We start from the raw sequence: 57,671 nt of genomic DNA on the forward strand, positions 1-57,671 counted from the left end.
TAATTAAAACTTTTGCACTTTTTGGCCCTGAAGCAACCGAACTTCGTTCTCTTGTGGCATATTTGAAAATGACGAACGAAATAGTCCGCATCGGCGAAGGAATAAAAAAATATGCCAGCCGTATGAAAGAACACTCGTCAAGCAAGTGTAACTTGGAACCTTTAAACTCTACAATCATTCAACTTCATAAAAGTACTATCAATGCACTTGAATATATTTTAGAATGTTTTAAACAACTTGACAACTGTAACATCGAAGATTTTTTCACTAAAGTAATGGTTGAAGAGAGCAAAAATGACGATCTTTTTTCTATTTTAGAAAAAGAGATTTTAACGATGATCATAGATGCAAAAGAACTCTCTATAGAGTATGTAAAAGTTTTAGGAACTCTTCGCAAATTAGAGCGTTCATGTGATAGAAGCGTAAATATCGCCAACCTGATGATGTTTGCTTCTCAGGGTGGAGAGATTCGTCAATATAGTTAAAAAACTTATTTTTAATCGTTATAGCTATTTTTTGTGTTCATCAATATAATCGGCTATAGCATCTTTAATATTACTTAACTTATTTGGATTGCCCTGTAAATTTTTAAAATGTACAGATACATCTTTATCCTTTTCTAGTTTCAAATCAGCAATACTCGAGCATACTTGAAGAAAAACTTCATATGGAACATCATCACCTCGTTTTAAAAAATAGATAGCTCGCTGCAGCGATACAAATGGATTTACACTAACCCTTGTAAGATGGTTGATTCTAGTGTTTATATAGTTTATAAATTCCATTCTAATATCACACTTTAAAATAGAAAAAAGTCTCTTTTTTGTATCGTATTTACACTCAAATGCTATTTTCGTAGAATCAAAATCAAACCCATCTACAAGCTCTTTTAAATTTGCACCTTTAAATCTCTCTCGATATACAAGTTGATAAATATCATTTTTATATTTATATGTATATGAGTTATTTTCATACTCAAAAAAGTCTTGATTCATAGCACTGTTTAAAAGCTCTCTGTCTTTATTTGATGGAAAAAACATATCCAAGTCTCTAAAAGAATCAGCTTTTATACAAGAGCCGGCAAGAAAAAATTTAATCTCTCTTTTTTTTATGTGTGTGATTATCAGTCTTTGAAAAAATTCATTTAATTTAATAGCAATATTGTCTAGTCTGTAATCCAAAAGAGAAGCCTGCTCATAAGAAATCTCTTCTTCATAATCTTTCCAAAAATCGTAAACCATGAATCTCCCATAAAAATTTAAAATAAAATAATTATATCTTAAGATTAGGTAATACAATTTAAAATCTATCACTTATCTTTAGGAAAATATCTATAACTTTATGGAACAAACTATATAATTGATTAAAACTTAATCAGAATTAGAGATTCAATTAAATATATTTGAGATATACTAATGGCTATTTAATTTCAGGAGAGAATGAATGGGAAAATTTGTTAATAATACAGAAGAGTTTTTTACTTTTTGTGAAGAGAATGATGTTCAATTTGTAGACTTTAGATTTACGGACATCAAAGGTACATGGCATCATGTTACTTATAGAATGAGCGCTGTCAGTGCTGAACTTTTAGAAAATGGTTTACCGTTTGACGGTTCTTCTGTAGAAGCTTGGCAACCGATTAACAAGTCAGATATGTTATTAAAAATAGACATCGGAACTGCTTTTTTAGATCCATTTACTGCTGATCCAACAATTATCGTATTTTGTGATGTTTATGATATCTACAAAAACCAAGCATATGAAAGATGTCCTCGTTCAATCGCTAAAAAAGCACTTAAACACGCTGAAGAGCTTGGTATAGCAGATGCTGCTTACTTCGGTCCTGAAAATGAGTTTTTTGTTTTCGACAATGTTACATTTATAGACAATATCAATGAAGCCGGTTATAAAGTAGATACTGAAGAGGGTGAATGGAACTCAGGTACAAACTATGAGGACTTATACAATACTGGTCACAGACCAGGAACTAAAGGCGGTTACTTCCCTGTAGCTCCAACAGACTCTGCTGTTGACATGCGTGCTGAAATGATGCAAGTGTTAGAGCAAGTTGGTCTTGAAGTTGTTCTTGGTCACCACGAAGTTGCACAAGGTCAACATGAAATCGGTATTGTTTTCTCTGATATTATAGGTGCTGCCGACAATGTTCAAAAATATAAATATGTTGTTAAGATGATTGCTCACCTAAACGGTAAAACTGCTACATTTATGCCTAAACCACTGTACGGCGACAACGGTAACGGTATGCACGTACACCAATCACTATGGAAAGACGGTAAAAACCTTTTCTATGCACCGGGCAACTATGGAAACTTAAGTGAAATGGCTCTAAACTATACAGCAGGTATCTTTAAACATGCTCGTGCAGTAGCAGCATTTACAAATCCTACAACAAACTCATATAAAAGACTTTTACCAGGTTTTGAAGCTCCAAGCATCTTGACTTACTCTTCTCAAAACCGTTCAGCTGCTTGTCGTATTCCTTATGGTGCGGGTGAAAAAGCTACACGTATTGAAATGCGTTTCCCGGATTCTACTGCTTGTCCTTATCTTGCATTTGCCGTAATGATGATGGCCGGTCTTGACGGAATCAAAAACAAAGATATCCCAATCGGTCCAATGGATGAGGATCTGTTTGAACTATCTTTAGATGAGATCCGCGAGAAAAAAATCCCTCAAATGCCTCATACACTTCGCGGTTCACTTGAAGCACTTATCCGTGACAACGAATTCTTACAGCCTGTATTTACTAGAGAATTTATTGACGCTTACCAACACTACAGATTTGAGCGTGATGTATGGCCAGATGAAGGTCGTCCAACTGCTTACGAGTTTAAAACTACTTACCAGTGCTAATCGCACTCTAAAATCTTCATTCCCGCTTTTTTGCGGGAATACATTTTTTTGCTATAATAAACTAAAATTATTTTTATTGGTGAAAAATGTCAAATAAAATCACTCAAATACTTCTAAAAGAAATTGTAAATTTATCTAAAAAATCAGACAAAAGACTTGCCGATAAAATCCAAACTGTATTAGATTTTTATGTAAGCGAACAAAAAGAAAACCAAAAAACTATTAAACAAAATGAATATTTTTTAAAACAGTGGGACAAAAGAAATATCATTGCTCATGAGAAAGATGCGCAAAAAGATGAGATGCTAGAACAACAATCCAGACTTGCTTCCATGGGTGAGATGATAGATGCCATAGCTCATCAGTGGAAACAACCTCTTAACTCTATAAGCATGATGAGCGATATGCTAAAAGAAGATTTTGAAAACGGTTTGGTAAACTCAAACTATATAAAAGAACTAGATGAAACTATTCATATGCAAGTAGATCACATGGTCAGCACTCTTCACGAGTTTCGTACTTTCTTTCGACCATCTACTAAAAATGAAGAATTCACGATACAAGACGCTATGAATAGTGTTCAAATCCTCATGAAAGATGAGCTTATTGCTCAAAACATACTTTTAAAGATTGATATAGATGAACATGTCAAGATATACGGCAACAAGAACGAATTCAAACACCTGTTTATAAATCTTATTAACAACTCGATAGATGCATTTAATGATAAAAATATAAACGACAGAAATATAGTTATAAGATGCTATGAGGAAAACAGTAATATTTATATTGAAGTAGAAGATAATGCAGGCGGCATAGAAAATGAGGTTATAAAAGATATTTTCAAGCCCAATGTAACGACAAAATCAGAAGGTAAAGGTACGGGAATCGGTCTATACATGAGTGAACAGTTGGTCAAAAAGAATCACGGCAGTATTAATGTATACAATACAAAAGTGGGCGCTTTTTTTACAATTACTTTACTTAAAACTACTATTTAAAGACCCATACTTATCCTCTAATGCAAAATTTGATATAATTCCGCTTATGATAGTTATGTAAGAGTGTACTATCAAATTTTCAAGTTAAGGATTCACAATGAATCAAGTAAAAATGGGCAAATATCGCCCTTACCCGCAAATAGATTTGCCAAACAGACAATGGCCGACAAAAACTATAACAAAAGCTCCTAGATGGTGCAGTGTTGATTTACGCGACGGTAATCAGGCACTAATCAATCCTATGGACATGAATAAAAAACTTGAACTTTTTGCACTCTTATTAAAACTCGGATTTAAAGAAATAGAAGTCGGATTTCCATCTGCTTCAAAAGTAGAATTTGACTTTTTACGTCGTCTGGTTGATGACAATCTAATTCCTGATGATATCACGATTCAGGTCTTGGTTCAAGCTAGAGAACACTTAATAGCTAAAACTTTTGAAGCACTTAAAGGTGTTAAAAAAGCTACTGTGCATCTGTACAACTCTACTTCTACCGCCCAAAGAAAGATAGTTTTCGGCAAAAGCAAAGAAGAGATTATCGCTTTAGCATTAGAAGGTGTCGACTTAGTTAGAAAGTATGAAAAAGAGCACGATGGAGAGATATTTTTAGAGTATTCTCCTGAGAGTTTTACAGGTACAGAGTTAGAATTTGCAGCACAAATTTCAAATGCGGTAACTGCCAGATGGGGCATCTCGTCTACAAGAAAGGTTATTATAAACCTTCCTGCAACCGTGGAGATGGCAACACCGAATGTATATGCCGACCAGATAGAGTGGATGGGTAATCATTTAGATAACCGTGAGAATGTAATCATCTCGACTCATACGCATAACGACAGAGGAACTTCTATAGCCGCTACTGAGTTGGCGCTTTTAGCAGGTGCAGACAGAGTCGAAGGAACACTTTTAAGTAACGGGGAGAGAACCGGTAATGTTGACATTATCACGCTTTCTCTTAATATGTTGACTCAGGGTGTAAATCCGCATCTTGATTTCTCAGATATAAATGAGGTCTTAGAGGTAGTAGAGAGATGTACCGAGATGGTCACACATGCGCGTCATCCCTATGTTGGTGAATTGGTATATACCGCTTTTTCAGGTTCACACCAAGATGCAATAAATAAAGGTCTTGCGTACCAAAAAAAGAGTGCTGACAGCTTTTGGGAAGTTCCTTATTTACCGATAGACCCGCAGGACGTGGGAAGAACTTATGAGAGTATCATCCGTATAAATTCTCAATCAGGAAAGGGCGGTGTAGCTTTTATTTTAGAGAAAAATTTTGGTTATCAGCTTCCAAAAGCCATGCATCCGGAAATAGGCAAAATTATTCAAGCCGTTACCGATGAAAAGGGCAGAGAATTAAGTCCTGAAGAAATACTTGCTATTTTTGAGGATACTTACTTTAATGCACCGGAGCACATATCTTTTGTTGATTTTACGGTTAAATCCGTAAATAAAGTCTCTACTTGCACTTTAAAGTATAACTATAAAGGTAAAGAGATAGTGGCTAAAGGCGAAGGTAACGGTCCTATAGATGCTTGTAAAAAAGCTTTGATGCAGGATTATGAAAATGAATTTAGCATCAACTCATACTCTGAGCACTCATACGGTGACAAGAGTTCGGCAATGGCTGTCGCGTACATAGAAATACAAACAGATGATACACTTTCTTGTTATGGTGTCGGTACCGACAACGATATAGCAACTGCTTCTATAAAAGCAATGTTTAGCGCTTTAAACAGAGCTTTTAATTAAAATCAATTTCAAACATAGCCCCATTGGCTATGTTTGAAACTTTAAGAGCTGCTCCCATATTGTCTTCTATAATCATTTTGGATACATAGAGTCCCAAACCTGTTCCCTTACCCTGCTCTTTTGTCGTAAAATACGGTTCAAAGATCCTATTTAACACATCTTCTTTTATTCCCCCTGCATTATCTTCAATCAATACTTTATTCTTTTTAAGAATAATATTTATCTCAGGTTTTTCTATCTCATTGTCTATTAACGCATCTTTTGCATTATTGATAAGATTTAAAATCACTTGTATAAATTCACTCTCATATCCGTTTACTTCAAAATCATCACCTGTTATAGACGAGTCAATATTATGACTTTTTAGTTGGGCTGACTGCATAGAAAGACTTGATTCTATTGCTTTTTTTACACTGAAATATGATTTTTCTTTGTCAACTCTAAAAAAGTTTCTAAAGTCATCGATGGTATTGGACATAAAACTGATTGTTCTATTGTTTTTTTCTATAAACTCTTTTATAAACTTTTTATCTACTAGATTATCTTCATATTCATATTCCAGGTTTTGTATATTTACACTAAGTACATTTAAGGGCTGTCTCCATTGATGGGCGATAGCCCCTATCATTTCTCCCATAGCAGCCATTTTACTCTGTTGCTGGAGTGCTTCACCCTGTTTTATGTTTTCTGCAGTTTTTTCTTCTACGAGATGCTGTAGGTTTTCCTCAAGCTCTTTATTTCTGGTTATATCAGTGTGAAATCCAACCATTCTAATAGCCTTACTATTAGAATCAAAAAGTGCTTTTCCTCTGTCTAGCACCCATATCCACGAATCGTTTTTATGCTTCATTCTGTGTATATTTTCGTAAACTTCCGTTTTACCCAAAAGATGCTCTTGAATATTAAAAAAAGCTTTGTCAATATCGGCAGGATGTACTCTTCTTCTCCACTCTTGAAGACTATTGGATATCTCATCTTCTTCATAACCAAGCATACTTTTCCATCTTGGGGAAAAGTAAACCTCGTTTGTCTCTATATTCCAATCCCAAAGTCCGTCATTGGCACCGTCGATTGCCAATTGAAATCTCTCTTTAACCGCTTTAATCTCAAGCTCATTTTCTTTTAACTCGGTAATATTTGATATATAACCCAAAAAGTGTGTAACTTTCCCGTTAGAATCTTTTATAATTAGTGTGTTATCGAGTACCCATACTTCTTTAGAATCTTTTGAGATAATCCTGTACGGTTTATGCACAAAAAAATCCAAATCTTTTTCAAGGGCATCTGCCACCTCCTGAAAAAACACAGCTCCGTCATCTTTATGGATTATATTAGCATGACCGATATCTCCGCTTAAAAATTCTTCTTTTGTATAGCCAAATATCTCTTTTGTATTATTTGAAGCGTATTCTATACTCAATTGTTCATCATTTTTCCACTTAAACAAAGACACCGCTCCTTTATTGAAAAGAGATAAGAGTTGATTTTGTTCATTCGTTCGTTGCATAATCTTTTCTTCAAGATCTGTATTTGCATTTTGAAGTTCTTGAGTTTTTGTATCTATCTCTGCTTGCATTATATTCTTGATTAATATTTGTCTATATGTGAAATAGAGCCCTATTATCAGTGTAATAAATATGAGTATGTTAATGATTTTAAAAAAATTCAAGATATCAACAATATGCTCATTTTGTGTATATGAGACAAGATATGCCGCGGTAGCGTTTTTAAGATTTTTGATGGGGACAAAAGATATGATATCTGCGTATTTGTCATTTACAGAGTAAATAGAAAACTGCTTTGACTCTTGCATACTTTTTAAAATATAATTTTTATTCCTAAAAATCATCTTTTTACCGATATTTGCCTTAAGATGTGACTCTTCTCTTCCCAAAGTAAGCATATAATCAGGGTTTTCAATACTCTCTCTATATTTTGTTTTTACCCCGTCTTTTTGCCAGATCTTGACATCGAAGACACTTTTTTTAATCAAGAGATGAGTATGGATTTTATTAATATTTGAGATTACATTTTGTATCTTGTCCGTTGCATATGAAATATCGACAGAACCTATAAAACGTCCTTGTTTATTATAAAGCGGAAAAACATTTCTAAAAGCATGTGTGATTTTACCCTGTTCAAAGCCGGTATGTCTTGTATGTGTTTTATTTGTTAAAACTATACTGCGCCTGACATTTTGAAGGTTATCACCGTATTTACTGGGTTTGTGAAGTCTTAAAAAAACTGTGTTATCTTCAAATGCAAAAAGTACAACCGTAACACCCTTGTACTGCATGGATTTAAACTCAACAGAGAGTTTGTTATAAAGCTCATTTCGAAGTTTTGCCCTTTGTATCTCATCTGCATCAACAGCTTTTGACATTATCTGTATAATATCTCCTCTGTTTATCATGAGCTTTTCTATAGCTTCTGCATCTTCTGTATTATGATAATTAGAAATATCAAAGTTTAACTTCAACTCTTTTGCAGCTTTGTTTAACTCATCTAGTATCTCTACATTTTTATAGTACTCATTAGTATAAAAGACTGCTCCGTAAATAAGGAGAAATGTTGCTATGAATAAAAACCTCAGTTTTAACTTTTTCATCTTACTCCATTACAATATTTCTGTTTGCTGATTTTGCTCTATATAAAGCTTCATCACCTCTTTTGAAAAAACTATTGGCAGTGTCATCATTCATAAACTGTGTAACACCAAAACTACAAGTGACTCTCATATTGTTCTCAAACACATGCTTTTCAACTTTGACTCTCAAATACTCTGCTGTCTTTTTTGCTTGAACTTTGTCTGTATTTGCCAAGAGTATTACAAACTCCTCACCACCCCATCTTGCAAAGACATCAACTTTACGTATATTTTTAGAAACCAATAGAGCCAGCTCTTTTAAAATCTCATCTCCGGCTTGATGTCCATACTCATCGTTAAAGTTTTTAAAATAATCTATATCAAATATTATAAGACTTAGAGGTGTTTCTTCAGTGCTTTTTTCGATCTCTATAAGCAATTCCTCATTGAATTTCGCTCTATTGCCTATTCCCGTGAGTTCATCTTTGTAAGCCTTAGTCTCAAACTCATTTTTTTTGCTGGCTAAGTTCGTTATTTCAGAAAATGTGACGATAGTATGTCTGGTCTCTGGTACTCTTTTTACATATACGACAAATGATTTAGATATCCCGGTACTTCTCTCAAGCATTGATACTACTCTTTTATCATCGCTGCGAGACTCCAACTCTTCAATCCACCATTTGCATGTTGAGCAAAAGAAGGTTTTGCTCTCTACAAACAGTTCACTTATGGAATTATATTTTTCATTAAACTCATCTATATCAGAGAAAGCAAAGAATTTCAAAAATTCCTGATTTGAAAAAATAAGTTTTTCATCAACATCAAGTAAAATCAGTAGATTATCTTGAAGGCTGCTTACTTCTTGTATAAGCAGTTGTTGTTTTTGAAAATCTCTTTTTAGCTGGATTATATTTGCCAAAGACTCTATTTTTGATTTTAGCAGTTTTAAGTTTATCGGTTTTAAGATGTACCCATCCACCTGCATCTCAATAGCTTCCATAAAAAAGCCGCTCTCGCTGTGAGCCGTCGTAAAGATGCTTGGTTGGTCTGGATTTATCTCATTGATAGCTTTTAGCATCTCTATACCGTTCATTATAGGCATTTTTATATCAGAGATGACAATGTCAGGTTTGTGTTTTTTATAAAGCTCCAAACCCTCTTTGCCGTTTTTCGCAATATAAAGTTTGTCCGTAAATCTTTTTAAAAATTTACCGAGACTCTCCCTGATATCTATTTCATCTTCAACATAAAGTATGGTAACGTCAAATGAGTCTTTTTTCATAACAATACTTTCTACTACAATGTTTATTACAATATATTATATCATACAACTATTTTAAAAGGAGAGTGAATACTTAAAATAGTAGGTATTTCCATACCTGCCAAACTCACTGTCACTTGGTCCGTTTTGAATCATAGCGCCCAGAACAAAGGTGTTATAATCATTTTGAGTGTAGGTAAGAGTCGGAGATATAAACCTGGAATTTTTATCATTGAAACTTTCTATATAAACAACTCCACCGTCCAAAAAAATATTAAAATTGTAAGTTGCAGAAATTGCCGTATAGAAATTTGAGCCGACAAGATTTGAAAAAATTTCCGAATCTGTGTTTAGCAATATCTCTTCACGCGTAAACTTCTCAGATGAATAAAGTGCTTCACCTATAAGAGTCAAACCATTCACAAAACCATAATCAGCTCCGATAATCCCTTGGAAAAACTCTTTTTCTTCCAATCCGGATGCTTTCTTTAGAATGTTTTTTATGTATGCGCCTTCACTTCTGACTTCTACTCCCGTATCACCAAGGTTTCCTTCAAGTTCAAGCCCGACCATCTTTGTCTCATCCGAACTTACGGCATCTACGGCAAAGTCTGCAAAATTCAAAAATGCTTTATATCTTGCCCCGTATTTAAAAGTATGATCCGCATTTTGAGATGCAACAACACTAAGATGTGAAGTATCATCTATATTTCTTGTATATGAAAGTGCTGCCACTCCAAAAGTCTCATCAGGCTCAAGTGCATATATATTTTTAGGATTAAAAAGATTTGTCGGAGTCCAGATGCGACCTACTCCCGTCTGTATGTTTTGCAGACCTAAAACTGCTCTGTTTTTGTTGTCTTCATAACCGCCGTAAAGTCTGTAAAGCTTCGCATAGACACTGCCCTCGTAGTAGTCATGATAATTTGTCTGAGCACTAAAAGGAGTGTCTGATTTTAGCTCTTTTACGTAGTTAAAGTCTTGTGCACTCACATATTCATGTCCAAAGTAGTTAACTCCGTCACCTATAAAAGTAAGAAAGTATTTCCCTTTTGTGTAGTCGGTTCGTAATCTGAGTCTGTCGTAGTTGTAAACATAGCTTTTATCTGCATTTGGCTCAACTGAACCTTGAGAGATTGTAAAGTTGGTGTTCTCCACTCTGTACTGAAATTCGCCAAACAAAAGAGTTTGGGACAAAAGTAAGAGCAAACGTATTTTATGCATCAACCAAAGCCCCGTCATTTAGTTTTATGATTCTATTGACACTGTCTCTGACAAGTTCATCATGAGATGCAAACAAAATACTGACACCCTCTTTTTCGTTTAACTCACGCATCATGTTTATTAAAGTCTGTGAGTTTTTAGAGTCCAGGTTTGCCGTTGGTTCATCCGCCAAAATGATCTTTGGTTTTGCAGCGACCGCGCGGGCAACTGCTACACGTTGCTGCTGTCCGCCGCTAATAGCATTTGGGAGCGAACTTAGTTTGTTGTCTATCTCTAACATTGTTGCCACTTCCAGTACTCTCTTTTTTATCTCGCTCTCGCTAAAACCCCTAAGTTTCATAATAAAACCGATATTCTCCTCAACACTCAAAACAGGAACAAGATTATAAGCCTGAAAGACAAAGCCCATCTGCATCAGCCTAAGCTCAGTACGCTCCTCTTCACTAAGCGAACTTATCTCTTTGTCATCAAGATAAATCTCACCGCTGTCTATGCTGTCAAGTGCGCCTATGGCATTTAAGAGTGTAGTCTTTCCGCATCCCGAAGGTCCGCTAAAGAGTGCTAACTCTCCATCTTCTATGTTTAGATTTATATCCCGCAGAGCATGGACTTCTCTCGGCTCACCTTTGTAAAAGTACTTGTTTACATTTTGCAGTTTTATCATTTCTCAGCCTTTATAACTTCGATAGGATTTAGTTTTTTTATCTTTGCCAGCGGTATCAGCACACTAATCAGAGATGCCGTTATGATTGCCGCAAAAGTGCTTGTAAAGTAGGAGACTTTTATAGTTCCGTAAATGGTAGACTCATACCCCCACATCTCAAGAGCATCTGAAAAAGCACTTAGATCAAGACCGTTGTTTTGGATGTATAGTAACAATGCAGCTCCTATAACAGCACCGCTCACATAACCAAGCAATCCTACTATAAGGGCCTCCATGATTATCTGAAGCCTTATGTATTTGTAATACATCCCGATGCTAAGAACGATACCGAACTCCCGAATCCTGTCTAAGATAGAGACATACATAACACCGAAGATGCCGATAAAGACAACACTCATCACAATGAAAAAAGTTATAGAGTTAAAGATAAACATCATGTCTTGCATCTGCTTCATCATAGGTTGGAGTTCTAAAAAGCTCTTTACATCCAAGTCAGGATATTTTGCTTTTAAAGCTTTGTACAACTTCTCATCATCACCCATTACGGCTATCTGGGTAGCTTCACCGGATGCAGTTCCCAAGAATTCGTGCAAGTATTTGATATCCACAAAGACAGCATTTGTATCAAGCGTGATGTTTGTTGTCTGGACTATCGCTCTGACTCGCACAGAGATAGAGTTTATCTCGCCCGAAGTGTCTTGGGTAGAGAAGATAAGTTTTGAACCTACGCGGACTTTGAGTGTCTTTGCCAGCTCTATTCCTATAAGCGCGCCTCTTTTGTCAAGGTTTATCTCACCCTCTTTTAAAAACTCGCTAAACCTTCCAAATGCATCTTCACCTTTTAAATCCATCCCGACTATCGAAGCAAAAGATGACTTTCTGGCAGTAGATGCAAGTCCGTCGGCTTTTAGTCTCACAACAACTGCATCTACGCCTCTCATCTGCTCTATCTCTTTTTTCATCTGAGATGCGCTTGTAAGTCTGTGTTTTAACTCTTTATCTATCCTATAGTCTTTTGCATATATGCTAATATCTCCGCTCTCACTTCTTTTGTTCTTGTCAAGCATGTTAAAAGCCATACCGTCGTAAAGCCCTTGGATACCAAGCATCATACTCATACTCACTGCAATCATCAGCACCACTAAAAGTGTGCGTGCCACGCGTAAAAACGAATTTTTCCATGCCATCTTAAGTATTAGCTTAAACATGTCTGCTCGCTTCTATGGGTTCGTAAGAATTTATATAAAAGTACGGATATATGATGCTAAGAGCATTTAAAACATAGATAACCGCTACATTCCAACTGATAGTAAAGAGGTTAAAGTCAAACGGTACCTCATCAGAGATGATTCCATAGTCCTGATAGAGTTCCGCCATTCCTTCTATGATGATTGGATTAAGATAGTAGTAGTAACAGATGTACGCCGCTATAGGAGTTGCTATGATTATGGCTAAACTTGAGAGAATGAATATCTCATAAAAAAGAAGTCTGAAGATGTTTAGCTTTGAGAGTCCGATGCATCTAAGCACTCCAAACTCTTTGATGCGTGAACTTACGTTTATAAAACCGTATATCATGATGACAAAAAAGATGACTATGACAAACAAAGACAAAGATACATAACCGAAGATGCTGTCTACTTCCATGGCCTCGACCATAGTCTTCATAAGAGTCTTCCAAGTAAGCGATTCCAGGTTTTTATCCCCAAGCGCTTTTAGAATCTCGGCGTTTACAATATCTACCTCATCCAGGTTTTTTATCTTCATGGTTATGTATGAGGCTTTGTTATGGGCTAACATCAGTTCGTCAAAATAGCCTCTGTTTACAAACGAAGAACTGGAGTCAAACTCAAACGAACCTGTCTTGAATATCCCGCACACTTTTAAGATATCCGCCGCAAAAGAGTTGTCACTTGCCCCTCCTACAAAACTGACTTCATCACCAATCTTTACTTTTAGCTTTTTAGCTAAGTTTGCACCCATATAGATAGCATTGTGCGAGTCCTCTTTTAAAAACTCTCCCTCAACCAGTGCCGACTCCAACTTGCTGAGTGTTTTCTCTTTGTCCGGTTCTATCCCGGCTATCATAGATGCGGCAGATTGCTCTTTGCTTGAAAGCAAAGCATACGTCTCATAACGGGAAGTATAGCTCTCTATGGCATCTATCTTTGCAAGCTTATCTTCTACGGACTTCACATCACGTATAAGGTACTCGTTTCCTCCGACATTTCTATAGTCGATATGATAGATCTCTATAGCCCCTGTGTAGACTTTAAGGGCATTTTTAAGCATAGAGTTGTGAGAACCGTCCATGAGTGCGACATAGACTATAAATAGCAGTACCGATACAAAGGTAAGAAGAAAAGTCGTGATAGAACGACCTTTGTAAAACAGGATATTTTTAAGGGCTAAATTAAACATCTCTCATGTTACCTCGAAAACCTCTTCAAAGCACTCTTCTTAAAATACTCTGCAGATATCTCAGTATCGTACTTTACGTCTTCTAGCAGCATCTCGGTGTAGTTGTCTTTCTTTTGCAAAGGTTGAATTTTCCAGTATGTAGGTATGTGGTATTTGCCGTATTGTTTTACATCTTTATAGAAAAAGATTCTCACCTCTTTCATATCTTCATCGTAAAATATATCTTTTTGGGAGGTGTAGGTTTCTGTGTCTATAAGTGAGACTATCTTTCCCCAGACAACGGCGGCATCTTCTTTTGGAATAAGCTCCAAAGTCACTAACTTACCATCTTTTTTTAAAATCTTTGCATCATAGTCTTCCACGACCGAACTCTGTTTTACGATATCATCATTAGTGATGTCGCTTCCCATCCAGTTTTGAAGCATCATAGATGCGGGGATTTTTATGACCCTCTCTATCTTGGGAACATACTGCCACATCTGGTTGTTTAAAGAGAGAAAAGTGATGCCTTTGTCTTTTGGCGGATAGAGGACTTTTGTGAAGCTTTTCTTTGTCCCTTCCGACCAGCTTTGAATCTTCATAGTTCTCTCATGCCCCATAGATACTATCTTCATAGTCAGCTTCATAGAGACATTTTCACCCCGCATGTTGTTATCCAATTTTTTGATGATATCATCTGCCTCACCTGCGAGTAAGAGTGTACAAAACATAAAAAATGCTATAACAACCTTAGCCATGAAAATCCTTTTGCTCTATTACCTCAACTCTGTTTCTTCCGTTTTCTTTTGCTTTGTACATCGCCTTGTCTGCCCGCAGTATGATGGACTGCGCATTATCACCTTTTTTAAACTCGGTAATACCAAAACTGCATGTTATCTTTCCAACTACATAGAACTGCTCTTGCTCAACAATCTTACGAAACTTCTCCGTCACTTCTTTTGCCAGTTCCAATGGAGTCAAAGGCATGATTACGACAAACTCTTCACCGCCCCATCTAGCAAGAGTGTCTGTACTTCTAAGGTTTTTCTCGATGAGTCTTGCCATATCTCTTAGCGTGTTGTCACCCTCTAGATGCCCGTATTTATCGTTGATATTTTTAAAGTGGTCTATGTCTAAAAATACAAGGGAAAAAGTACCTGTTTCATATCTCTCTATCCTCTTTATCTCATTACGAAGTTCAAATTCAAATTTAGACCTGTTAAAGACTCCTGTTAGATTATCTATGGTTGATAGTTCCTCGTACTTTGCAGCACGGGCCGACAAAAGTTTGTTTATCTCTCTTAGCTGGGTATCATTGTCTCTCATGTTCTCTGCCCACTTCGAGTAAATCTTGGCAACTATCTCCTCTTGAGTAATCTGACCTATTATTTTTTCGTCATTGTTCTTTACTATGACTCTTTTAAAGTGTTTATGCTGAATAAAATCAAGTGCTTCTTTTATGGAAGTATCATACCGCACGGTTTGAAGCGGAGCAGACATATATTCCGATATAGGTCTTGTTAAATCAGAATTGCCCCCGAGCATCTGCATAATATCTTTTGTAGTGACTATCCCCACAGGAGACTCATCGTCATATATAATGACACAGTCATAAAGTATACTGTCCATCATTCTTGCAACCTCGGTTGCCGGTGTAGAGACACAAGTCTGTTTTACATGTGAAGCCAGCAATATTTCACTTACAGGACGTCTCTCTAACATCATCTGCGGGTCAATACTAGAGACTATGTCATTGTAGGAAACAAAACCTTTGAGATTGTTATCATCGTCTACTGCACATAAACAGTTGTTTATACAGTCTATCTCTTTTAAACACTCCAAAATAGACTCTTTTTCGTTAATGGATGGAATAATGTCATACTTTATGGTGTTTATTTTTTGAGAAAAATCCACATCCTGCAGTTTTAGCCTAACTATATCGTTTACTTTTAAAAGTCCAAACCTGCGCTCACCGGCAATGTTTATGACGATATCCCTATGGTCATTTTTATACATGAGAGCAACCGCTTCTGCGATACTTTTAAAATCCTCGACACAAAGAACATTTTTAGAAGAGATATCACTTACTTTAGGAAAATCTATCATTCATCCGCCTCCCGCTTCCTATCTATAACTATTGTAACACCAATTACCTTAGCCTAGTTTTTCATGAAACTCTATAAGAATATCAAGCTGTTTTTTGAGTGCAAATTTTTCATCAGAATCGTCTGCTTTTTTAATCTTCTTTTTTATATTTTCTATTTTTTTCTCAAATGAGTTTTTCAGCTTTTTCTTCTTATCTTCCTTGTCCTGCTGTTCTTCTTCATCCAGTACAAAAAACTTTTCCGCCTTTTTAAACAACTTTTCTATGTTCATGAACTCTCCCTTAAGTCTTGTATATCACTGTCTTCTATCCATAATGTTGACGCCGTATTGATTAGGTTTGTAGATATATCATGTGCAAATGAGCTATCGTTTATAAGTGATGTAGCCATTTTGGTCTTTATCTGATTGGTTCTGATAAGATTGTCTATTTTTTCGTTTTGAATAACATCCATACTGTCTACCTCTTTTTTCAAAAGCTCGATTGAAGATAATATATCCAAGTCATCTTCCATATTTCGTATATCGTTTATCGAATCTATCGTCTCAGCTATCTCGGTTCTTATGTAGTTATACTCATCTTTCATAATCTCATTCCCGGAGTTTAGATATATCTTGATGTTTTTTTGTATCTCTCTTACATTCTTTATGGACTCCACTATATCTCTGCATGATATTTTCAGTTCGTAAACTTTTTTCTTCTGCTCTTCACTCATATTTTCCTGTGCATTTGTAGCGAAGTAGAGTATCTGACCATATATCTCTTTGATGTTCTTATCATAAAAAGTATTGATATCCGTATGTATATCCTTATCAGAATGCTTTATAACGTGAGACATATCCTTACATCCAAGGTATTGATGTCTATGCAAAGAGAGTGCATGAGAGATTACTTCCACGCCATTATCATATAGATGCTCAACCTCTTTTCGTATGGCTTCAAGAGCAGCTTCTGGAACATTTATGACTACATCATCCAGATATCTTGCTTTATCAACATCTTCTACTTGTACAAAAATTGACTCTAAAAACTTCACTAAATAAGATGTAAAAGGTGCGACTAAAAGTATGCCTAAAAGATTAAATATAGTATGAAAAAGTGCCAACTGCATAGCATAGTCTTTTGCATCTATGCCTACTATACTTGATAGATATGTCACTAGATTTGCCAGTTGATATAAAAAGAGAATGGCAACAAAGGCGGTGACAATATTAAAAATAAGGTGTGCTATTGCAAGTCTTTTTCCGTTTGAATTTGAACTTAGAGAACCGAGTATGGCAGTAACTGTTGTACCTATATTTGCACCTATGGCAAGCTGCAGGGCGTTAAAATACTCAATCTGTCCCGTTGCAAGAGCAGTGATTATAAGTGCCATCGTAGCACTGCTTGACTGAATAATGAAAGTAGCAACAGCACCTATAAGAACATAGACTAAAACACCAAGATAACCTTCCATAGAGTAAGTTGCCAAGTCGATCCCCGTGTTTAGTGCATCAAAGCCGTCTTTCATGTAAGCGATGCCCAAAAAGACAAACCCGAGTCCGACCAGAACAGTTCCAAGACCTTGGTACGATTTGGAATCTTTAAACCTGAAGACAACTCCAAAAATAATCATAGGCAGAGCAAACTGTGCAATTTTTATCTTCACACCAAAAGCCGAGACTATCCAAGCTGTAGCGGTTGTTCCGATGTTTGAACCGAATATAACACCTATAGCTCCGCTAAGAGAGATAAGCTCGGCACTTAAAAATGAGATGACGATAATAGTAAGAAGAGATGAACTTTGAACGATTGCTGTAGCTATAAAACCTGCCCCTATAGCTTTAGGCACGGAGTTTGTAGCTAGTTTTAGAGCTTTTTCTATGACTCCGCCGCTAAAGAGTTTGAAGCCGTCTTCCATAAAAACCATACCTATTAAAAATATGGTTATTCCGGCGATGATGAGTTTTGCATCTTCACTTTTTAATAGAAGATATCCGAGCAAAAGTAAAAAAAGCGGAAATAGGTACTTCTTTAAATTCATCTCAAAACCTAAATATTTTTTTCTATTATACCACTAAATCTAATTCTTGGAGTGTTCCTACTCCTGTGCTCTCTTTTAGGTAAATAGAACTCTCTCTCATAAGAGCATTCATATTCCCGTCACTTCCTTTAAACTCAAAGGGTGTTTTTTCTGCGCCAAGGTAAAGTGCTCCGACATCTTTGTCTTTTAAAGAAAACAGATTTTCTGCTCCATTTGCATCTTTTGTCCAGATGACCAGCTGATTGAAAATCTCGTCATTTTCATCTATCCAATTGTTGCCGTCACTGTCATAAGCAGACAGCTCGTTAAAACCGTTGCCATTTGATGGTCCAAAAAGCTCACTTCCGTCATTTATGATGCCGTCTTTGTTTTTGTCAAGCGCTAAAAAACCGCTTCCGCTTCCCACAAAGGAGAACTCGTCACTCTTTCCGTCCAAATCCAAGTCAAAGTTATGTTTAACATCACTGATACTCACAACATTTCCGCCGAAATTAAGCACAAGCGGGTCTATCAATGCATCTCCTGCTTTTATACTGATGCTCTCATGTGATTGTGATTCTTGTTTCATGCTAAAAGCGAGTGAGAAGTCTATAGATTTTCCATCGGCGGTTTTTACATTCCCAGATGCTGAGAACTGCAGGGACTCTTTATTTATCTCCGTGCGTTCATAATGATAGTCCAAGCCCCATCCGAGACGCTCAGGTTGTACATTTTCGCTTTTGAGTGCATCTGATTCAACTGATTTTGCAGCTTTTAAACTGTGCATAAAAGAAATATTTACTTTTTTTCCAGTAAGTGACTCAAGTGCTCTCACAATTGCCATCAATTTAGGACTCAGCGTCTCTTGGGCTATATCTTCTTCAAGTTTTTTTACTTCGCCAAAAGGTCTGTTAAGTTTTTTAAAATCTTCTGTAAGTTCGAGTCTGTCACCACGGCGAAGTCGTTCGGGTGCATCTTCATCTCTGCTCCATCTCTCCAGACTCTCACTCTCATAAAGTTCATGACTTTTCTTGTGAGAAGTTAAAAAAGAGACTTCCGACTGCTCTATTTTCATATTTAACCTCCATGTCAATATGGACTATATATCGACAAAAATGGTTAATAAGAAAAAGCTATCTTCTTCTTCCTGAAGAGCCTCTTGAAGTGCTACCGCCTGCAGGTTTGTTGCGTGGTCTGGCTCTTGAATTTGAGCCTTTGCCTCTTCCCCCGCCGCCTTGATTGATAGGCTCTGCCTTGATGGACGGGTCAGGTTTAAAACCTTTTAACCATACTTTTGGAATATCTTTTTTTATAAGCTTTTCGATGTTTGCCAAGTACTCGTTTTCATCTATACACACAAGAGAGATCGCCTCGCCTTGATTTCCTGCACGACCTGTTCTTCCGATGCGGTGAACATAATCTTCACTGACGTTTGGAAGTTCGTAGTTAATCACATGAGGAAGTTGGTCTATATCTATTCCGCGCGCTGCAATGTCTGTTGCGACAAGAACCCTGACCTCACCTTTTTTAAAGTCAGCCAAAGCCTTTGTTCTGGCATTTTGGCTTTTGTTTCCGTGAATGGCAACTGCTGTTATGCCGTCTGATTCTAACTGTCCTGCCAAACGGTTTGCACCGTGTTTAGTCCTGCTAAAGACAAGAACCTGTTTCCAGTCGCCCTCTTTTATGATATGCGTGAGAAGTTCGCGTTTACGGGCTTTATCTACAGGGTAAACAGCTTGTTTTACAGTCTCAGATGCAGTGTTTCTTCGTGCTACTTCTATGAGCGTTGGAGAATTCAGAAGTCTGTCTGAGAGTTTTTTTATCTCATCTGAATAAGTAGCTGAGAAAAGAAGGTTTTGTCTTTGCTTAGGTAAAATCTCTAAAATCTTTCTGATGTCGTTTATAAAACCCATATCCAACATTCTGTCCGCTTCATCCAAGATAAGAAAATCAACCCTTGATAGGTCTATGGTCTTTTGGCTCACGTGGTCTAAAAGTCGTCCCGGAGTTGCTATGACTATATCCATGCCCTTGCGAAGCTGTACTATTTGAGGGTTTATTTTTACACCGCCAAAAATCACACATGATTTAAACGGCAGATGCTTACCGTAAAGTGCTACACTCTCTGCAACTTGCGCCGCCAACTCTCTTGTAGGAGTAAGTATAAGTGCCTTTACATGGTGTTGTTTGCCTTTTGGATGTTTTGAATCTTTCGCTCGGCTTAGAAGCTCTAGCATCGGAAGAGTAAAACCTGCTGTTTTACCTGTTCCTGTTTGCGCACCCGCGAGGATGTCTTTTCTATCTAGAATAACAGGGATAGCCTGTTTTTGAATCGGGGTCGGTTCACTATAGCCTTGTTCTTTGATGGCTTTTAATAATGGAGCCGATAACCCTAAGTTGTTGAATGACATGTATTTCCTAGTCTTAATATCTCTCTATAATAGCATAATTTCGGGTGTCTTTTCTGGGAATTTGTATACGGAAGACTTTTGGCTTAAGCTACATTATGTTCTTTTAAAGAGCTATTTTTGACAAGACTGTAGTTGTTATCACTTTTTTAAATATATTGTCAATTAATAGAACACTTTCAATAATGTGTTATTTTGGTATTTAAGATTATTATGCATATAATGTTCGTTTAATAAACAGTTATCCATAAAAGGAAATTAATGGACGTTAAAGATTTTCAAGCAATGATGGAAAAGCCTATATATGCATCATTAGATGAAGTATTTGACAAGTCCAACCTTTCAGAAACAGAAAAAGATGCATTCCTTCGTAACGAAAAATATTGCAAATATTGGTTGCTACGTTCCAAGAGATACTATAATCAAAGTCTTAACTCAGAGAAACCAAATTTTATTAAAAAGCTAGCTCGAGTCATTAATCATCTAGAATCTGATTTGGTTACAGGTGCAAAAATACAAAAAATTAAAGAAATGTTTGCGCCTAGAAGCCCTATCCATAAAGTCACTCAAACAGAAATCAGTTGTCGTTCTGAACAAAATTCTCCAATTCTTGAAAATACATATTTTGAACTGCTTATTTTATCCTTTTTCGTGGAGCGTGGCTTTAATATTGAATTAATAAGCAACAAAGAATATGGAACGCGTATTCCTGAATTTATTGCATCAAAAAATGGCATCAAGTTATCAATCGAAGCAAAAAATCTGAATGTTGACAATATCATGAATAATATTTTTGGTGATTCATTTAAGGATGGTATTGATCATCATAGAACACAAAATGAACAAGAAAAAGGCTACAAAAATATAAAGTCCCAGATAGAAAAAAGATATGAAGATGCAATGGATAAATACAATCATATCAACTCTGATGAGCAATATATCATCTTTATGTCAATTTACTTCAATAATCACTTTATTGGTAAGCCAGCTATAAATTACGTAAATTCTTTACAGGCAAAATGGATCGGACAAGAATTGCGAAATTTTATAGGAATTGTAATTCCAGAAGAGCAACAAACACTTTTTATCAAGAATCAGGAAGGGAATGAAAACATTGTTCATCAGTTAACTGAGTATGGACTTGAAGAATTTCATAAATATGTTCCATCATAATGGCCAACAAACCAAAGAACACTAATCAAAAACCCGCGAGCGGGTTATTATAGAGTCATATACCTAAAAGAAAATGATTATTTATGCTAATGTAAGATATAATTGCAACTATAATTCAAATTGCTTACTCAGGACTTCTTATGTCATCGACACAACCGACTATCAAACCCAACAACCACCGCGTTCATCCATGTCCTAACGATAAGAAATTATCTCTGGCAAACAAACTTATTTCTGAAAATAGAAATGACAAAATCATCGTAGTGACATCCATAGATGCTAAAAGTGTTGAAGAATTTTTACAAAATGAAAACTCTCAGGCATTGGAAAACGTACAAGTCGTAGATGACAAAACACTTATCAAATCTGAAGACCTGACTTGTGACCTGCTTATAAGTCTTGATGTTCCTGCCAAAGCTGTTATATATATGGCTAGACTATCTCACACGACCGGCAAAGCGCTTCTTCTTATAAATGAGAGTGAGCAGAAACTTCTTTACCCTATCGAGACTCTTTTAGGTCGTGTAATCAAACAAGACATCATAGAAGGTTTTGAGTATGAAGCCAAAGAGAAACCAAAAGCAGACTCAAGACCTGCTCCTAAAGCAATGTCAAAAAAAGACATAAAAGAAGAAGCTAAAAAACGTTATGACAAAGAAACAGGCGAGCCAAAGCCAAAGCGTGAATACAAATCTGACGACAAGAAAGACTTTAAAAAGGATTTCAAAAGAGATGATAAGAAAGATTTCAAAAAATCTGACAAAGATGACAAATGGGCGAAAAAGAAAAAAGAGCCTAACAAGTACTTAGGCAAAGATGAAAACGGAAAAGCAATCTTCTCAGGAAAAAGCGGAGAGAGAAACCATCGCCACGACGGAACTCCAAAAGACAAATACGATGCCCCTAAAAAAGTAGGAAGAAAGATAAACATCAAGTCTCTTAAAAAATCTGAAGACAAAAAAGACTAATCACTCAATATTAACACTTCGCTAATACTCATATCTTATAATTAAGGTATGAGCAAAAAAATACTACTTCTAGAAGACGACTTTTTACTGGCACAAACCCTGCAGGAACTCCTGGCATCTGAGGGTTATGATGTAACCTTGGCTACATCCGGCGACTCAGCCATTGATGAGACATACGAAAACAGTTTCGACCTCTATGTGTTTGACATAAATGTACCCGATATCAGCGGTCTTGAGCTTCTAAAGAGTCTCAGAGATGCAGACGATAAAACCCAGACAATTTTTATAAGTGCTTTAGTTGACATAGAGTCAATTTCAAAAGCTTTTGAAATCGGAGCAGAGGACTATATCAAAAAGCCTTTTTTCCCAGAAGAACTTCTTATAAGGGTAAATGCCAAACTCTCATCTAAAAATTCAAATATCAAATACAATTCTTTGGAGTACAACCCCCAAAGCAAACTGCTAAAAAAAGATGGTCATGCGCTTGGTCTCGGTGAGACTCAGGAAAAATTATTTGACATCTTCATACAAAACATCGGTCAGGTACTAGACAAAGAGATACTCATGGAGTGCTTGGAAAAACCTTCTCCGACAGCTCTTAGAGTTGCAATTACGAAGCTCAAACAAACAACCGGACTTAATATTAAAAACCTTAGAGGCATAGGATATATTCTTGAATAAAGTTGAGAGAGAATCATTTTTAAAAAGCTTTTTACTTTTTTTCACATCACTTAGTCTGCTCATCGCAACTCTCTTTTACATCAACTTTACAAAAGAGGTTCAGACGCTCGATGAAAAGCTGTTTTCGGAGATGCGGGTATGCAGTTTTGATTTGAAGTGTGAACAGTTTCGCATAGACTTCATAGAACGAACAGATGAAAAACTATACTCTCTTTACAAAGATGAAAATGGACTGAGCAGTTACTACCCAATACCAGGTTCCACTAAAAACATCATGCTTTTACGCTTAGACAATCAAAAATATAATGAAGAAGTAAATCAGCTAAAATATGATGATGTCTGGAGGTTTTTTGCTGTTCTAGTTGTCGTGTTTATACTCTCTTTATTGTTCTCCATATATGCGCTCTACCCTCTTAGGAACGCTCTGCTTCTCACGCAAGAGTTCATAAAAGACATACTTCATGATTTTAACACACCGCTCTCAACTTTGCGTCTCAACTGTTCAATGTTAAAAAGAGAGATAGGAGAGAATGAAAAAGTGGATAGAATCGAGCAAAGCGTGCAAAACGTACTCTCTCTTCAAAAGCATCTTCGCTCCTATCTTCATAACCACGATATGCAAAATGAAGAATTTGAACTGCATACCTTAGTAAAAGAGCAGGTATATTTGCTTGAGAAAAACTATACAGACATAAGCTTCATCATAGATGCAAAAGAGGTAAAGCTTTTGACAAACAAAGAAGCCTTCACGCGCATCGTAAACAATATCCTCACAAATGCGGCGAAGTACAACAAAAAAGGCGGTTTAGTAAATATAGTATATAAGAATGCTGACAAAACTCTAAATATCATAGATTCAGGAAAAGGAATAAAAAACCCGAAAAAAATATTTGACAGATTTTACAAAGAACAAGACAGAGGCATAGGCATTGGACTTCACATAGTTAAAAAACTCTGTGATGAGCTTGGTATAAACATTCGCGTTACAAGCGAGATTGATAAAGGGAGCATCTTCTCTCTTGATCTGTCAAAGCTTACACTTCGCTAACAATTGACTTACATATGGCTAACACTCTTATGTGACAATAACACCATAAAAACAAAAGGATAAAAGATGAAAACTTTAAATCTGACAGCGACTTTGATGTTGCTTGGAACTTTGACATTGGGTATGGCAGCAACTGTAGATGAGCAGATAGCTGCCATAGAAGCGGCGGCAACACCAGAGGAGAGAGTAACGCTTGTAAATGAGTTTAAGCAGACTATCTCTGCTCTCAGTGCTCAGGAGAGAGCAGAAGCTATAACAAGACTACGTGCAAACATGAACAAAGACGGTGAACAACTTCAAACTCAGACACAGACAAGAGAAAGAACAAGAGAGAGAAGTCGTATAAATCAGATGGAGCAGACACAAGAGATGCAAAGAACTCAGCAGATGCAACAAACTCAAGCAGGTTCTCAAGCTATGCAGCAGAATAAAATAGGTGCTGGTGCAGGTGGACAAGGTCAAAACAGATTTATGGGAAACAGATAAATGGAGATAAATAATGACTAAGATACTACTTGTACTTCTAGCTATATCGCTATCTGTTTTTGCGTATAGCGACTATGATATGGACGGCGTTGACGACAAGACGGATCAATGTCCTAACACACCCTTTAGTGATTTGGTAAACACTAAAGGGTGCAGCATAAAAAGTCTGGAATCCCCACATCACTTTGATATTATATTTGGAATCAACTATTCTCAGACCAGTTATGAGACTCTTGAAGATGCAGATACCGTCTCTGAGAGTCTGCAGATAGACTACTACTACAAAGACTTTTCACTGCAGGCAAGTTCATCATACTATAACTCTCAAAGTGCTACTTACAACAACAGCGGAACAAATGACTCGTTTTTGGGCGCTTACTATAAACTAAACCCTTCAAACAAACTGACTCTTCGGCTGGGTGCGGGTGCTATTATCCCTACATATAAATCAGACCTCAACAACAATAACACTGATTTTACCGCATCTGCGAATCTCAGCTATATGTTAAAAAATGCAAATCTGTTTGGTGGTTACAGCTATACCGTAATAAACGATGATGACATACCCGCGCAGAGTGTAGCTTACCAAAATACAAATTCTTACAATTTCGGTTTGGGTTTTTACCCTACTTCAAAAGTCTATATCAGCGGTGCTTATAACAGCAGTGACAGCATCTATAAAGATGTGGATATAATCAACACGGTATCTATCAACGTTTTTTACAACATAGATGCGAACTGGTTTACGACTGTAAACTATGCGTATGGATTAAGCAATACTGCTAGTGATAACTACGCATCTTTAAGAGTGGGTTATTACTTTTAAGAAGAAGAATTAAAAAAGTAATTCTTCTCCAGGTTTAGCATCGTTTTCTGTTCTAGGCGGTTTAGAGATATCACTAAAATACTCTTTTTTGCCGCCTACGTCAACTTCGACAATCCCCTCAGGAGCTACAAACTCTCTTTGAATCTGCGGATATAGTCTCAGTAAGTTTTCATAGTACTGAGAAAAGGCAGGACCGGCTATCTTACCGCCCGTCTCCCATCTGTGCATCGGTGTATTATCATCGTTTCCAAACCAGACAACAGTCTCTATGGTAGGCGAGTAACCTGCGAACCATCCGTCTATATTGTTGTTTGTAGTTCCTGTCTTTCCTGCCAGTTCAATGCCTTTAGCTCTTGCTCTTCTACCAGTACCGCGTTTAACGACATCTCTTAAAATCGTCGTCATTATAAAAGCCTGGGTCGGTTCAGTTATAAAACGGGTCTTCTCGGTTTTTTCATAGATAGTATTTCCATTTTTATCTATGGAACTTATTAGATGCGGCTCAATCTGCAGGCCGCCGTTTGCAAATGAAGTGTAGTATTTTGCAAGTTCAAGAGGTGAAAGCGAGATTGTACCAAGAGAGATGGAAAGGTCATGAGGAAGATTCTCAATGCCAAATTTATCTAACTCTTTTAGCAGTTGCTTCAGTCCTATGTCATTTACAAGGTTAATGGTAGCCAGATTTCTGGAATGAATAAGTGCCTCTCTTAAACTGATAAGACCTTTATAATTTTTTTCATAGTTTTTTGGCTGCCACTTTAACTCTTCTCCGTCTTTTTCGTAAGTGTACGTTCTGGCGATATCAACAAGTTCAGTAGCTCCTGAGTATCCAAGATCAACAGCTACTTGATATATAAAAGGTTTAAAAGCAGAGCCCGGGAGTCTTTTTCCCTGTGTAGCACGATTGTATGAAGAAGTTTTATAATCAACACTTCCCACAAGAGCCAAAATATCTCCGGTCTTAGAATCAAGAGAAACAAGTGCGCCGTTTAGTAAAGATGTATTTACATCATAACATACCTCATACTCAGGATTTCTCTCAAGTATCTTTGCTTCTCTTACTTTATACTCTTCTATTCTCTTTAAAGAGTTATCATATGCATCTTTTAGTGCTTCTCTTGCTACTTCTTGAAGTCTGGTATCAATAGTGGTATATATCTCATAGCCGCCTGTTTTCATATCTTTTATGCCAAGGCCCCAAGCGCGCCTTGCAACTTCATCAACAATAAACGGAGCTTTGTTTTGGGTAAGTGTATCATCAAAGACTTCTGGACTCTCAATTAGAGCTTCATTGTATGTATCTTCATCGATCCAGCCAAGTGCATGCATCCTTGAAACAACTCTGTTAGCCCTGCCCATAGAAATCTCATAGTTTTTTGTGGGTGCATATGTACTCGGAGCTTTTGGAAGGCCTACTAAAATAGCCATCTCTTTTAGAGTCAAATCCGCAAGTTTTTTATGAAAATAACCATCGGCTGCCGTTTTAATACCATAGTATCCATGCCCGTAGTAAATCTCGTTTAAATAGCACTCGAGTATCTGCTCTTTACTTAGAGCTCTCTCTAGCTTAAGAGCATAAATAGCTTCTTTTATTTTGCGTGAGAGTTTCTTCTCTCGTGTTAGAAGTACATTTTTAACAAGCTGTTGGGTAATAGTACTCGCACCCTCAACAGCACTTCCTGCTTTTATGACTTTGATAGCAGCACGAAAAATCGCATCTATGTTTATGCCCGGATGCTCAAAAAAAGTAGTATCTTCTATGGCTACAAGTGCTTCTATGACTCTTGGGGGAATCTCCGCAAAAGAAGCGTAGTATCTATGTTTTACATCAAATATATTTGCTATTTTATCGCCGTTTTTGTCATAGATTCTGGTAGTAATATCCGGTTTATAATTTGTAAGGGATGATATATCATATTCATATGCAACTAAGAAATATCCTAAAAGCAAAAACGGCGATAAAAACCCGATTAATAATATGCTTAAAAATATATTTTTAACTCTATTCATCTTCTAAATTCCCTGTTAGCAAAATTTGCTTCTATTAATGTTTTTGTATACTCTTTTTGCGGAGAGTTTAATATGTTTAGCATATTTCCGCTCTCTACTATTTTGCCGTCTTTAATCACACATATATCTTCACAGATTGCTTTTGCAGAGTTCATATCATGCGTAACAAAGAGCATCTTAAAGCCATGTATCTTTTGAAGCTTTCTCAATAAGTCCAAAATCAAAGTTCTGGTCTCAGGATCGAGCGCTGTTGTCGGCTCATCCAAAAGTATAAGTTTTGGTTCCTGCTCCAACGCAATCGCTATGACAACTCTTTGGAGCTGTCCGCCAGATAACTCTGGGACAAATCTGTCTAATAGACTCACGTCTAAATCAACTTGAGAAAAAAGCTCTCTAATCCTAGCTTCATCTACAAAAAACTGTTTTCTGATTTTTGTAAGAGGAGAGAGTGCGGTAAACGGGTTTTGAGGGACAAAAGAGATATTTTTACCTGCTTTTAGCTCAAACTTTGCATCTACATCCAACTCACACTTCATACTGCTAGGCAACATTCCCAAAAGTGCTTTAAGCGTCAAACTTTTTCCGCTTCCGCTTTGACCCACTAATGCCAATGATGACTTAATCTCGAAGTCTATATCTACTAATATTTTATCTTCTAGGTCTATTTTTAGTCTGCTGATTTTCATTATAGATATTTTATCTAAATTTTGAGTTAATAGTTAGTTACTAAAATCTCTTTAGTGCTGTCTGCTTCTTTATTTTTTGCTTGATAATTGCAGTTATGATAAGTATAATCAAGGTTATGAACCTTATACTTTTTACTCCACTCCAGCAAAAGATTATTTTTATTGCCCTTGTTTTCAAACACATTTGATAGTGCAAACTTTACACCCTTTGCATCTAAAGTATCCATGTAGTCTAAGAGTTCCTGCTCTTTTTCTTCATTCCAACCGCCGTTTTCATTATAGGCAGCGAGTGTTGCCAAGTAAGGAGGATCTATGTAGACAAAGGAGTCTTTTGAGACAACTATCTCTTTAAAATCTCGGCTGCTGAAAGAGATGTTTAAAGTGTTTAGCCTGTCTATAAAAAGCTCCAAGTTTTTCTTCATGTTCTTGTTGAAATCTCTTTTATTTACCGGGGTGTTAAACTCGCCCTTAGAGTTGAAGCGGATTTGGTTATTAAAGGCAAAGACCAGAGTTGCGTAAAACATCAATGGAGTTGGTTTTTTATTGTAATCAGACCTTAGTTTTTCGTAGGCTTTCTTGTTGTACGCGCCAACCCCTTTGGAGGAGTTTGTTTTATACTTATCGTAACCGTACTTTGTGGTGTTTGAGAGTTTGTACGAGTCTATAATCTCTTCTATTTGAGCTATGATATCACCAGATGCGCTACGCTTTAAAAACTTGTAAAGCTCTATGATATCAGTGTTAATATCATTTGCAATAATCCTCTTCGCATCTACGTTTACAGCCACATTGCATCCGCCTGCAAACAAGTCCACAAAAGTATCAATTCTAGCCGGAAACAGCGGTGCAATCTGTTTTAAAAGCTTGTGTTTTCCGCCTGTGTAGTTTAGAGGGGATTTTAGATTTCGCATCTTATAGTTTTTTTACTATACCTTGCTTTGTATTTCCTACTTGCTTATGTTCAATTTTAAAACTGTTTGGTGCTTCCAAACCTATAATAACCATCGGTACAGTCAATAATCCTCTTAAAGGATCTAAATATCTTTCAAATTTTTCAAACTCACCTGTAGCACCATCAAAGCCACCTTTTGTTTTCAAGTCTTTAGTAGCACATATTACTATTGCAATATCTGTTTTTATCTCTTTTTCTACATGATTTAGTTCACTAGCTATTGTTGGTTTAACTAGATTCCAAGCAATTGCTTCTCCATGATTAAAAGCAACTTCTATAGATATATTTTCATTGGCAAAATCTAATCTCCAAGATTTATTAGCATATTCAATATCATTAAAAATTTTTGATTCTGGTTTCCAACCAATAGAAACTAGTTTTTCTTTAATAACTTTATTTAATGCAACAGACAAACCTTTTGGAACCCGTTTATTTGACTCATGCGCAAAAATTATTTCTTCATCTGTTATTGATTCAATTGTTTCTAATAATTCATCCCATTTTTGCTTATATTTTGGTTCATTATTTAAAATTAATTCTCCATATCTATATGACTTTAATTTATATTTCATCTAATATTTTTTCTCCTAATTTTTCAACAATCCCTACAACCAAGGCATTACCCATTAAAAAAGCTCTCTTTGTATCAGAAACACCATCCGTATGATTATCTGGGAACATATTTATACGCTCTAGCTCTAGTGGGGTCAATCTTCTATGCTTTCCATTAACACAAACTACATGTTTAAATCTAGAAGCACTTGCTCCACCTTCTCCAGTTATTATTGTTCGAGCCGGTTTAGTTAAACAATCTGGGAAACCCATACTACCTTCAGAATATGTATATTTATGCCCTGTAGTTTTGTTAATTCGATCTATTGATTTAGAACCTTTTTGATATTTCCATCTCTCTAATTCTTCGTCACTTATATAAAACTCTTTTGGTACTGTATTTTCATCTTGTAATAAATCACCTAAAACCGTATATTGTCCATCATATTCAACTTCTACTTTTGATGTATGATATACACCATCAATCATATATCCAGCATCTAAAAAAGCATTTTGTTTTGGTGTTTTTCTATTAAAGTTATTTGTTATATCTACTAAATTGTTACTCAATTTATCTGTTAAAATATTTTTATCTTCTATGCATTTTATTGGAAAAGTTTTAGCAAATATTCCAATTTTAGAAATATTATCAATGTTAGAATTATTTTTCAAATTCTTGTAAAAAGATGTGTCTTTCTTAGTTGCAAATATAAAAACTCTTCGTCTTCTTTGTGGCATACCATAATCACTAGCATTTATGACTCTCCACTCTACAGCATATCCAAGATTGTTCAGTGATGAAAGTATAATCGCAAAATCTCTACCTCTTTGATTAGCTGGAGATTTTAAGAGTCTATCAACATTTTCAAGTAATAAATACTTAGGTGCTTTTTCTTTTTTTTCTTCTAAAATTCTATAAATTTCCCACCATAAAACACCTTTTTTTCCCACTATTCCATGTGAGTTTTTAAGTGTACTTGCAACTGAGTAATCTTGACATGGAAAACCACCAACAAGTAAGTCATGATCCGGAATATCCTTTACTTCTACCTCTGATATATTTTCATTTGAATGATTCTCATAACCGAACTGTTTTTCATAAATTTGAGAAGCATGTTGAATTTTAGTAGAAGGTTCCCACTGGTTACTCCATACTACTTTAAATTTCTTAGAATAATCACTGATATTTTCTAATCCAATACGAAAGCCACCAACACCTGCAAACAGTTCAATAGTTTTAATATAGTCTTGTGATACTTGCATATTCATTACTGTTTGTTTTTCCATTATTTGATTAAAACTAAATAAATTTGGTATTTTCATAATGCTTCCTATCTATTATTTAGATAAGAATAGCACGAGAAAAAAATTTATTCAAAATTTATGACAAATTGCCATATTTGTAGTATTAGTATTCTATCTAATTTTAGTTAAGTCACTTGTTAAATACACTATTTAACTTTTACAAAATAAACTAATTCTTTATTATCAGCGTGTTCGCTTTTTCCAGTTGTAAAGGCTTTGTAGTCTTTTTCAAAAATCTTCACTTCACCGCGTTTTGAGAGGCTTTTTATAATCTCTTCATCACTTATTTTCGCATTACTTCTGTCATTCCCGCGGTTTGCCATGTTGTTGTAAGAGAGAAGCATATATTTACATTTTGCATTGATAACAAGATCGTCAAAACTTTCCGCGGCACTTTTAAGTGAGTAGTCGCTTTTTATTTTGCTTCTGTCAAACTTCTTCGCTACCCCAAAGACTTCGGGTTTTTGCCAAAGTGAAAGGTTTTCAAGCAGATGGTAGGCATCGCAATATTGTCTGGAATTATATGGCGGGTCCATGTAAAGCACATCACACTCCATATCGCGGACAAGCATATTTGCGTCTGTGTTGTGTACTTCATTGTTTACGTTTTTTTCGCTGTCAATGTGGAGCATCTTCATCTCGAAGTTCTGCTCTCTTATCTCTTTTTTTATATATGCATCGTAGTGCCCGACAGTATTTGCGATGCGGTCTATCGCATAGTTTAGAGAAGTTAAAAGTATATGTTTTTCTTTTAGGTTTATTGCATCTGATATAAAGAGTTTTTTTATCTCTTCACGAATATAACCTATCTTTTTTGCCACATCATCTCTGAAGTAACGACCTCCAAAATTTTTAGAAAAATAGTTGGCTCTTGAAGTAGTAGATGCATTAAACTCATCTATGTAATTTAAAACTTTTTTCTCATCAAACTCTTCATCGTTTAAAAAAGCATTCAGTGAGACAAAGTTTTGGTAAAGCAGGTCGTTTGAGATGATTTTTTTGTCTTTGGCATTGAAGTATTCACCTACAACACCCGTACCCGAAAAGATATCACACAAAGAGTCAAATTTACCGACTTCAGTTTGGATTATCTCATCTATGAAAGGTAATATCGAGTTTTTATTGCCTAGGTATCTTCTTTGCGATATTTTATACAAGAGTTATCTCCAACGTTTTATTGGCACAATTGTACAAAAAAAACATGCCTCTCTTGTTAAATATTTCAAAGTGTCATACTTTTTATAGATTTACAAAGATTTCGCAGCTCACCTTCACTCTGAGCGAGTCTTGCGATGAGTCTGATGATGCCACTTTTAACCGTCGGCTGTCTGATGCCTCCGACCGCATATCCGTCTGAGTAAAGTCTGTTTTTTATATCCATGACTTTGACATTATCGCCTATAGGTATCGGGACAATCAGACCTTCAACCTTTATGCCGAGTTCTTCGTAAACAACACTCTTGCGAAGTTCAATCTGTTTTTTTAAATCATCTGCATTTGAGAGTATAAACTTCAAAGCGTTATGAGCGAGAAGAGTATCATAAAGCGATAATGATGTAGCGTAAATGATAGGTTTGGCACGGTTTATAAGATACTCGACAATGTGCTCAGATGCCAAGATATAAGCACCGAAACTTCCGTAAGCTTTACCGAGAGTTCCCATTTTTATGTGGTTTGGTTTTGGCACAACGCCGTAAAGGTCAAACACGCCCATAAGTTTATCTCCGACAACCCCGCTGCTGTGAGCTTCATCAACTATAAGCAAAGCATCTTCGTTGTCACAGATGCCAAATACCTCAGAATCCACCAAGTCGCCGTCCATGGAGTAGATGCCCTCTACTGCCACTATCTTTCTTCTGGCATCTGATGATTTTAGCATCTGCGCTAATTCCTGCATATCATTATGTTTGAAAAACTTTACGTTTATACCGTTTATCTGAGATGCAAGCACTCCGGAAGCGTGGTAAAGCTCATCCATAAAAAGCTCGTCACCGCGTCTTACGAGTGCTTCTATAAGAGCTATATTGGCATTGAAACCGCTGCCAAGAACTACAGCTTCAGGAAATCCGTTTGCTTCTTTCAAAGAGTTTTCAAAGTCTTTGTGTATCTGGTGATAACCGTTTACAAGCAAAGAGGCTTTTGAACTGTGCAGAGGCAGGTTTGAGAGTGTCTGACATGTTGATTCATGAAGTTCTTTGTTGTGTGAGAGTCCAAGGTAATCATTAGATGCAAAGTCTAAAACATCATTATCCACTACTTCTCTTGTTCTGTATCTGCCTGAACGCTTAAGCGCTTTTAGTTCATTTTCGTAATACATCTTTATCCAACAACAACTGTGTTTCTTCCACTTGCTTTAGCCTTGTAAAGTGCGTCATCAACTCTTTTATATATAAATTCTATCTCTTCACCTGGGATGTATTCAACAACCCCGAAACTTATAGTAATAGGAATGACTTTTCTGCATTCTTCTACTTTGATTCTTAGTTTTTCAGCAATTTGTCGTGCTTCATCTACAGATGCATGAGGGAGAATAATCATAAATTCTTCACCGCCGATTCTGCAAAACACATCTGCATCTCTTAAAAGTGAGTGTATCAATTTTGCATATTCTATAAGCACTTCATCACCTACACCGTGTCCGTGCTTGTCATTTACTTCTTTAAAAAAATCAATGTCAAACATCACTAAAGACAATGGATGCTGATATCTTTTTGCACGTCGTATCTCTTCTTCAATCTTATTGTGAAAATATCTACGATTTCCAATGCCTGTCAAAGCATCCGTAACACTTAGATGCTCCAACTCTTTTTTGTAGTTTTCCTGCTCAGTTATATCTGTAAGGACTATACTGTAATAATCTTCCTCGTTTGAAAGGTTGTATGCACTTATGAAGAAGTAGTAGAGTTTGTTAAAAATATTTATTTTTACTTTATGACTTAAAGAATTATTTTGAATCAAATAATCAACCCATCCAATACCGTTCATGTCTTTTTGGAGGTATCCATCTTCTTTTACAAAAAAGTTGCATATGCACCCATTCTCTTTTTTGAACTCTTCAAGAGTCTTATATCTGTCAAAATATTTAAAAAATATCTCATTCACATCTACGATTGATTTTCTATTATTTATGATTACGATATTTGTGGCAGAATCTATAATGTTTTGATAATATTTTTTTTGTCTTCTGTTTGCAAAAAACAGCATTGTGCTCACAACAATAGCAATACCCATAATAACAATGATTCCAAGCGTAAGCCACTTAAACATGAAAAAGTCCAAATCCATATTTGAAATGCTGTCAATTTTCTTAAACATTATGTAATACCCGACGGGTTTTTCATTTTTGTTCTTAAGTTCGTAAGAAACTATGATTTGACCATTTTCGATTTTGTAGGAATCGTTAAAATATTTTTCTATTCCATTATGCTTCAAATAGTCTCTAGCAGCTCTCGGTGCATCAAAGTTTGCAACATAGTAATCGTCTATAAATAATTTTGTAAATGGTTGTTCAAGTTGCTTTTTAAACTCTTTTTTCAAAACAACAACAGAATCAATGTTTGACTTTTTCAACTCTTTGGATATAGAGTTAAAATGTGAAATCACTTCTACGATACCTACAAATTCTTTACCTATAAAAAGGGGGACGATAGCTTTTATGGAAAGGTCAAACTTACCTACACTGACTGAATAAGCAACTTCCTCATTTATGACAACATTAACAAGGTCTTGTCTGATATTTTTAAGATTATCACCTTTTTTTGGACTCCAGCTTCTGTATAATGAGGTAATGTTTTCATCAAATATCTGTATCCAGATATTTTTATAAAGAGTGTTCTCTTTATATTTGGCAATTAAGCTTTTATAATAATCCTGTCTTATATTTTTGTTTTTTATATCTTCCGCCAGATATCTCTCATTGGCTATACTCAGAGCCATAGCAACCGTGGCTTTTTGCTTTTGCAAAATCATACCGGCAACTTTTTCATGCATCGAAAGCGCCTGAACTTTATGTTTAGAAGCTGCTAAGACATCTCTTTTAGATTTTAAAAAATCTATATACTGCCAACTGGCATATAAGAGTATTAAAAAAATTGCTAATACAGGAATATATAGTTTATAATGTTTTAAAATGCCGACTCCTTCTTACTATTATTTTATCACTAAATAGGTTTATACTATATAAAATTTCAAGAGGGTATTTTTCATAACCTTATTGTGTGCTGTGAATTTTATAACAGTAACAAAGTTTACCGACTTATCAACACTTTTGTAGTACAATTGACTAATTTCAATCTTAGGTAGTCTATGAAAATATTTTTTATTTTATTTTTTATAGTATCGGCATCTCTGTTTGCTAAGGAAAAAGTCGTCTTACAGCTGAAGTGGTTACACCAATTTCAGTTTGCCGGTTATTATGCGGCAAAAGAAAAAGGTTTTTACAGTGAGCTTGGTCTTGATGTTGAAATACGCCAAAGAGACAGAAGTAAAAATAATATAGAACAAGTCATAAGTGGCGAAGCCGAGTATGGTGTGTCTGACTCTGTTTTACTTCTGTATAGTGCTAAAAATGAACCTATTTCCATCATAGCACCTATTTTTCAGCATTCTCCCGGTGTTATATTGACTTTAAAAAGCAGTGGTATCAATTCTCCGTATAAACTAAACGATAAAAAGCTGATGTTTTACAAAAAAGATACTGACGGCTTCGGTATTCTTGCAATGTTTCAAAATATTGATGTGAAACCGACTCTTATAAGAAATAAAGCAAAAGAAGATTATACCTCGCTAATTAACCGTAAAGTAGATGCTTATGCAGCTTATCTTACTAATGAACCTTTTTATTTTCAAGAAAAAGGGGTAGACATAAATATAATAAATCCTGCGAACTACGGCTTAGATTTATATGGCGATATGTTATTTACCAATACAAAAGAAGCAAAAGAGCATCCCCAAAGAGTAGAAAACTTTAAACAAGCTACTATAAAAGGTTGGTATTATGCCTTAGAGCATAAGGAAGAGATGATTAAGATCATCAAAAAGAAATATGCAAAAAACAAGTCTATAGAGCACTTAAGATATGAAGCAAATGCTTTAGAAGAAATGATACAGCATAAGTCTATTCCAATCGGTACACTTGATAAAGGACGCATAAAGTACACACTTCAACTATACAAAAGACATGGTCTTATCAAAAATGAGATAGATGCAGACGAATATATTTTTGAACTATTTGATGCAAATAAAATTCAAAATAAAAAACTAAAAACAAATAAGATTTTAACGAACAAAGAAAGTGATTATTTAAAAAAGAAAAAAGTCATAAATATGTGTATCGATCCGAGTTGGATGCCTTTTGAGAAAAACGACAATGGCAAACACATCGGTATGAGTGCCGATTATATAGAGATATTGGAAAAAGAGATCGGTATTCCAATCAAGATGGTACCAACAAAGAGTTGGGGCGAATCTTTAAGACTCGGACAAGAGAGAAAGTGCGATATTTTTTCTCTTGTAATGCCTACTAAAGAGAGGTTAAAATACCTTGATTTTACAAAACCATATCTAAAAGTACCTCTAGTCATTGTTACAAATCTTGATGAGTTCTTCATAAATGACATCTCTGCCCTTGTAGATAAAAAAATCGGTATTGTCAAAGGATACGCTTATGGAGAGATACTTCAAGAAAAATATCCTGATATGAACCTAGTCAAAGTCAAAAATCTTAAAGACGGACTTCAAAAAGTCAGAGACAGAGAGTTATTCGGTTTCATCGGCACTTTGGCAACAACCGGGTATCACATTCAAAAAAACTACATCGGAGAACTAAAAATTGCAGGTAAATTTGATGAAAAATGGGAACTTGGAATAGGTACCAGAAATGATGAACCAATACTCAAAAATATATTTGACAAGGCAATAAAACAAATACCGTCGAAAAAACGACAAGAGATTTTAAATAAATGGATATCTGTAAACTATGATAGAGAAGTGGATTATAAACCAATATTACAATGGGCAGTGGGAATTTCTTTTATATTCATTGTTATTTTATTGCTTATACTAAGAATAAATAGAAAATTAAACCTTGAAATAAGAAGCCGTAAAGAGACAGAAAGAAAATTACAAGAAATATCCATTACAGATGAATTGACTACTCTTTACAACAGAAGATATTTTAATGAGATTTTTCCAAAACTTATCAACAGTGCAAAGCGCGAAAAAACCAATATTTGCTTTGCCATTATGGATATAGATTATTTCAAACTATACAATGACACCTATGGCCATATAAGCGGTGATATAGCACTTAAGAGCATCTCTTTATCTATAAAAAGTTCTCTATTAAGAGCAGATGATTACTGCTTTAGATTAGGCGGTGAAGAGTTTGGTATACTCTTTAAAGGTCTTGATAAAGAACAATCTACAGAATTTATTCAACGGGTCAAACAAGATATTGAAGACCTTAGAATCAAACATGAAAAAAATACTACAAGTAAGTATGTTACTGCTTCATTCGGCTTGGTTGTTAAAGAAGCCGAATCTGTAAAAGATGAAAACGAGTTGTACAAAGAAGCAGATGATCTGTTATATAAAGCTAAAGACAGCGGAAGAAATCAGATTTGTGTAAACGACTAAAGAAAGGCTTTTAAGACCTCTGTGTTTAATCCCATAGCGGTACTCTCAAAGCCTCTGACTTCTTTAATGTACGACTTACAAAAGCCTTCAACCATGCAGGCTCCGGCTTTCCCTCTCCACTCGCCGCTTTGAATATAATCTTCCAATTCATCCATATCAAACGCATCAAATATATAATCAGTTTGAGAAATATCTATGATTTTTTTACTTTTTGAGTGGTAAATCATGCAGGTGACTATTGAAGTGATATTTCCGCTTTGAGTCATCAAGATATTTCTGGCATCATCGGCACAGCTGGCTTTACGCAGAATTTGTCCCTGTGCAGTCACAACGGTATCTGCGACTAAAAGTGGATAATCCTCAAAACCAAACTCTTTCAAATTTACTTCGTATTTTCCAAGCGTAGCCTGATAAACAAAATTTTTAGGACTTGTTGCGATGATAGAGTCTTCATCAAAATCTTTGGCTTCTTGGATAAACTCTATGCCCGCTTCGCGAAGAAGCATTGCACGGGTAGAAGAATTAGAGGCCAGTCGTATCATATACAGGTAACTTTACTAATCTTCGAGACTTTGAGCCTCTGAGAGCTTATCATTTTTCACATATAAAACTACTCTTGTAGTCCCCTCTTCTTCACTTCTGAGTTTATCGTAAAGGTTTTGTACCTCTATCGCTTTTTCTCTTGAAATAGGTTCTCTTACTGATTTGTACTCTACCGGTTTTCCGTCTTTCATAACTGTACCGACTCTGGCATGCACCCAGTAAAATCCTCCGTCTTTACGGCGATTTTTCACATAACCGTTCCAGACTTCTCCTCTTTTGAGTGTCTCCCACAAATCTGTAAATACTGATTTTGGCATATCTGGATGTCTGATCATATTATGTGAGCGGCCTATAAGCTCGTCAGGTTCATATCCAGAGATTTCTGCAAATGTCTCATTTGCGTAAGTAATCTTGCCTGTAAAATCAGTACGAGAAACGATAAGTTCACCTTCGGGTACTTCCGTTTCATAAAACATATCAAATGACGTTTGCATAAGAACTCCTTTGTTATTATTTTAACAAGTTCATCTTAAAGATGCGAAGAGAAGTAAGTTCCTATAAAAATAGCACTGATCCCCAAGACAATATTAAGAGGAACCATAAACTTGCCAATAGGCTCAAGCTGACCTTTAGCACCTGCAAAATCGCCCTCAGCTAACATCACCTGAGCTCTGTTTCTTCTTTTCATCATAACTATAAGATTGATAAACATTACAGACCAGATACCCTCTTTAGCGTGTGAAAGAGCACTAAACTCACTTTGAGAGAGACTATAGCCCTTTATCATTACCACTGCAGTCAAAAGCAAAATAATAACAAACGGAAGTACAATGGTAAAAAGTCTCTTAAGAGCATGAGCTATCCTCTCAAGTCTTTTTGCAGGAGATTCTATCTCCATAAATGACGCATGAGCGGCATAACGCATAGCAATCATCCCGCCAACCCAGACAACTGCCGAGATAACGTGAAAAAATACTATAAATGTTTTGTACTCTGTAAAGAATTCTTGCATTACGAAAGAACCTCTGTAATGAAAGCAAGAGCTTCGACCTTTGCCTCAGGCAGTTTAGTTTTGTCTTTTCCGCCTGCTTGCGCGAAGTCCGGACGACCGCCGCCACCGCCGCCTAAAATAGGAGCGATTTTTTTAATCCAGTCACCTGCTTTTGCATCTGCATCTTTTACACCAGCAGCAATAAGGACTTTATCGCCTTTTACTTGAAAAAGCATTGCACAGAGTTTTTCGTTTTGGTTTTTAAGCTCATCGATTTTTTCTTTGATATCGCCTGATACCAGCTCTTCAACGACAACAGCAACACCGTTTATCTCATTAACAGTAATCTCTACTTTTGAACTCTCTTGAGCCTCTTTTAGTTCTGTTTTAAGGTCCGATATATTTGATTTTAGTCTTGAAATACCTGCTAAAACATCTAGGTTTTTAACTTCGGCTTCTACCTCTTTTACCAAGCTTCTTTGCTCACAAAAGTATCTGTATGCCGCATTTCCGCAGACTGCTTCTATTCTTCTTACGCCGGCACTTACACCGCTCTCTTTAGTGATGATAAATGAGCCTATGTTTGCCGTATTTTCTACGTGAACACCGCCGCAAAACTCTACAGATGCGTTCGCAAAACTTACAACTCTGACTTCATCGCCGTACTTCTCGCCAAACTGAGCTTTAGCTCCGCTGTTCTTAGCATCTTCGATACCCATGACTTCTGTTTTTGCAGCTATGCCTCTCATAACGTCATTGTTCACTCTTGTCTCTATCTCAGTAATCTCTGCACTGCTTAGAGCCTTTGGATGTGAAAAGTCAAATCTTAATCTATCAGCTTCGACAAGTGAACCCGCCTGAGAAATATGATCTCCTAAAACATCATATAAAATCGCATGTAAAAGGTGCGTTGCAGAGTGATGTTTGGTTATCTCGTTCCTTGAGATATCAACTTTTCCTTCAACGACATCTCCTACTTTTAGAGTTGATGTCACAGTGATTTGTGAAAGGTTTAAATCAAAGAATTTTCTAGTATCTTCTACTTTTGCAAAACCATCTAACTCTCCCTTATCTCCGCACTGTCCACCGCTCTCAGCATAAAAAGGAGTGATATCTAAAAGTACCCAACCAGTTGTGCCTGCATCTAAAGTCTGCACACTTTTAAAGTTCTCATCTAGAAGAGCCTGAACCTCTCCGGAGTGTTCCGTAAACTCGTAACCTACAAAAGTGTTTTGACCGAATTTTTCCAACAGTTCTTTAAAATCACCGTGAGTATCCGCATCGCCACTGCCTTTCCAAGCAGCTTTTGCACGAGTTCTTTGCTCTAGCATCAACTCATCAAACTTGTCAGCATCTAGTTTTAGGTTATGGCTTTTTAACATATCTTCAGTCAAATCCAGTGGAAAACCGAAAGTATCGTAGAGTTTAAATGCGACCTCTCCGCTAAAGACTTCTTTTGTATTTTTCAACTCTTCTTCAAAAAGAGCGATTCCAGACTCGATAGTCTTGAAAAATCTAGCCTCTTCAAGTTCTATCTGCTCTTTTACTGCGTTTGCTCTTTCTTTTAAATACTCATACTCACCGCCCATAATCTCTACAACAGTATCTACAAGTTTGTACATGAAAGCTTCTCTAAAACCAAGAAGGTAACCGTGTCTTACAGCACGGCGAAGAATACGGCGAAGTACATAACCGCGACCTTCGTTTGAGAAGTTTATACCTTGAGCCAAAAGAAAAAGTGCAGTTCTGATGTGATCTGCAATTACACGATAAGATGCACCGCTCTCATAAACATACTCTTTGCCGATAAGTTTTTCAACTTCATTGATTATCGGCATGAACAAAGATGAACCGTAGTTGCTAAGAGCACCTTCTTTTATGGCAACAACACGTTCTAGTCCCATACCTGTGTCTATAGATGGTTTTGGAAGAGGTGTCATCTCTCCCTTAGCATTTTTTTCATACTGCATGAAAACAAGATTCCAGATCTCTAAAAATCTGTCACCCTCACCGCCAAGGTAATCTTCTTCACCGCCGAAGTTCTCTGCACCTTGGTCATAAAAGATTTCACTACATGGTCCGCACGGTCCTGTATCACCCATCTGCCAGAAGTTATCAGCATCTCCAAGACGAAGGATTCTATCTTTAGTCACATGTTTTTGCCAAAGAAGTTCCGCTTCATCATCACTATCATGAACCGTAACCCAAAGCTTATCGACAGGCAGTTTTAATACTTGAGTTATAAACTCCCAAGCATAATCAATGGCTTCTTCTTTGAAATAATCACCAAAGCTGAAGTTACCCAGCATCTCAAAGAAAGTATGGTGTCTTGCCGTGTGTCCGACATTCTCTAAATCGTTATGTTTTCCGCCGGCTCTCAAACAAGTTTGACATGATGTTGCACGAGGGTTTGCAGGTCTTGGAATCTCACCTGTAAATATCGACTTAAAAGGCACCATTCCGGCGTTGTTGAAAAGAAGTGAAGCATCATCTGGCACTAATGGCGCAGAGGCGATTCTCTCATGGTTTTTTGACTCAAAAAATTTTAAGTACTCTTCTCTAATATCCATCTATTATTCTCTTTTATAAAATTACGCGATTATATCTAAAAATGGGGATAAAACGAGTTAAAGATAAGAGTTTTCATCCTCTATTTTAGTGTTTGTGTAATTTTTTTGGAATATTTCAGCAGCAATTCCGTTTGAGTAATTTAAAATCTCTCTTTGTTCATTTAAAATCGGTGTTGTTTTAAATCCGCAACTAGGACTCTTGGATTTTAAAATTATCTTATCTGCTTGGGGGTTATTTTTAATAAATGAGTTTATCTCATCTTCTAATAATTTGGTGACATCCTCGTTTGTCTCATCAGTTACAATTTTGTTTTTGCCATCTATATTAAGCACGGATATCCTCTGTCTGGGCGTGCCAAAAATAGGTGCCTCAGGACAAAAAGGAATTATTTCATAATCTTTAAAAGCCTTTATAACCCCGTCAACTTTTTTCATCTTGGCGTCATAACGACAAATTTCACCGAGCAAACAAGCTGAAACAATAACTTTTTTACGCATCAGCAGATAGTAACACTCTTGATTTCAGTCATCTCTTCAATTGCAAATTTAGGACCTTCTCTCCCCACTCCACTCAATTTGACACCGCCGTAAGGCTGGATATCAAATCTTAGCGTAGGTATATCGTTTATAACTATACCTCCTGCTTCTAGTTCTGAGATAGCACGCTGGGTAATCTTCAAATCATTTGTAAATACAGAAAACTGAAGACCGTAAGGCGAATTGTTCATGCGTGGGATTGCATCATTAAAACTCTCAACTTTTACAAGAGAGACTATCGGAGCAAAGACCTCTTCACAGACTATAGCCATGTCGTCAGTAACATCAGCCATCACGCAAGGTCTGAACATTCTTCCATCACGTTCAATCGGTAACAGAGGTCTTGCACCTTCAGTCACTGCGCTCTCAACCCAGCGCTGTGCACGGGATGCCGCTTCATCATCAATCAAAGGACCTAAAAAAGTATCCTCATCATACGGTGAACCGACAACAAGTTTTTTGCTTTCCTCTGCCATTTTAGCTGCAAAATCATCATAAATAGCAGCATTTACATAGATACGCTGAAGCGAGATGCAGACTTGACCTGAGTTTACAAAAGCGCCAAATGCGCAACGTGCAGCTGCCAAATCCAAATCTGCACTTGCATCTATGTATGTCGCAGCATTTCCGCCAAGCTCTAGTGAGACTTTTTTAATTCCTGCATTTTTTGTTATGATATTTCCAACAGGAACCGAACCCGTAAAGCTTATGACTCTTGGTATATCACTTGTAATCAGAGCGCTTCCAACCTCAGCATCTCCATAGACGACACTAAGTGCATCTTTAATGGCATACTCACTATCTATAAAAAGTTTTGCAAACTTGTAAGCAGTCAAAGGTGCTTCAGGAGTAGGCTTTAAGACTACTGTATTACCTGCGACAAGAGCAGGTGCAAGCTTATGCGCCACAAGATTTAGCGGAAAGTTAAAAGGAGTGATAGCTACAACAACACCTGCAGGCTCACGCATAAAAAATGCAGTTGTTTTTTTACCGCTATCCATCGCATCTGTGTTAATAGTCTCTCCGTGCATTGTACGCATGGTCTCGGCAGATAATGAAACCGTCTCTATACATCTATCAACTTCTATGCGGGCAAAAGAGATGGGTTTTCCTACTTCGTCTGTGATTGTTTGGGCTATATCTTCTTTGTTCTCTTTTAACTTGGCACATACATCCAAAAGCCAGTTGCATCTTTGAGAGAGTGTTGAATTTTTTGCTTCTTTTGATGCAAGTCGTGCAATTTCAAGTGCTTTTTTTGCATCTTCTTCGCTGCAGACTGGAGCACGTGACACAATATCACCGCTGTAAGGGCTTTGTCTCTCACTTAAGTTATTACCCGCCTGCTCCGTTGAGCCAAAAAAAATCTTTGCATCCATTAAAAAATCTCCATATAATCTTGAGAAATTATATCATTTTAAATATTATCTTGTAGAATACCGCTATGAAAATTTTTATATTAACTATCATTTTACTTTCTTCTCTTTACAGCTATGAACTTAACTGGCTGCATAATTACGATGAGGCTCTCAAGGCAGCCAAAAAAGAGCACAAAGATGTCTACTTGTTTGTAGGTGCCGATGAATGCAGGTTTTGCGACAGATTTAAAAAACTAACTCTCTCAAAACCTGAAGTCATAGATAAACTGCAAAAGAAATATATACTTTTATATCTCTCCCGAGATCAGCATAAAATACCAAAAAAGTTCGCCATCAAAGGTGTTCCAAGACACTATTTTTTAACCCCTGATGGAAAGATTTATCACGATGACAGAGGAAGCAGAGAACCGGCCGGTTTTTTTGATATACTTGATGAAGCTGAGTTAAAAAAAGAGTAATCTCATTTAATTCACACAATATTTTGTTACCCTACCATCATAGGGGAGGTAGTATATGAAAAAGTTTATAATATTAATAATAATATCCTTGACTCTAAGTGCAGGTACCATGAAAATGGATTATGTCGGGGAGTTATCTTTATTTGGAAAAATTGCAGATGCTAAAGTTGTGTATTATAATGACGGCGAGAAGTATAGCATTAAGATTACTGCCAGCGGGTCTGGTATAGTCGGCAAGCTGACCAACAATAAGCAGTATGTGTTAGAGAGTGTCGGGTTGGTGAAAGACGGTATGCTTATTCCTCAAAAGTATATCAATGCTGAGTATGGTAAAGATTTCAAAAAAATAAAGACTTATACGATTGATTATGATGCTAAAAAGACACGGGTCGATGAGTATAAAAAAGAGAAAGTCGAAGTGTCTGAGTTGGATATTATTCATATGAGGTATGACGTCAGTTATAAGGATGTTGAGACTAAAAAAGAAGAAGTGCTGGATGCTATCTATGAAGATGATATGATTAGTATGTTTTTTAACAAGAAAAACAATCTTCTTGCTATGAAAAAAGACGAAACTAAACGTATGAGTGCGCTTGGCAGTGAGGATACGCAGGAAGGTGTTATAGTAAAGCACATAAAACACGAGGATGAAAAGTCTGTGTTTAGTGTGACGGTTGAAAAAGACTATCTAAGCGGTGGCTCAAGGGATGCTACTTTTATTTTAGATGATGATAACATCCTGTGTGAAACTAAGATTGAGGGTATACTCTTTTTCGGAGATGCAAAAGTTAGAAGGGTTAAATAAAGTTATATTGTTATATTTTCTACGAACTCTACATCTTGTGGAGTAACTAGTATGGCGTCGTACATAAAATTTACGTGAAGTGAGTTTTTCTTCATGTAAATATCGCCTGTTCGTGTAAGTCGTAGTATCTTTTTTGGTGTTATGTTTTGTATTGCAGACTCATAATCGAGTCCGCTCTTTACTTCAACAAAGTGAAGAACTTCGTCTTTTGCGGCGATGATGTCTATCTCGCCGAAGCGGGTGTAGAAGTTCCGCTCTACAATCATAAATCCGTTTTCATCAAGAAACCTGCAAGCTCTGTCTTCAGCTAGGTTTCCTTTTGCTCTAGACATTTAGCAGTTTATTACTTCCACTTTTATGGATTTAAAAGCGGCAGTTAAAATCAACTCATCACACTTATCTCCAAAGAGAGCATTTATCTTAGACCCTGAGTGATGGAATGTTACAAAGAGTGTTTTTGGCTGTACCTTGTCGGTTAGTTTGATTGTAAGCGGTGTTGTTTGTCCAAACTCGCTTTTAAGGATTACTCTCTCGCTTGTAAAGTCTTGAGCATCACCTTCGTAAACAAGCAGAACATCTTCGTCGTATCTTTTGTTGAGAGATTCGCTTCTTTTAGTTTGAGCAGCATTATTGTATTGTGCAAGAGTTCTACCAGTCGTTAAGTGATAACCTGTTAAAGATTTGTTTGTTATCTCTTCTATCATACCTCGAAGCTTGTACTGATGATAGTGAAACTCGCCTAAGCCGTCTTCTGTTCTGAAGTCAAGCTGATGAAGGATTGGAGTATCTTCAGTGTGTACAGGCCACTGAAGTCCACGCTTGCGATGACGCTCAAGTCTGATATATGAAGCTCCGCTAAAACGGCGATATGCCACTTCTCTTACTTCATCCCAAACTTCATTTGAATCTTTATAGTTGTAATTTCCGCCCATTTTATTGTCTAGCATCTGCAGAACTTCCCAGTCATCAGGCAGGTCAGATTTTACAAGCGGCTGAGATAGATGCAGACGACGCATTGCATTTACATATACACCGGTTTTTTCATATGCAGATTTTACACCTATGACTATATCTGCTTTTTTTGCGATATCAGTCATAAAAAGTTCTTGAACCATTATAAGTTCTAACTCTCCTATCGCCTTATCTACTTTGTTTAGATTTGGATGTATATGAGTTAAGTCTTCACCTATATTGATAACGGCTTTTATGTTGCCGCGAAGCATCTCATCAACAAGCTGAGGAGTCATCAAACCTACTTCTTTAGGCTCTTGATAGTCAGGGTCATAGTATGGGAGCATTCCCATGTCACAAGTTCCCTGAACATTGTTCTGTCCGCGAAGAGGCATAAGTCCTGCACCGCTCTTTCCGATATTTCCAGTCATAAGAGCTAGATGCGTGATTGCCATAACAGCATATGAGCCGTCTAGATGCTCGGTGATTCCAAGTCCCCAGAAGATCATAGATTTTTTAAGCGCATATTCACGAGCAACTTTTCTAATCGTTTTAGAGAGGTACTCATAACCCTCTATCTCATTGAAATAATCCGGATTTGCATACGGGTCATTTAAAATCTTATCTTTAAACTCTGCAAAACCTTTTGTTCTCTCGTGCACAAAATCATCACTGTAAAGCTCTTCATCTATGACTACGTATGCAAGCATGTTTAAGACAAGAAGATTTGCTTCATGAGGGATAATTGCTTTGTATTTTGAAAATCTGTGCAGTTTTATCTCACGGACATCAAATACTGCAAGATTATCATGTTCACGCGCAACATCAACAATACGATTTGAGATAATAGGATGAGCTTCGGTTGTGTTTGAACCGATTACAATCATAAACTCACAGTTATAGATATCGTTATAAGGATTGGTCGCAGCACCTTCACCGATAGTTGTTCTCATGCCTTTTAGACTTGGAGAGTGGCAGACTCTGGCACAGTTATCGACATGAGGAGAGTTTAAAGTGTGACGGGTAAATTTTTGAAAAATATATGAGCTTTCACATGATGTTCTGGCTCCACCGATTGAACAAACAGATTTACGGCCGTATTTCTCTTGTATATCTTTTAGTTTCAGAGTTGTAGCAGTAGTAGCGGCATCTAAATCACACTCATACCACTCATCATCAAGATCTTTAAGTTTTGAACCTATTACATTTTTGATAGCCGGATTTTTTTCTAAGAAACTTTTTTTGATTCTAGGTATTCTTATTCTATCCTCAGCATCAACAAAATCAAAACCGTATTTGCCTTTAATGCACAGCTTACCTTGTGAAACCACACCATCGGGATGAGCAAATATCTTTACAATTTTATTCTCTTTAGTATCAACATTGGCAGCTATATCACAGCCAACCCCGCAATAAGTACATACACTATCTATTGTTTCAATGTTTTCCATATCAATCCTTATACTATCCTAATCATTACAGGCGTAAAGTTTACAAACTCCAATGCTGATATCTCTTTTATCATGCTTTGTATGTCTTTTTCCAATGCTATATGTGTAGAGATTAAAAGATTTGCAGAGTTCGCAGATGCAGGACGCTGAAGCATTGTCTCCACCGAAATATTGTTCTCTTCAAATACTTTAGTGATTTTGGCAAGAACACCTGCACGGTCGGATACATTGATGCGAAGATAATATTTAGAATTGATATCTTCAGTTGCTTTTAGAGTCAGTTTACCTTCTAAAGGCTTATCAAACCCAAGCATTGGTGCAGATTTTCCGCTTCTGGCAATATCTATGATGTTAGCAACAACAGCACTCGCAGTTGCATCTCCACCTGCTCCAGGACCATAGTAAAGCGTTTCACCCACTTTATCTCCTACAACAGAGATTCCGTTCATCACGCCGTCTATTTTTGCAATCATCTCATCTTTAGAAATCAGACAAGCATGAACTCTAAGTTCTACTTCATTACCGTCTTTTTTAGCGATTCCCAAAAGTTTGATGGCATAACCGAACTCTTTTGCAAAAGCAATATCATCCTGAGATACATTTTCAATGCCCTCTATTAAAATATCTTCAGGTTTTGCATCTATGCCGTAAGCGATAGATGCCAGAATAAGAAGTTTATGAGCTGCATCATATCCACCTACATCAAAGCTAGGATCAGCTTCTGCATAACCTAAATCTTGAGCTTCTTTTAGTATTGCATCATATGCAACACCGTCCTCTGTCATTTTTGTCATCATGTAGTTACAAGTGCCGTTCATGATTCCCATGATAGATTCTATATGATTTGCCGAAAGACCGTCTCTAAGAGCGTTAATTATCGGTATCCCGCCTGCAACACTTGCTTCATATTCAAATGCGATATCTTTAGCCATTTCTTGAAGCTCATAACGGTGATATGCTAAAAGTGCTTTGTTTGCCGTAACGACCGCCTTGCCGCTTTTAAGTGCACGTTGAACAACTTCAAACGGCTCTTCTACACCGCCCATAAGCTCTACGACTATGTCAATCTCATCATCATTTAAAATATCATCAACATTATCACTCAGGATTATATCCAGACCTCTATCTTTGTTTAGATTCTTGACAACTCCGCTTTTAACTATTATATCAACACCGGCACGCGCAGAAATAACATCAGCATTTTCTTTTAAGATCTGAGCTACACTTGTTCCTACAGTTCCTACACCGATTATTCCTACTTTTATCATACTATTTTTTTTCCTCTTGAAACTGTTTTAAAAACTCTTTTATATTTCGTGCGGCTTGACGGATTCTATTATCATTTTCAATAAGTGCTATACGAACATAGTTTTCACCATAAGCACCGAACCCTATACCAGGAGCCACTGCAACACCTGCCTCTGTTAAGAGTCTTTTTGAAAATTCCAAAGAACCAAGGTGTGCACAACACTCAGGTAGTTTTGCCCAAACAAACATACTTGCCTGATTTTTTCTTATATGCCATCCGGCTCTGTCAAACGCTTCTAGTAAAACGTCTTGACGATGCTCATATTTATCTGTAATATCCCGTACACACTGCTGATCTCCGTTTAATGCTACAGTTGCTGCAACTTGGATTGGTGTGAACATTCCGTAATCCAGCCAAGATTTTATCTTTTGCAGAGCACCTATCAGTTTTTTGTTTCCAACAAAGAAGCCGACACGCCAGCCCGCCATGTTATAAGATTTAGAGAGTGTAAAACTCTCCACTGCTACATCTTTTGCACCAGGAACACTCATAATTGACGGTGTTTTATAATCACCAAAAGTTATATCACCATATGCAATATCTGAAATAATATAAAATCTTTTCTCTTTTGCCATCGCAACTAACCTGACGTAAAAATCAGGAGTAACAGTCGCTGTAGTCGGATTGTGAGGAAAATTCACCAAAACATATTTTGGTTTTGGTGAACTCTCTTTAAATACTTTGTCTAAATCATCAAAAAATTTATCTTCATTGAGCCTATAATCTTCATCAAATTCTATACCGAATTTAACAACATTACCGCCTGCTAAAATAAAAGAGTACTCATGAATAGGGTAAGTAGGATCTGGAACAACTGCCACATCGCCTGGATTGGTAACTGCGTAAGTAAGATGTGCGTAACCCTCTTTAGAACCCATTGTAGCTACACATTCTGTCATAGGGTCTAAGTCACAATCATATCTTCTTTTGTACCAATCAGATATTGCCATAAGAAGTTTAGGGATACCTTTTGAAGTAGAATAACCATGTGTTTTAGTTTTTTGGGCTGACTCAATAAGTTTTTCTCTTATGTGCTCCGGAGTATCTCCATCCGGATTACCCATAGAAAAATCAATAACATCCGCGCCTGCTCTGCGCTCTGCCATTTTAAGGTCATTTACCTCAGCAAAAACATACTTAGGGAGTCTCTCAACTCTATTAAATCTTATCTCATCAAACATCAAATATTCCTGGTTAAATTATTGATGGTATTTTAGCGAAAAATATTTAGAATTGAGTAATATAAATTATCTATCTTGCGCCAATCGGAGTTAAGACTAAGTCATCACGGATATTTTTTAGAGTATAAATATCTGAAATCTTTATGTAGTGTGTGTTATCTTTTAAATTAAGCAGTATATTCCTTCTTCTGCTGTCTTTTTTCAAAACTCTTAAAAGATGCAAAGAGTTGTCATAAAAAGCTATATACGGATACCAGCTATTTCTTGAGGATGATGTAATCCTAAGCTTTTTTATTTGAGAAACATTTATCCATTTGGCATATAACGATCTCTTTAATTTGACTTCCATACCATCCTCAAGAGTCTCAACATTTAACTTTCCGTTTCGCATATCAACTATATATGTCCAGTCTGTTGAAGTATTTCTATGTATATCTACAATACTGCAACCGCTTTTACCAAGTTCTTGTTGAAGAATAAGCGGATCGGTAGCATATTCTGAAGTTAAATTAATAGTCCATGTAAACTCTGAGTTATTGAGATTTGATTCCTCTGTTACATATCTGTAGTAACCTATATTTCTAAGAGTATCGCCCATGATTTTTACAAAAAACAGAGGTGAACCGCTTGTTTTGAAATGCAAAGTCAACTCGCTGGGTTTTTTGAAAAAAAGATTTAACAGTCCATTATCTTTAAGTGTTTGAATAACTTTGACAACATTAACTCTTTCATCTGTATAATAATCTGACGCAGGAGAAAAAATAATCTTTATGTATGCACTGTTTTGCTTATAAACCTGCGGTTCTATAAGAGTTTTGATTTTTTGTGTTAGAAGATCAGGCTCTTTAACTTCATCTGCAACACAAATGAAAAAAGATAGCAAAACGGCAAAAAAGAGTTTTACCATTTATTGCCTCTGTTTAATTCTTTAAACTCTGAAAAACTTATCTTTGATATTTTAGAATCTTTGTAAAGAAGTCTTATGTTTAGTTTGTCTTTAAATTCTGTCACTTCTCCGTTTATTTCCACTTTTACATAACCGTGTCCAAGTGTCAATATCCAATCTTTATTCGGATCTATCTCCAACTCACCGGTAAAAAGTTTTTGATATTTTTCATAAGTTGAAAGGTCTATATAGCCTATCCATAATTCTGATGATGGAATAATTTTAAAAGATTTTACAACTTTTACAGGTTCAGGTTTAGGTTCTATGATTAACGGTGTTGTGACATTCTTATCTTCTATGGTAGCATTATGAGACATGCTGTCTTTAGCATTGTTAATTGCGCTGTTATCAATAGTATGAGGTTTTACCTGACTCGAAGTTCCAGGTGCAAAATCCAGTGTATATAATACAGCAACAGCAAATATAAGTATTACGACTGCTATATAAATAATCGTATAATTTTTTTTCTTTTTTGGAGAGACAAAAACTTTTGTATCTTGTTCATCTTCAATGCTTGGAACATTAAAAAACTCTTGTACTTTTGCTTTTAAATCACTTAAGTCAACGCTATATTCTCTCTCAAGAATTGAGATAAAACCTAACAACTGAATCTTGGTCATACCATCAAAAGTCTCATGAAGAACAGCTTGTACATGTTGTCTTGCTATATGAGTCTGCTCATGTATTTTTTGAGCACCAATACTTCTTAACTTACTAAGTCCATCACTCATATTCTCATCCTGTCCATCAAAATAGCTCCAGCCACACTAACATTTAAAGAATCAAATTCATGTGACATCTTAATACTAACAACTTCATCCAGTTTTGAAGTGATACGAGAAGTCAAACCCTCTCCCTCACTGCCTAAAACCAAAGCCCTCTTTTGTTTTAACTTAACATCTCTAATATCAGTTCCACCCATGTCAGCACCGTAGATGCAAAAGCCGGATGTCTTTAAATCATTTATAACGTTATGTATATTATGCTCTAATGCAAAAGGCATATCAAACAGAGCACCGGTACTTGTTCTCATAACCGGTTCAAGGTTTAAGTTATTAATCCCGCATGCCACAATTGCCTCAACACCCATTGCGTAAGCTGTTCTAACAATTGCACCGATATTTCCAACATCAGTTAATCCTGAAAGGATTAAAACAAAATCTTTATCTAAAAATGAGTTAAATGGATGAAGTTCATAGTCATCTACTTCAGCTAAAATACCCTGATGATTGGCATTTTTACACATCTTACCTGCAGCATCTGCAGGGATACGCTTGACTTCAAAATTCATCTTCATTAATCGAGAATACTCTTTTTTTTCAAGCTCTTTTGCAAGGTACAGAGTTTTGATTTTATTTGGATAATTTTTTATTATATATTGAACTGGTTGCTTAGCATAAATTAACATGAAGACATTTTAGCAAAAAAAAGTGATAATAGAGTTAGTTTATTATTTTTATTGCAGTTTTAAGAGTCTTTGGTAACAAGATTTTGTATTTTCACCCGTTATTTTGGAGATAAGTTTTGCTTGTACTTTTTTTGGGATGTCAAGATCTAAAATGTCATTTTGAGAAATTGCACTATCATTATGTGACTCGCCTGCTTCGATAACAACAACCCACTCTCCACGAAAATTGTCATTTATCATGCCTAATATTTCTTCTGCGGTTCCTTGAAAATAATTTTGATATTTTTTAGTTAATTCTTTTGCTAAAAATATTTTTCTGTTACTCTCTTCTTCTTTGATTTCTAGTAAAAGTTTTTCCAGTCTATGCGGTGATTCATAAAGAACCGTGGTATATCCGCTATAAAGAGCACCTTGAAGAGAAGCGGCTCTATCTTTGCCTTTGTGCGGTAAAAATCCCCAAAACAGCATCTTTGTCTCAACAAATCCACTTGCCACAAAAGCAGTCAAAAGAGCATTTGCACCAGGAAGCACATCGTACTCTATATTATTTTCTTGTGCATACTTTATAAGCACTTGTCCAGGGTCACTGATACCAGGCATTCCGGCATCTGATGCATAGACAACATTTTGTTCAAAAAAAGACGGCTCTAATTTTTCAATAAAATGTTTCTCATTATGTGAATGAAGAGATATGAAATTCTGCTCTTGCTTAAAAACAGTGTTGTATCGCTCTTTTAAAATATGTATGAGTTTTTTTGTAACGCGAGTATCTTCGCATAGTAGAGTATCGGCGTTACTTAGAGCTTCGATAGCTCTAAGCGATATATCGCCTATGTTTCCAATCGGAGTTGGAACAAAAGTCAGCAAGAAAAAATTCTTGCCTAGTTCTTAGCGTAACGCTTGTTGAATTTCTCAATTCTACCAGCAGTATCTACCATTCTCTCAGAACCTGTAAAGAATGGGTGACACTCATTACAGATATCAATACGCATAGCGTCTGTTTGGCTTTTTGTTTCAAAGCTGTTACCACATGCACAAGTTACAGTACAAGTTACTAAGTTAGGGTGAAGATCTTTTTTCATTTTTTGCCTTTTGATACTCGTTAATGTGCGAATATCTATATATTTTTTAAATCCGTATGGGTGCGGATTTTTGGAAATGCAATTATATCCAAACTTATCTTAAGTTACAAATCATAATAAAATTTTAGAAGCTACCGCCATTACGGCACTTTCAGAACGAAGCACCATCGGGATATCGAGCCTGAAGTTTTCTTTTTGTGCTAAAAGTTCTTTCTCATCTTTTGAAAAACCGCCTTCGCAACCAATGAGAACTCTCTCAAAATCAGCATCTGAGGTTAAAACATTGTCGCAAAAATCAAAGACTTTCACATCATCATAATCTTTTATAAACTCTTTAATGCTTTTGTATGTATCAAACTCCATATATGAAGTTCTTCCACATTGCTGCATCGAAGCTTCCAAAATTCTCTCAAATCTTTTAAAATCCAACTTGATATTTCTTTGACTTCTATCACAATAGATAAAAGATATTTTAGAGACCCCTATCTCATTTAGCGAGGGTAATACTTTCTCTATTGATTTCACATCGATTACACACCATGCAATATGAAGTGATTTTTTACTCTTGGTTATTTCTTCTTTTGATGATATCAGCTCAAGTTCTATAGACCTTGATTCCACCTCTGCCACTTTATAAGTGTAGAGTATCTCGATATTGTCTCTATTTCTAAAAGAGATTTCATCTCCGAGAGTATGACGGCGAACTTTTACAAGATACTTGTGAAGCTCTCCTTTGATGCTAAGCTTTTCTTTTGAAGCATCATCATGAAGTATATATATCAAATCCACATCCAAGTCGATATAGCAAGAACCATTAAAATCTCTATTTTAAATATATTATATGCGTATACTCTATAAAGAGTTAATGCATCTTCTCTTTTTTTATCCAAATACTGTAATGTTTTTGATCTTTTATTCTCTAAAACAATCAACGCTATTGCAAACGCGATCATCACAATATTTTCTATAGTGAAGTCCAGATGCTTAGATGCCATCATTACAACACCGCTAAACACAACAGCACCGATTATTGTCATACCTATAGGCATAAACAGACTCACTGCCCTTACATATTTTTTAATATCTGTAGCTTTTACCAACATCAAAATATTGATAAAAATCGTTCCCAAAATTCCAATAACACCATAGTTATGTGTTACAATACTCATATCATACATTTCATTCATAGTGAAATTCTACTATAATTTTTTAACAAGAGGCATAAATGGCAGTTACAATTCTTCAAGCACTGGAACTTATCTACAAAAACACTTCAAAAAAATCATTGAAAATCCTACCTATTGAACAAGCTCTCGGTTTAATATTAGCCGAGGATATTACAGCTACACACAATCTTCCACCATATGACAACTCTGCCATGGACGGTTATGCCGTAAAAGTTGCAGATGCAATTAAGTGTGTAAAAGTAACTCATACTATCTTTGCAGGAGACAATTCACACGAAGTTCTTGAAGCAGGATACGGTATAAAAATCATGACCGGAGCTAAGATTCCTGAAGGCTGTGAGTGTATAGTTCCTGTTGAAGATACGACTGAGTGTGAGGGTGGCGTAACACTGCCAGATGATTTAGCAGCTGGCAGACATATACGTCTTTGCGGTGAAGATATCAAAAAAGGTGAAGTTCTTTTAAAAAGCGGTCAGAAACTACAAGCTCATCAAATAACACTTCTTGCGTCTCAAGGCATCAGCCACATAAAAGTGTATAAAAAACCTAAAATCGCACTCTTTGCATCCGGCAGCGAACTCAAGATGCACTTTGAAAGTGTTGAAGATGCATATCAACTCTACAACACAAATACTCCTACACTTCTCTCACGCGCACAGGAACTCGGATGCGAAGTCGACTTCATAGGAACGGCTCAAGACACTTTAGAAGATTTAAAAGCTCATGTAAAAAGTGCTTTAGACAGTGACCTTATTATTACTTCCGGTGGCGTAAGTGTTGGAGATGCAGACTTCACAAAAGAAGCATTTGGAGCATTTGATATGCAGACTTATTTTGACAAGGTGGAGATAAAACCTGGCAAGCCTACAACCTTTGGAAGAATCAATAATACTTTGGTTCTAAACCTTCCGGGCAATCCGATGGCAGCAGCACTGAATTTTGAACTATTCGGGCAAAGTATCATTTTAGCTTTAAGCGGCATCAATGAAAAATATATCAATCCCATCGAAGCAAAAATGAAAAATGACTACAAACTAAGAAAGGGTCGTATTACATTGATTCCGGGTAGTTTTGACGGCAGTAGTTTTGAGCCTTGTAAGAAATTTGCGCCTGGTATGGTATCACCGCTTGCATCTTCAAACTCTTATATTATGGTAGATGAAGGTGTTGAGTTTATTGCATCAGGAGAAACACTCAAAGTCTTTCCTATAAGATTTTGCTTTAGCTCAAAAGAGCAAATGCGTTTAGTGAGCCCTTAGGGGAAGTTCCTAAACGCTTGTCGGATTTGTAAAATTATCACCTCTTTTTACTTTTTCCCACAAATCACTGTCTATCCAACTGTTTTTAACTTCATCCGAAAATATTATTGAGTCCAACTCTATATATCCCATATCTTTTGAGTATGCATCATAATTAAAAGCTTGTGCATATCCCGTCTCGGTTTCATGGACTATGACACTGTGAAGCTTTACTTCTTTTTCACCGTTCATACCGTTTGTAAGCTGAAGAAGTCTGTCAATCATAACAAAGATGACACGAGAAAATTGCTCGCAAGAGGGTGATACTGGAAGCTCTACCCATCTCTGTGAGTGTTTTTTCATACTGTCTATATATTCCCAGTCATCACCGCTCCAGATAGCCACACCGTGATCAAAACTCTCAACCAAAGCTTTCATATTCTGTTTCATCAGACCAAAGTCATAAACCATTTGACCGTTATCTAAAAAGTTGGACTCAAAAAGAAGTTCTACTTTGTAAGAGTGTCCATGCAGAGAACTTCTGCACTTCACAGTAGAACAGCCGCGAACAATATGAGCATTTTCAAATTTAAAAAGTTTTCGTATAATCATAATTTTAAACTCCTTTGTTCTGATCCCAGATTCTTATATGAAGTCTATCAGAAAAATTATAACCTTTTGCTTTACAAAACTCTATAAGAGGTTCAGTATTAGCTTCTACTTCAGCTTTACTGCCACCAAGAGGCATACAGTAAACCTGAGTCTTTGGCGAATGCATTGTTATATTGAAGATTTCTTCATCAAGTCCCAAGTCTATTGAGTCTGCATCTATGGAAAACTTAAAAAAAACCTCTTTCGCATTTGAAGCAATTGAATAAATAACATCACCTTTTACTCTTTTGCTTTCGGGTTCTTTTGAGTTTGAAAGTTTAACAGACAAAGCAAAAACACACTCTTTATATATAGGATATTTCTCAAAGTCGATTGCAATTGAACCGTTTGTCTCAAAAGTAATCTTATGTCCATCTTCATGAAGTTTTTTTAAGAACCCTACAAAGATATCATCATTTGCATATATTAGAGGTTCTCCGCCGGTTAAGACTATATCTACAGGTTTTTGCGGAAGCTCATAGAGCTCCAAAACGTTAAAGAGTTCTTGAGTCTTTTGTATAGGGCTCCAGTTAAAAGAGAAGTGTTCCTTATTTACTGCATAAACAGTGTCGCATCCAAGAACTTTAGTTCCATCCGGAGCTGTCTCTTCGCAGGCAAATCCTTCACACTTCATATTACAGCCGCCAAAACGAAAGAACAGTGATGGGACACCAGTATATCTGCCTTCGCCCTGTATGCTATAGAAATGTTCTACAAGGTACAGCAATTATCAGCCACCTGTCTCATAAAAAGCACGAGAAGAGATCTCGCTGTCTTCTCCGCCCCATCTGTTCTTCTCAGGCTTAGTTCTAACAACTTCTCTAAGCACCTCTGCTGCAGCTTTAATATCACCCTCTTTAATAGCTTTAGATATACTCAGTGCTTCATCAAAGTACAGGCATGGGATGAGATTTCCTTCTGCCGTAAGTCTTATGCGATTACACTGCTTGCAAAAGTCATCTTCATAAGGTTCTATGATTCCGAATCTATAGCCGTCTTTCATCGTAAAATAGTGAGATGGAGAAGAACCGTCAAAGCCATCGTCACTGAACTCGTATTTAGAATTAAGAAGTTCTAAGAGCTCATTTGACTTCAAACCTTTTATCTCTTTCGCTGCAAAGGAATTTTCCATATACTCAATAAAGCGGATGCTCATATTACGTTCTTTACAGTACTCTAAAACATCAATAATCTCATCTGCATTTACAGTTTTCATAGGAACCATATTTACTTTGACTTTAAGTCCCACTTTCAGTGCTTCATCTACACCGTCAAGTACATTCTTTAAAACATCTTTTTGTGCTATTTGCTGTGCAACTTCGGGTTTGAGAGTGTCAATGCTTACGTTTATACGCTTTAGCCCTGCGTCTTTAAGTTTTTGTG

At 36.3% G+C, this 57,671-nt stretch carries 55 protein-coding genes (2 of these 55 only partly in view); 14 read left to right on the plus strand and 41 right to left on the minus strand.

The window, feature by feature from the left end; genetic code table 11:
- Positions 1 to 485 carry the 3' portion of a phosphate uptake regulator PhoU gene (locus ABYK18_RS03100; protein WP_373035158.1) on the plus strand. The gene continues 187 nt to the left of window position 1, outside the view, so 485 of the gene's 672 nt are visible here — the last part of the coding sequence; its start codon lies beyond the left edge, outside the window; the stop codon is at positions 483 to 485.
- Positions 486 to 509: 24 nt separating this feature from the next.
- Here ABYK18_RS03100 and ABYK18_RS03105 read toward each other — a convergent pair whose 3' ends face one another.
- Entirely contained in the window at positions 510 to 1,241 is a 732-nt protein-coding gene (locus ABYK18_RS03105) for a hypothetical protein (protein ID WP_373035159.1), read from the minus strand.
- 202 nt (positions 1,242 to 1,443) lie between these two features.
- Between ABYK18_RS03105 and glnA the strand changes: the two genes are divergently transcribed.
- From glnA to leuA, 3 genes are all read left to right on the plus strand, one after another.
- Complete coding sequence (gene glnA / locus ABYK18_RS03110; protein ID WP_373035160.1) at positions 1,444 to 2,874, plus strand: type I glutamate--ammonia ligase; 1,431 nt, start codon at positions 1,444 to 1,446, stop codon at positions 2,872 to 2,874.
- Positions 2,875 to 2,960: 86 nt separating this feature from the next.
- Complete coding sequence (locus ABYK18_RS03115) at positions 2,961 to 3,875, plus strand: sensor histidine kinase (RefSeq protein WP_373035161.1); 915 nt, start codon at positions 2,961 to 2,963, stop codon at positions 3,873 to 3,875.
- A 97-nt stretch (positions 3,876 to 3,972) separates the two neighbouring features.
- Complete coding sequence (gene leuA, locus ABYK18_RS03120) at positions 3,973 to 5,631, plus strand: 2-isopropylmalate synthase (protein WP_373035162.1); 1,659 nt, start codon at positions 3,973 to 3,975, stop codon at positions 5,629 to 5,631.
- Here the strand turns inward: leuA and ABYK18_RS03125 are convergent.
- Genes ABYK18_RS03125 through ABYK18_RS03180 form a run of 12 tightly spaced genes read right to left on the minus strand, consistent with a single transcriptional unit; the run spans position 5,624 to position 20,284 of the window.
- On the minus strand, positions 5,624 to 8,239 hold the full coding sequence (locus ABYK18_RS03125) for a PAS domain-containing protein (protein WP_373035164.1): 2,616 nt from the start codon (positions 8,237 to 8,239) through the stop codon (positions 5,624 to 5,626). The two genes, leuA and ABYK18_RS03125, sit on opposite strands and share 8 nt — an antisense overlap.
- A 1-nt stretch (position 8,240) precedes the next feature.
- The gene (locus ABYK18_RS03130; RefSeq protein ID WP_373035165.1) at positions 8,241 to 9,500 is read right to left on the minus strand and encodes a diguanylate cyclase; all 1,260 of its coding nucleotides are present in this window, start codon (positions 9,498 to 9,500) and stop codon (positions 8,241 to 8,243) included.
- Positions 9,501 to 9,554: 54 nt separating this feature from the next.
- Complete coding sequence (locus ABYK18_RS03135; RefSeq protein ID WP_373035166.1) at positions 9,555 to 10,703, minus strand: hypothetical protein; 1,149 nt, start codon at positions 10,701 to 10,703, stop codon at positions 9,555 to 9,557.
- Positions 10,696 to 11,367 carry an ABC transporter ATP-binding protein gene (locus ABYK18_RS03140; protein WP_373035167.1) on the minus strand — a complete coding sequence of 224 codons (672 nt, stop codon included), beginning with the start codon at positions 11,365 to 11,367 and terminating at the stop codon, positions 10,696 to 10,698. The genes ABYK18_RS03135 and ABYK18_RS03140 overlap by 8 nt, the downstream gene beginning before the upstream one ends.
- Positions 11,364 to 12,575, minus strand: a complete 1,212-nt coding sequence (locus ABYK18_RS03145; RefSeq protein ID WP_373035168.1) for an ABC transporter permease — start codon at positions 12,573 to 12,575, stop codon at positions 11,364 to 11,366. The genes ABYK18_RS03140 and ABYK18_RS03145 overlap by 4 nt, the downstream gene beginning before the upstream one ends.
- On the minus strand, positions 12,568 to 13,788 hold the full coding sequence (locus ABYK18_RS03150) for an ABC transporter permease (RefSeq protein WP_373035169.1): 1,221 nt from the start codon (positions 13,786 to 13,788) through the stop codon (positions 12,568 to 12,570). Before ABYK18_RS03150 ends, ABYK18_RS03145 begins: the two co-directional genes overlap by 8 nt.
- 8 nt (positions 13,789 to 13,796) lie before the next feature.
- The gene (locus ABYK18_RS03155) at positions 13,797 to 14,525 is read right to left on the minus strand and encodes an outer membrane lipoprotein-sorting protein (RefSeq protein WP_373035170.1); all 729 of its coding nucleotides are present in this window, start codon (positions 14,523 to 14,525) and stop codon (positions 13,797 to 13,799) included.
- Positions 14,518 to 15,873, minus strand: a complete 1,356-nt coding sequence (locus ABYK18_RS03160; protein ID WP_373035171.1) for a diguanylate cyclase — start codon at positions 15,871 to 15,873, stop codon at positions 14,518 to 14,520. The genes ABYK18_RS03155 and ABYK18_RS03160 overlap by 8 nt, the downstream gene beginning before the upstream one ends.
- Positions 15,874 to 15,921: 48 nt before the next feature.
- Positions 15,922 to 16,143, minus strand: a complete 222-nt coding sequence (locus ABYK18_RS03165; protein WP_373035172.1) for a hypothetical protein — start codon at positions 16,141 to 16,143, stop codon at positions 15,922 to 15,924.
- Positions 16,140 to 17,894 (minus strand): Na/Pi cotransporter family protein, encoded by a 1,755-nt coding sequence (locus ABYK18_RS03170; RefSeq protein ID WP_373035173.1) that lies wholly within the window; start codon positions 17,892 to 17,894, stop codon positions 16,140 to 16,142. Before ABYK18_RS03170 ends, ABYK18_RS03165 begins: the two co-directional genes overlap by 4 nt.
- A 25-nt stretch (positions 17,895 to 17,919) precedes the next feature.
- A complete protein-coding gene (locus ABYK18_RS03175) occupies positions 17,920 to 18,948 on the minus strand; it encodes a hypothetical protein (protein ID WP_373035174.1) in 1,029 nt (342 codons plus the stop codon).
- A 58-nt stretch (positions 18,949 to 19,006) separates the two neighbouring features.
- A complete protein-coding gene (locus ABYK18_RS03180) occupies positions 19,007 to 20,284 on the minus strand; it encodes a DEAD/DEAH box helicase (RefSeq protein ID WP_373035175.1) in 1,278 nt (425 codons plus the stop codon).
- A gap of 258 nt (positions 20,285 to 20,542) precedes the next feature.
- Here ABYK18_RS03180 and ABYK18_RS03185 point away from each other — a divergent pair, with 258 nt between their 5' ends.
- The 6 genes from ABYK18_RS03185 (at position 20,543) to ABYK18_RS03210 (ending at position 25,463) form a co-directional block, all read left to right on the plus strand.
- Positions 20,543 to 21,454 carry a hypothetical protein gene (locus ABYK18_RS03185; RefSeq protein ID WP_373035176.1) on the plus strand — a complete coding sequence of 304 codons (912 nt, stop codon included), beginning with the start codon at positions 20,543 to 20,545 and terminating at the stop codon, positions 21,452 to 21,454.
- Positions 21,455 to 21,594: 140 nt separating this feature from the next.
- Positions 21,595 to 22,422: a hypothetical protein gene (locus tag ABYK18_RS03190; protein WP_373035177.1), complete on the plus strand. Its 828-nt coding sequence runs from the start codon at positions 21,595 to 21,597 to the stop codon at positions 22,420 to 22,422.
- Positions 22,423 to 22,470: 48 nt separating this feature from the next.
- Positions 22,471 to 23,103, plus strand: coding sequence for a response regulator transcription factor (locus ABYK18_RS03195; protein WP_373035178.1), 633 nt, complete (start codon positions 22,471 to 22,473; stop codon positions 23,101 to 23,103).
- Positions 23,096 to 24,151, plus strand: coding sequence for a sensor histidine kinase (locus ABYK18_RS03200; protein WP_373035179.1), 1,056 nt, complete (start codon positions 23,096 to 23,098; stop codon positions 24,149 to 24,151). The genes ABYK18_RS03195 and ABYK18_RS03200 overlap by 8 nt, the downstream gene beginning before the upstream one ends.
- Positions 24,152 to 24,217: 66 nt before the next feature.
- Positions 24,218 to 24,637, plus strand: coding sequence for a hypothetical protein (locus ABYK18_RS03205; protein WP_373035180.1), 420 nt, complete (start codon positions 24,218 to 24,220; stop codon positions 24,635 to 24,637).
- 13 nt (positions 24,638 to 24,650) lie between these two features.
- A complete protein-coding gene (locus ABYK18_RS03210) occupies positions 24,651 to 25,463 on the plus strand; it encodes a DUF3187 domain-containing protein (protein WP_373035181.1) in 813 nt (270 codons plus the stop codon).
- Between the two features lie 9 nt (positions 25,464 to 25,472).
- Here ABYK18_RS03210 and ABYK18_RS03215 read toward each other — a convergent pair whose 3' ends face one another.
- The 8 genes from ABYK18_RS03215 to ABYK18_RS03250 all read right to left on the minus strand — a co-directional run bounded on the left by ABYK18_RS03215 (position 25,473) and on the right by ABYK18_RS03250 (position 34,958).
- Positions 25,473 to 27,473 (minus strand): penicillin-binding protein 1A, encoded by a 2,001-nt coding sequence (locus ABYK18_RS03215; RefSeq protein ID WP_373035182.1) that lies wholly within the window; start codon positions 27,471 to 27,473, stop codon positions 25,473 to 25,475.
- Complete coding sequence (locus ABYK18_RS03220; RefSeq protein ID WP_373035183.1) at positions 27,470 to 28,159, minus strand: ATP-binding cassette domain-containing protein; 690 nt, start codon at positions 28,157 to 28,159, stop codon at positions 27,470 to 27,472. The genes ABYK18_RS03215 and ABYK18_RS03220 overlap by 4 nt, the downstream gene beginning before the upstream one ends.
- Before the next feature lie 26 nt (positions 28,160 to 28,185).
- Positions 28,186 to 29,070, minus strand: a complete 885-nt coding sequence (locus ABYK18_RS03225; protein ID WP_373035184.1) for a DNA adenine methylase — start codon at positions 29,068 to 29,070, stop codon at positions 28,186 to 28,188.
- A 1-nt stretch (position 29,071) separates the two neighbouring features.
- Positions 29,072 to 29,683, minus strand: coding sequence for a BglII/BstYI family type II restriction endonuclease (locus tag ABYK18_RS03230; protein ID WP_373035185.1), 612 nt, complete (start codon positions 29,681 to 29,683; stop codon positions 29,072 to 29,074).
- Positions 29,673 to 30,986 carry a DNA (cytosine-5-)-methyltransferase gene (gene dcm / locus ABYK18_RS03235; protein ID WP_373035186.1) on the minus strand — a complete coding sequence of 438 codons (1,314 nt, stop codon included), beginning with the start codon at positions 30,984 to 30,986 and terminating at the stop codon, positions 29,673 to 29,675. The genes ABYK18_RS03230 and dcm overlap by 11 nt, the downstream gene beginning before the upstream one ends.
- Positions 30,987 to 31,114: 128 nt before the next feature.
- The gene (locus tag ABYK18_RS03240) at positions 31,115 to 32,125 is read right to left on the minus strand and encodes a DNA adenine methylase (protein WP_373035187.1); all 1,011 of its coding nucleotides are present in this window, start codon (positions 32,123 to 32,125) and stop codon (positions 31,115 to 31,117) included.
- Between the two features lie 65 nt (positions 32,126 to 32,190).
- Positions 32,191 to 33,285, minus strand: coding sequence for an aminotransferase class I/II-fold pyridoxal phosphate-dependent enzyme (locus tag ABYK18_RS03245; RefSeq protein ID WP_373035188.1), 1,095 nt, complete (start codon positions 33,283 to 33,285; stop codon positions 32,191 to 32,193).
- Positions 33,286 to 33,287: 2 nt separating this feature from the next.
- Entirely contained in the window at positions 33,288 to 34,958 is a 1,671-nt protein-coding gene (locus ABYK18_RS03250) for a diguanylate cyclase (RefSeq protein ID WP_373035189.1), read from the minus strand.
- 315 nt (positions 34,959 to 35,273) lie between these two features.
- Between ABYK18_RS03250 and ABYK18_RS03255 the strand changes: the two genes are divergently transcribed.
- Positions 35,274 to 37,604 (plus strand): diguanylate cyclase, encoded by a 2,331-nt coding sequence (locus tag ABYK18_RS03255; RefSeq protein ID WP_373035190.1) that lies wholly within the window; start codon positions 35,274 to 35,276, stop codon positions 37,602 to 37,604.
- Here the strand turns inward: ABYK18_RS03255 and maf are convergent.
- The 6 genes from maf to ABYK18_RS03285 are packed head-to-tail and all read right to left on the minus strand — an operon-like array spanning position 37,601 to position 43,621.
- Positions 37,601 to 38,146 carry a septum formation inhibitor Maf gene (maf, locus tag ABYK18_RS03260; RefSeq protein ID WP_373035192.1) on the minus strand — a complete coding sequence of 182 codons (546 nt, stop codon included), beginning with the start codon at positions 38,144 to 38,146 and terminating at the stop codon, positions 37,601 to 37,603. The genes ABYK18_RS03255 and maf overlap by 4 nt on opposite strands.
- 15 nt (positions 38,147 to 38,161) lie before the next feature.
- Positions 38,162 to 38,641 carry a PAS domain-containing protein gene (locus ABYK18_RS03265; RefSeq protein WP_373035193.1) on the minus strand — a complete coding sequence of 160 codons (480 nt, stop codon included), beginning with the start codon at positions 38,639 to 38,641 and terminating at the stop codon, positions 38,162 to 38,164.
- Between the two features lie 35 nt (positions 38,642 to 38,676).
- Complete coding sequence (locus tag ABYK18_RS03270) at positions 38,677 to 39,159, minus strand: hypothetical protein (protein WP_373035194.1); 483 nt, start codon at positions 39,157 to 39,159, stop codon at positions 38,677 to 38,679.
- Complete coding sequence (gene alaS / locus ABYK18_RS03275; protein WP_373035195.1) at positions 39,159 to 41,708, minus strand: alanine--tRNA ligase; 2,550 nt, start codon at positions 41,706 to 41,708, stop codon at positions 39,159 to 39,161. Before alaS ends, ABYK18_RS03270 begins: the two co-directional genes overlap by 1 nt.
- A gap of 57 nt (positions 41,709 to 41,765) precedes the next feature.
- Positions 41,766 to 42,206, minus strand: coding sequence for a DUF523 domain-containing protein (locus tag ABYK18_RS03280; protein ID WP_373035196.1), 441 nt, complete (start codon positions 42,204 to 42,206; stop codon positions 41,766 to 41,768).
- On the minus strand, positions 42,206 to 43,621 hold the full coding sequence (locus ABYK18_RS03285; RefSeq protein ID WP_373035197.1) for an aldehyde dehydrogenase family protein: 1,416 nt from the start codon (positions 43,619 to 43,621) through the stop codon (positions 42,206 to 42,208). The genes ABYK18_RS03280 and ABYK18_RS03285 overlap by 1 nt, the downstream gene beginning before the upstream one ends.
- Positions 43,622 to 43,686: 65 nt before the next feature.
- Between ABYK18_RS03285 and ABYK18_RS03290 the strand changes: the two genes are divergently transcribed.
- A complete protein-coding gene (locus ABYK18_RS03290; protein WP_373035198.1) occupies positions 43,687 to 44,079 on the plus strand; it encodes a thioredoxin family protein in 393 nt (130 codons plus the stop codon).
- A gap of 55 nt (positions 44,080 to 44,134) precedes the next feature.
- A complete protein-coding gene (locus tag ABYK18_RS03295; RefSeq protein ID WP_373035199.1) occupies positions 44,135 to 44,884 on the plus strand; it encodes a DUF3108 domain-containing protein in 750 nt (249 codons plus the stop codon).
- 2 nt (positions 44,885 to 44,886) lie between these two features.
- On the opposite strand, the gene ABYK18_RS03300 is transcribed toward ABYK18_RS03295, so the two are convergent.
- The 11 genes from ABYK18_RS03300 to ABYK18_RS03350 form a co-directional block, all read right to left on the minus strand.
- Positions 44,887 to 45,216: a YraN family protein gene (locus tag ABYK18_RS03300; protein WP_373035200.1), complete on the minus strand. Its 330-nt coding sequence runs from the start codon at positions 45,214 to 45,216 to the stop codon at positions 44,887 to 44,889.
- Positions 45,217 to 47,286, minus strand: a complete 2,070-nt coding sequence (locus tag ABYK18_RS03305; protein WP_373035201.1) for a molybdopterin oxidoreductase family protein — start codon at positions 47,284 to 47,286, stop codon at positions 45,217 to 45,219. It abuts the gene before it with no gap.
- A gap of 8 nt (positions 47,287 to 47,294) precedes the next feature.
- Positions 47,295 to 48,554, minus strand: a complete 1,260-nt coding sequence (locus tag ABYK18_RS03310; RefSeq protein WP_373035202.1) for a homoserine dehydrogenase — start codon at positions 48,552 to 48,554, stop codon at positions 47,295 to 47,297.
- A gap of 1 nt (position 48,555) precedes the next feature.
- A complete protein-coding gene (locus ABYK18_RS03315) occupies positions 48,556 to 49,776 on the minus strand; it encodes an LL-diaminopimelate aminotransferase (RefSeq protein ID WP_373035204.1) in 1,221 nt (406 codons plus the stop codon).
- 70 nt (positions 49,777 to 49,846) lie between these two features.
- Positions 49,847 to 50,683: a hypothetical protein gene (locus tag ABYK18_RS03320; protein ID WP_373035205.1), complete on the minus strand. Its 837-nt coding sequence runs from the start codon at positions 50,681 to 50,683 to the stop codon at positions 49,847 to 49,849.
- Entirely contained in the window at positions 50,677 to 51,453 is a 777-nt protein-coding gene (locus ABYK18_RS03325; protein ID WP_373035206.1) for a hypothetical protein, read from the minus strand. The genes ABYK18_RS03320 and ABYK18_RS03325 overlap by 7 nt, the downstream gene beginning before the upstream one ends.
- On the minus strand, positions 51,450 to 52,130 hold the full coding sequence (rlmB, locus tag ABYK18_RS03330) for a 23S rRNA (guanosine(2251)-2'-O)-methyltransferase RlmB (protein WP_373035207.1): 681 nt from the start codon (positions 52,128 to 52,130) through the stop codon (positions 51,450 to 51,452). Before rlmB ends, ABYK18_RS03325 begins: the two co-directional genes overlap by 4 nt.
- A 48-nt stretch (positions 52,131 to 52,178) precedes the next feature.
- Entirely contained in the window at positions 52,179 to 52,997 is an 819-nt protein-coding gene (rsmI, locus tag ABYK18_RS03335) for a 16S rRNA (cytidine(1402)-2'-O)-methyltransferase (RefSeq protein ID WP_373035208.1), read from the minus strand.
- Positions 52,998 to 53,011: 14 nt separating this feature from the next.
- On the minus strand, positions 53,012 to 53,212 hold the full coding sequence (rpmE, locus tag ABYK18_RS03340) for a 50S ribosomal protein L31 (protein WP_373035209.1): 201 nt from the start codon (positions 53,210 to 53,212) through the stop codon (positions 53,012 to 53,014).
- A gap of 111 nt (positions 53,213 to 53,323) precedes the next feature.
- Positions 53,324 to 54,001, minus strand: coding sequence for a 16S rRNA (uracil(1498)-N(3))-methyltransferase (locus ABYK18_RS03345; RefSeq protein ID WP_373035211.1), 678 nt, complete (start codon positions 53,999 to 54,001; stop codon positions 53,324 to 53,326).
- The gene (locus ABYK18_RS03350; RefSeq protein ID WP_373035212.1) at positions 53,992 to 54,399 is read right to left on the minus strand and encodes a hypothetical protein; all 408 of its coding nucleotides are present in this window, start codon (positions 54,397 to 54,399) and stop codon (positions 53,992 to 53,994) included. Before ABYK18_RS03350 ends, ABYK18_RS03345 begins: the two co-directional genes overlap by 10 nt.
- Before the next feature lie 38 nt (positions 54,400 to 54,437).
- Here ABYK18_RS03350 and glp point away from each other — a divergent pair, with 38 nt between their 5' ends.
- Positions 54,438 to 55,658, plus strand: coding sequence for a gephyrin-like molybdotransferase Glp (gene glp, locus ABYK18_RS03355; protein WP_373035214.1), 1,221 nt, complete (start codon positions 54,438 to 54,440; stop codon positions 55,656 to 55,658).
- A gap of 9 nt (positions 55,659 to 55,667) precedes the next feature.
- Here the strand turns inward: glp and ABYK18_RS03360 are convergent, their stop codons facing one another.
- The 3 genes in view from ABYK18_RS03360 to moaA are tightly spaced (at most 4 nt apart) and all read right to left on the minus strand, a layout consistent with a single transcriptional unit that may run on beyond the window.
- Positions 55,668 to 56,249: a 6-pyruvoyl tetrahydropterin synthase family protein gene (locus tag ABYK18_RS03360; protein WP_373035215.1), complete on the minus strand. Its 582-nt coding sequence runs from the start codon at positions 56,247 to 56,249 to the stop codon at positions 55,668 to 55,670.
- 4 nt (positions 56,250 to 56,253) lie between these two features.
- On the minus strand, positions 56,254 to 57,015 hold the full coding sequence (locus ABYK18_RS03365) for a 7-carboxy-7-deazaguanine synthase QueE (protein ID WP_373035216.1): 762 nt from the start codon (positions 57,013 to 57,015) through the stop codon (positions 56,254 to 56,256).
- Between the two features lie 3 nt (positions 57,016 to 57,018).
- Positions 57,019 to 57,671, minus strand: the 3' portion of a protein-coding gene (gene moaA / locus ABYK18_RS03370) for a GTP 3',8-cyclase MoaA (RefSeq protein ID WP_373035217.1). The gene runs 313 nt beyond the window's last position; only the last 653 of its 966 coding nucleotides appear in the window; its start codon lies off the right edge, out of view — the gene reads right to left on this strand; the stop codon is at positions 57,019 to 57,021.

The sequence above is a fragment of the Sulfurimonas sp. genome (assembly GCF_041563495.1).
Lineage (GTDB): Bacteria > Campylobacterota > Campylobacteria > Campylobacterales > Sulfurimonadaceae > Sulfurimonas.

Bases quoted from the DNA above. Each gene is read 5' to 3' on its own strand.
- ABYK18_RS03350 (WP_373035212.1), bottom strand. From the start codon at position 54,399: ATGAATGAAATGTATGATATGAGTATTGTAACACATAACTATGGTGTT.
- ABYK18_RS03310 (WP_373035202.1), bottom strand. From the start codon at position 48,554: ATGATAAAAGTAGGAATAATCGGTGTAGGAACTGTAGGAACAAGTGTA.
- ABYK18_RS03325 (WP_373035206.1), bottom strand. From the start codon at position 51,453: ATGAGTGATGGACTTAGTAAGTTAAGAAGTATTGGTGCTCAAAAAATA.
- ABYK18_RS03155 (WP_373035170.1), bottom strand. From the start codon at position 14,525: ATGGCTAAGGTTGTTATAGCATTTTTTATGTTTTGTACACTCTTACTC.
- ABYK18_RS03230 (WP_373035185.1), bottom strand. From the start codon at position 29,683: ATGAAATATAAATTAAAGTCATATAGATATGGAGAATTAATTTTAAAT.
- ABYK18_RS03250 (WP_373035189.1), bottom strand. From the start codon at position 34,958: ATGCATGAAAAAGTTGCCGGTATGATTTTGCAAAAGCAAAAAGCCACG.
- dcm (WP_373035186.1), bottom strand. From the start codon at position 30,986: ATGAAAATACCAAATTTATTTAGTTTTAATCAAATAATGGAAAAACAA.
- ABYK18_RS03270 (WP_373035194.1), bottom strand. From the start codon at position 39,159: ATGCAAGAATTCTTTACAGAGTACAAAACATTTATAGTATTTTTTCAC.
- ABYK18_RS03195 (WP_373035178.1), top strand. From the start codon at position 22,471: ATGAGCAAAAAAATACTACTTCTAGAAGACGACTTTTTACTGGCACAA.
- ABYK18_RS03265 (WP_373035193.1), bottom strand. From the start codon at position 38,641: ATGCAAACGTCATTTGATATGTTTTATGAAACGGAAGTACCCGAAGGT.
- ABYK18_RS03315 (WP_373035204.1), bottom strand. From the start codon at position 49,776: ATGTTTGATGAGATAAGATTTAATAGAGTTGAGAGACTCCCTAAGTAT.
- ABYK18_RS03285 (WP_373035197.1), bottom strand. From the start codon at position 43,621: ATGGATGCAAAGATTTTTTTTGGCTCAACGGAGCAGGCGGGTAATAAC.
- alaS (WP_373035195.1), bottom strand. From the start codon at position 41,708: ATGGATATTAGAGAAGAGTACTTAAAATTTTTTGAGTCAAAAAACCAT.
- ABYK18_RS03170 (WP_373035173.1), bottom strand. From the start codon at position 17,894: ATGAATTTAAAGAAGTACCTATTTCCGCTTTTTTTACTTTTGCTCGGA.
- ABYK18_RS03225 (WP_373035184.1), bottom strand. From the start codon at position 29,070: ATGCGAAATCTAAAATCCCCTCTAAACTACACAGGCGGAAAACACAAG.
- ABYK18_RS03280 (WP_373035196.1), bottom strand. From the start codon at position 42,206: ATGCGTAAAAAAGTTATTGTTTCAGCTTGTTTGCTCGGTGAAATTTGT.
- ABYK18_RS03255 (WP_373035190.1), top strand. From the start codon at position 35,274: ATGAAAATATTTTTTATTTTATTTTTTATAGTATCGGCATCTCTGTTT.
- ABYK18_RS03205 (WP_373035180.1), top strand. From the start codon at position 24,218: ATGAAAACTTTAAATCTGACAGCGACTTTGATGTTGCTTGGAACTTTG.
- rpmE (WP_373035209.1), bottom strand. From the start codon at position 53,212: ATGAAAAAAGATCTTCACCCTAACTTAGTAACTTGTACTGTAACTTGT.
- ABYK18_RS03165 (WP_373035172.1), bottom strand. From the start codon at position 16,143: ATGAACATAGAAAAGTTGTTTAAAAAGGCGGAAAAGTTTTTTGTACTG.
- ABYK18_RS03150 (WP_373035169.1), bottom strand. From the start codon at position 13,788: ATGTTTAATTTAGCCCTTAAAAATATCCTGTTTTACAAAGGTCGTTCT.
- ABYK18_RS03125 (WP_373035164.1), bottom strand. From the start codon at position 8,239: ATGAAAAAGTTAAAACTGAGGTTTTTATTCATAGCAACATTTCTCCTT.
- ABYK18_RS03115 (WP_373035161.1), top strand. From the start codon at position 2,961: ATGTCAAATAAAATCACTCAAATACTTCTAAAAGAAATTGTAAATTTA.
- ABYK18_RS03160 (WP_373035171.1), bottom strand. From the start codon at position 15,873: ATGATAGATTTTCCTAAAGTAAGTGATATCTCTTCTAAAAATGTTCTT.
- ABYK18_RS03360 (WP_373035215.1), bottom strand. From the start codon at position 56,249: ATGATTATACGAAAACTTTTTAAATTTGAAAATGCTCATATTGTTCGC.
- ABYK18_RS03220 (WP_373035183.1), bottom strand. From the start codon at position 28,159: ATGAAAATCAGCAGACTAAAAATAGACCTAGAAGATAAAATATTAGTA.
- ABYK18_RS03210 (WP_373035181.1), top strand. From the start codon at position 24,651: ATGACTAAGATACTACTTGTACTTCTAGCTATATCGCTATCTGTTTTT.
- ABYK18_RS03305 (WP_373035201.1), bottom strand. From the start codon at position 47,286: ATGGAAAACATTGAAACAATAGATAGTGTATGTACTTATTGCGGGGTT.
- ABYK18_RS03135 (WP_373035166.1), bottom strand. From the start codon at position 10,703: ATGCATAAAATACGTTTGCTCTTACTTTTGTCCCAAACTCTTTTGTTT.
- ABYK18_RS03245 (WP_373035188.1), bottom strand. From the start codon at position 33,285: ATGTATTACGAAAATGAACTAAAAGCGCTTAAGCGTTCAGGCAGATAC.
- leuA (WP_373035162.1), top strand. From the start codon at position 3,973: ATGAATCAAGTAAAAATGGGCAAATATCGCCCTTACCCGCAAATAGAT.
- ABYK18_RS03300 (WP_373035200.1), bottom strand. From the start codon at position 45,216: ATGTCTAGAGCAAAAGGAAACCTAGCTGAAGACAGAGCTTGCAGGTTT.
- ABYK18_RS03320 (WP_373035205.1), bottom strand. From the start codon at position 50,683: ATGGTAAAACTCTTTTTTGCCGTTTTGCTATCTTTTTTCATTTGTGTT.
- ABYK18_RS03295 (WP_373035199.1), top strand. From the start codon at position 44,135: ATGAAAAAGTTTATAATATTAATAATAATATCCTTGACTCTAAGTGCA.
- ABYK18_RS03130 (WP_373035165.1), bottom strand. From the start codon at position 9,500: ATGAAAAAAGACTCATTTGACGTTACCATACTTTATGTTGAAGATGAA.
- ABYK18_RS03215 (WP_373035182.1), bottom strand. From the start codon at position 27,473: ATGAATAGAGTTAAAAATATATTTTTAAGCATATTATTAATCGGGTTT.
- ABYK18_RS03290 (WP_373035198.1), top strand. From the start codon at position 43,687: ATGAAAATTTTTATATTAACTATCATTTTACTTTCTTCTCTTTACAGC.
- maf (WP_373035192.1), bottom strand. From the start codon at position 38,146: ATGATACGACTGGCCTCTAATTCTTCTACCCGTGCAATGCTTCTTCGC.
- ABYK18_RS03180 (WP_373035175.1), bottom strand. From the start codon at position 20,284: ATGTCATTCAACAACTTAGGGTTATCGGCTCCATTATTAAAAGCCATC.
- ABYK18_RS03175 (WP_373035174.1), bottom strand. From the start codon at position 18,948: ATGAAAATAGAGCAGTCGGAAGTCTCTTTTTTAACTTCTCACAAGAAA.
- ABYK18_RS03105 (WP_373035159.1), bottom strand. From the start codon at position 1,241: ATGGTTTACGATTTTTGGAAAGATTATGAAGAAGAGATTTCTTATGAG.
- ABYK18_RS03145 (WP_373035168.1), bottom strand. From the start codon at position 12,575: ATGTTTAAGCTAATACTTAAGATGGCATGGAAAAATTCGTTTTTACGC.
- glnA (WP_373035160.1), top strand. From the start codon at position 1,444: ATGGGAAAATTTGTTAATAATACAGAAGAGTTTTTTACTTTTTGTGAA.
- ABYK18_RS03190 (WP_373035177.1), top strand. From the start codon at position 21,595: ATGTCATCGACACAACCGACTATCAAACCCAACAACCACCGCGTTCAT.
- glp (WP_373035214.1), top strand. From the start codon at position 54,438: ATGGCAGTTACAATTCTTCAAGCACTGGAACTTATCTACAAAAACACT.
- ABYK18_RS03185 (WP_373035176.1), top strand. From the start codon at position 20,543: ATGGACGTTAAAGATTTTCAAGCAATGATGGAAAAGCCTATATATGCA.
- ABYK18_RS03140 (WP_373035167.1), bottom strand. From the start codon at position 11,367: ATGATAAAACTGCAAAATGTAAACAAGTACTTTTACAAAGGTGAGCCG.
- rlmB (WP_373035207.1), bottom strand. From the start codon at position 52,130: ATGTTAATTTATGCTAAGCAACCAGTTCAATATATAATAAAAAATTAT.